Source organism: Pseudomonas paraeruginosa, assembly GCF_003025345.2.
Lineage (GTDB): Bacteria > Pseudomonadota > Gammaproteobacteria > Pseudomonadales > Pseudomonadaceae > Pseudomonas > Pseudomonas paraeruginosa.
The window spans coordinates 1,462,276-1,518,067 of the sequence record NZ_CP020560.1 but is presented as its reverse complement, the minus strand read 5'-3'; the positions used below and the strand labels follow the sequence as shown (position 1 = coordinate 1,518,067).

Annotated in this window: 52 protein-coding genes and 2 pseudogenes (2 of these 54 running past the window's edge); 26 read left to right on the top strand and 28 right to left on the bottom strand. The window is 67.7% G+C overall.

Annotation, left to right across the window (positions count from 1 at the left end; translation table 11 throughout):
* From B7D75_RS07325 to mmsA, 3 genes and pseudogenes are all read right to left on the bottom strand, one after another.
* Positions 1–254, bottom strand: partial view of a propionyl-CoA synthetase gene (locus tag B7D75_RS07325; protein ID WP_107113877.1) — the beginning only. Its footprint begins 1,633 nt before the window's first position; the window shows 254 of its 1,887 coding nt (coding positions 1–254); the start codon lies at positions 252–254; the stop codon falls past the left edge of the window.
* A 163-nt stretch (positions 255–417) separates the two neighbouring features.
* A pseudogene (mmsB, locus tag B7D75_RS07320) lies at positions 418–1,313 on the bottom strand (3-hydroxyisobutyrate dehydrogenase).
* Between the two features lie 15 nt (positions 1,314–1,328).
* Positions 1,329–2,822, bottom strand: coding sequence for a CoA-acylating methylmalonate-semialdehyde dehydrogenase (gene mmsA, locus B7D75_RS07315; RefSeq protein ID WP_053816846.1), 1,494 nt, complete (start codon positions 2,820–2,822; stop codon positions 1,329–1,331).
* A gap of 131 nt (positions 2,823–2,953) precedes the next feature.
* Here mmsA and mmsR point away from each other — a divergent pair, with 131 nt between their 5' ends.
* Both mmsR and B7D75_RS07305 read left to right on the top strand, forming a co-directional pair.
* A complete protein-coding gene (mmsR, locus tag B7D75_RS07310) occupies positions 2,954–3,877 on the top strand; it encodes an MmsAB operon transcriptional regulator MmsR (protein ID WP_041025303.1) in 924 nt (307 codons plus the stop codon).
* A 125-nt stretch (positions 3,878–4,002) separates the two neighbouring features.
* The gene (locus B7D75_RS07305) at positions 4,003–4,179 is read left to right on the top strand and encodes a hypothetical protein (RefSeq protein ID WP_003104346.1); all 177 of its coding nucleotides are present in this window, start codon (positions 4,003–4,005) and stop codon (positions 4,177–4,179) included.
* Positions 4,180–4,186: 7 nt separating this feature from the next.
* On the opposite strand, the gene B7D75_RS07300 is transcribed toward B7D75_RS07305, so the two are convergent.
* Positions 4,187–5,365 carry a multidrug effflux MFS transporter gene (locus tag B7D75_RS07300; RefSeq protein ID WP_033996751.1) on the bottom strand — a complete coding sequence of 393 codons (1,179 nt, stop codon included), beginning with the start codon at positions 5,363–5,365 and terminating at the stop codon, positions 4,187–4,189.
* 368 nt (positions 5,366–5,733) lie between these two features.
* Here B7D75_RS07300 and nalD point away from each other — a divergent pair, with 368 nt between their 5' ends.
* The gene (gene nalD / locus B7D75_RS07295) at positions 5,734–6,372 is read left to right on the top strand and encodes an efflux system transcriptional repressor NalD (protein WP_012074742.1); all 639 of its coding nucleotides are present in this window, start codon (positions 5,734–5,736) and stop codon (positions 6,370–6,372) included.
* Here nalD and B7D75_RS07290 read toward each other — a convergent pair.
* Entirely contained in the window at positions 6,351–6,548 is a 198-nt protein-coding gene (locus B7D75_RS07290; RefSeq protein ID WP_003151561.1) for a heavy-metal-associated domain-containing protein, read from the bottom strand. The genes nalD and B7D75_RS07290 overlap by 22 nt on opposite strands.
* A 181-nt stretch (positions 6,549–6,729) precedes the next feature.
* On the opposite strand from B7D75_RS07290, the gene B7D75_RS07285 reads away from it, so the two are divergent.
* Both B7D75_RS07285 and B7D75_RS07280 read left to right on the top strand, forming a co-directional pair.
* Positions 6,730–7,260, top strand: a complete 531-nt coding sequence (locus tag B7D75_RS07285) for a cytochrome b (RefSeq protein WP_107113876.1) — start codon at positions 6,730–6,732, stop codon at positions 7,258–7,260.
* A 98-nt stretch (positions 7,261–7,358) separates the two neighbouring features.
* Positions 7,359–7,781, top strand: coding sequence for a hypothetical protein (locus tag B7D75_RS07280; protein WP_053816845.1), 423 nt, complete (start codon positions 7,359–7,361; stop codon positions 7,779–7,781).
* A gap of 517 nt (positions 7,782–8,298) precedes the next feature.
* On the opposite strand, the gene B7D75_RS07275 is transcribed toward B7D75_RS07280, so the two are convergent.
* From B7D75_RS07275 to ybaK, 3 genes are all read right to left on the bottom strand, one after another.
* Positions 8,299–9,084 (bottom strand): PhzF family phenazine biosynthesis protein, encoded by a 786-nt coding sequence (locus B7D75_RS07275; protein ID WP_058136392.1) that lies wholly within the window; start codon positions 9,082–9,084, stop codon positions 8,299–8,301.
* Positions 9,085–9,329: 245 nt separating this feature from the next.
* Positions 9,330–10,814: a glycerol kinase GlpK gene (gene glpK / locus B7D75_RS07270; protein ID WP_012074737.1), complete on the bottom strand. Its 1,485-nt coding sequence runs from the start codon at positions 10,812–10,814 to the stop codon at positions 9,330–9,332.
* A 63-nt stretch (positions 10,815–10,877) separates the two neighbouring features.
* Entirely contained in the window at positions 10,878–11,348 is a 471-nt protein-coding gene (ybaK, locus tag B7D75_RS07265) for a Cys-tRNA(Pro) deacylase (RefSeq protein WP_012074736.1), read from the bottom strand.
* Positions 11,349–11,612: 264 nt separating this feature from the next.
* Here ybaK and glpF point away from each other — a divergent pair, with 264 nt between their 5' ends.
* The 5 genes from glpF to B7D75_RS07240 all read left to right on the top strand — a co-directional run bounded on the left by glpF (position 11,613) and on the right by B7D75_RS07240 (position 17,230).
* The gene (gene glpF, locus B7D75_RS07260; RefSeq protein ID WP_012074735.1) at positions 11,613–12,452 is read left to right on the top strand and encodes a glycerol uptake facilitator protein GlpF; all 840 of its coding nucleotides are present in this window, start codon (positions 11,613–11,615) and stop codon (positions 12,450–12,452) included.
* A 39-nt stretch (positions 12,453–12,491) separates the two neighbouring features.
* Entirely contained in the window at positions 12,492–14,009 is a 1,518-nt protein-coding gene (glpK, locus tag B7D75_RS07255; RefSeq protein ID WP_034080357.1) for a glycerol kinase GlpK, read from the top strand.
* A 190-nt stretch (positions 14,010–14,199) separates the two neighbouring features.
* Positions 14,200–14,955 (top strand): DeoR/GlpR family transcriptional regulator, encoded by a 756-nt coding sequence (locus B7D75_RS07250; protein WP_107113875.1) that lies wholly within the window; start codon positions 14,200–14,202, stop codon positions 14,953–14,955.
* A 275-nt stretch (positions 14,956–15,230) separates the two neighbouring features.
* Positions 15,231–16,769 carry a glycerol-3-phosphate dehydrogenase gene (gene glpD, locus B7D75_RS07245; RefSeq protein ID WP_033996759.1) on the top strand — a complete coding sequence of 513 codons (1,539 nt, stop codon included), beginning with the start codon at positions 15,231–15,233 and terminating at the stop codon, positions 16,767–16,769.
* Between the two features lie 131 nt (positions 16,770–16,900).
* Positions 16,901–17,230, top strand: a complete 330-nt coding sequence (locus B7D75_RS07240; protein WP_003119370.1) for a GlpM family protein — start codon at positions 16,901–16,903, stop codon at positions 17,228–17,230.
* Positions 17,231–17,246: 16 nt separating this feature from the next.
* Here B7D75_RS07240 and B7D75_RS07235 read toward each other — a convergent pair whose 3' ends face one another.
* Positions 17,247–18,233: an alpha/beta fold hydrolase gene (locus tag B7D75_RS07235; RefSeq protein WP_012074733.1), complete on the bottom strand. Its 987-nt coding sequence runs from the start codon at positions 18,231–18,233 to the stop codon at positions 17,247–17,249.
* 122 nt (positions 18,234–18,355) lie between these two features.
* Positions 18,356–20,647 carry a 5-methyltetrahydropteroyltriglutamate--homocysteine S-methyltransferase gene (gene metE / locus B7D75_RS07230; protein WP_034080356.1) on the bottom strand — a complete coding sequence of 764 codons (2,292 nt, stop codon included), beginning with the start codon at positions 20,645–20,647 and terminating at the stop codon, positions 18,356–18,358.
* Between the two features lie 110 nt (positions 20,648–20,757).
* Here metE and metR point away from each other — a divergent pair.
* Positions 20,758–21,677: pseudogene (gene metR, locus B7D75_RS07225) on the top strand (transcriptional regulator MetR).
* 5 nt (positions 21,678–21,682) lie between these two features.
* Here the strand turns inward: metR and B7D75_RS07220 are convergent.
* The 6 genes from B7D75_RS07220 to B7D75_RS07195 are packed head-to-tail and all read right to left on the bottom strand — an operon-like array spanning position 21,683 to position 29,087.
* Entirely contained in the window at positions 21,683–22,933 is a 1,251-nt protein-coding gene (locus B7D75_RS07220; protein ID WP_053816842.1) for an OprD family porin, read from the bottom strand.
* Positions 22,934–22,978: 45 nt separating this feature from the next.
* Positions 22,979–24,181 (bottom strand): 3-oxoadipyl-CoA thiolase, encoded by a 1,203-nt coding sequence (locus tag B7D75_RS07215; protein ID WP_107113874.1) that lies wholly within the window; start codon positions 24,179–24,181, stop codon positions 22,979–22,981.
* A 22-nt stretch (positions 24,182–24,203) separates the two neighbouring features.
* Positions 24,204–25,736 (bottom strand): 3-hydroxyacyl-CoA dehydrogenase, encoded by a 1,533-nt coding sequence (locus B7D75_RS07210; RefSeq protein ID WP_043100915.1) that lies wholly within the window; start codon positions 25,734–25,736, stop codon positions 24,204–24,206.
* Positions 25,733–26,080, bottom strand: coding sequence for an enoyl-CoA hydratase-related protein (locus B7D75_RS07205; RefSeq protein WP_053813523.1), 348 nt, complete (start codon positions 26,078–26,080; stop codon positions 25,733–25,735). Before B7D75_RS07205 ends, B7D75_RS07210 begins: the two co-directional genes overlap by 4 nt.
* A 52-nt stretch (positions 26,081–26,132) precedes the next feature.
* On the bottom strand, positions 26,133–27,320 hold the full coding sequence (locus tag B7D75_RS07200; protein ID WP_053813522.1) for a CaiB/BaiF CoA transferase family protein: 1,188 nt from the start codon (positions 27,318–27,320) through the stop codon (positions 26,133–26,135).
* A 39-nt stretch (positions 27,321–27,359) separates the two neighbouring features.
* Entirely contained in the window at positions 27,360–29,087 is a 1,728-nt protein-coding gene (locus B7D75_RS07195; RefSeq protein WP_034080349.1) for an acyl-CoA dehydrogenase family protein, read from the bottom strand.
* Positions 29,088–29,199: 112 nt separating this feature from the next.
* On the opposite strand from B7D75_RS07195, the gene B7D75_RS07190 reads away from it, so the two are divergent.
* Positions 29,200–30,087, top strand: coding sequence for a LysR substrate-binding domain-containing protein (locus B7D75_RS07190; protein WP_034080347.1), 888 nt, complete (start codon positions 29,200–29,202; stop codon positions 30,085–30,087).
* Between the two features lie 215 nt (positions 30,088–30,302).
* Positions 30,303–31,715: an MFS transporter gene (locus tag B7D75_RS07180; protein ID WP_107113873.1), complete on the top strand. Its 1,413-nt coding sequence runs from the start codon at positions 30,303–30,305 to the stop codon at positions 31,713–31,715.
* On the opposite strand, the gene B7D75_RS07175 is transcribed toward B7D75_RS07180, so the two are convergent.
* The 3 genes from B7D75_RS07175 to B7D75_RS07165 form a co-directional block, all read right to left on the bottom strand.
* Positions 31,712–32,785, bottom strand: coding sequence for a bifunctional transcriptional activator/DNA repair enzyme AdaA (locus tag B7D75_RS07175; protein ID WP_034080345.1), 1,074 nt, complete (start codon positions 32,783–32,785; stop codon positions 31,712–31,714). The genes B7D75_RS07180 and B7D75_RS07175 overlap by 4 nt on opposite strands.
* 89 nt (positions 32,786–32,874) lie before the next feature.
* The gene (locus B7D75_RS07170; RefSeq protein WP_012074722.1) at positions 32,875–34,197 is read right to left on the bottom strand and encodes an APC family permease; all 1,323 of its coding nucleotides are present in this window, start codon (positions 34,195–34,197) and stop codon (positions 32,875–32,877) included.
* A gap of 199 nt (positions 34,198–34,396) precedes the next feature.
* Positions 34,397–35,212: a carbon-nitrogen hydrolase family protein gene (locus B7D75_RS07165; protein ID WP_034080342.1), complete on the bottom strand. Its 816-nt coding sequence runs from the start codon at positions 35,210–35,212 to the stop codon at positions 34,397–34,399.
* A 127-nt stretch (positions 35,213–35,339) separates the two neighbouring features.
* Between B7D75_RS07165 and B7D75_RS07160 the strand changes: the two genes are divergently transcribed.
* Entirely contained in the window at positions 35,340–36,125 is a 786-nt protein-coding gene (locus B7D75_RS07160; RefSeq protein ID WP_003150111.1) for a helix-turn-helix transcriptional regulator, read from the top strand.
* A 27-nt stretch (positions 36,126–36,152) separates the two neighbouring features.
* Here B7D75_RS07160 and ykgO read toward each other — a convergent pair whose 3' ends face one another.
* Positions 36,153–36,305 (bottom strand): type B 50S ribosomal protein L36, encoded by a 153-nt coding sequence (gene ykgO, locus B7D75_RS07155; RefSeq protein WP_003092209.1) that lies wholly within the window; start codon positions 36,303–36,305, stop codon positions 36,153–36,155.
* Complete coding sequence (locus B7D75_RS07150) at positions 36,305–36,568, bottom strand: type B 50S ribosomal protein L31 (protein WP_012074719.1); 264 nt, start codon at positions 36,566–36,568, stop codon at positions 36,305–36,307. The genes ykgO and B7D75_RS07150 overlap by 1 nt, the downstream gene beginning before the upstream one ends.
* A 242-nt stretch (positions 36,569–36,810) precedes the next feature.
* On the opposite strand from B7D75_RS07150, the gene B7D75_RS07145 reads away from it, so the two are divergent.
* Positions 36,811–38,421 (top strand): FMN-binding glutamate synthase family protein, encoded by a 1,611-nt coding sequence (locus B7D75_RS07145; RefSeq protein WP_003150109.1) that lies wholly within the window; start codon positions 36,811–36,813, stop codon positions 38,419–38,421.
* Positions 38,422–38,489: 68 nt separating this feature from the next.
* Here the strand turns inward: B7D75_RS07145 and B7D75_RS07140 are convergent, their stop codons facing one another.
* Positions 38,490–38,861, bottom strand: coding sequence for a diacylglycerol kinase (locus tag B7D75_RS07140; protein ID WP_003092226.1), 372 nt, complete (start codon positions 38,859–38,861; stop codon positions 38,490–38,492).
* Between the two features lie 71 nt (positions 38,862–38,932).
* Entirely contained in the window at positions 38,933–39,586 is a 654-nt protein-coding gene (erdR, locus tag B7D75_RS07135) for a response regulator transcription factor ErdR (RefSeq protein ID WP_003092229.1), read from the bottom strand.
* Between the two features lie 132 nt (positions 39,587–39,718).
* Here erdR and B7D75_RS07130 point away from each other — a divergent pair, with 132 nt between their 5' ends.
* Positions 39,719–40,645 carry a DMT family transporter gene (locus B7D75_RS07130; RefSeq protein WP_074197305.1) on the top strand — a complete coding sequence of 309 codons (927 nt, stop codon included), beginning with the start codon at positions 39,719–39,721 and terminating at the stop codon, positions 40,643–40,645.
* 6 nt (positions 40,646–40,651) lie between these two features.
* On the opposite strand, the gene B7D75_RS07125 is transcribed toward B7D75_RS07130, so the two are convergent.
* Positions 40,652–41,368, bottom strand: a complete 717-nt coding sequence (locus B7D75_RS07125; RefSeq protein WP_058129863.1) for a tRNA-uridine aminocarboxypropyltransferase — start codon at positions 41,366–41,368, stop codon at positions 40,652–40,654.
* A 233-nt stretch (positions 41,369–41,601) separates the two neighbouring features.
* On the opposite strand from B7D75_RS07125, the gene B7D75_RS07120 reads away from it, so the two are divergent.
* From B7D75_RS07120 to B7D75_RS07095, 6 genes are all read left to right on the top strand, one after another.
* Entirely contained in the window at positions 41,602–42,717 is a 1,116-nt protein-coding gene (locus B7D75_RS07120; RefSeq protein WP_079262159.1) for an ABC transporter ATP-binding protein, read from the top strand.
* A 4-nt stretch (positions 42,718–42,721) separates the two neighbouring features.
* The gene (locus B7D75_RS07115; RefSeq protein WP_033996777.1) at positions 42,722–43,615 is read left to right on the top strand and encodes an ABC transporter permease; all 894 of its coding nucleotides are present in this window, start codon (positions 42,722–42,724) and stop codon (positions 43,613–43,615) included.
* The gene (locus B7D75_RS07110; RefSeq protein ID WP_034080339.1) at positions 43,608–44,378 is read left to right on the top strand and encodes an ABC transporter permease; all 771 of its coding nucleotides are present in this window, start codon (positions 43,608–43,610) and stop codon (positions 44,376–44,378) included. Before B7D75_RS07115 ends, B7D75_RS07110 begins: the two co-directional genes overlap by 8 nt.
* An 88-nt stretch (positions 44,379–44,466) precedes the next feature.
* Positions 44,467–45,531 carry a polyamine ABC transporter substrate-binding protein gene (locus tag B7D75_RS07105; RefSeq protein WP_034080337.1) on the top strand — a complete coding sequence of 355 codons (1,065 nt, stop codon included), beginning with the start codon at positions 44,467–44,469 and terminating at the stop codon, positions 45,529–45,531.
* 174 nt (positions 45,532–45,705) lie between these two features.
* Positions 45,706–46,116: a quorum-sensing-regulated virulence factor family protein gene (locus tag B7D75_RS07100; RefSeq protein WP_003092248.1), complete on the top strand. Its 411-nt coding sequence runs from the start codon at positions 45,706–45,708 to the stop codon at positions 46,114–46,116.
* 18 nt (positions 46,117–46,134) lie between these two features.
* Positions 46,135–46,356, top strand: a complete 222-nt coding sequence (locus tag B7D75_RS07095; protein ID WP_003092249.1) for a DUF3820 family protein — start codon at positions 46,135–46,137, stop codon at positions 46,354–46,356.
* A gap of 73 nt (positions 46,357–46,429) precedes the next feature.
* Here the strand turns inward: B7D75_RS07095 and B7D75_RS07090 are convergent, their stop codons facing one another.
* On the bottom strand, positions 46,430–48,835 hold the full coding sequence (locus B7D75_RS07090) for a phosphoketolase family protein (RefSeq protein WP_053813518.1): 2,406 nt from the start codon (positions 48,833–48,835) through the stop codon (positions 46,430–46,432).
* A 177-nt stretch (positions 48,836–49,012) separates the two neighbouring features.
* Between B7D75_RS07090 and B7D75_RS07085 the strand changes: the two genes are divergently transcribed.
* On the top strand, positions 49,013–50,416 hold the full coding sequence (locus tag B7D75_RS07085) for an MBL fold metallo-hydrolase RNA specificity domain-containing protein (protein ID WP_043102904.1): 1,404 nt from the start codon (positions 49,013–49,015) through the stop codon (positions 50,414–50,416).
* 82 nt (positions 50,417–50,498) lie between these two features.
* Entirely contained in the window at positions 50,499–51,569 is a 1,071-nt protein-coding gene (locus B7D75_RS07080) for an LOG family protein (protein ID WP_003152364.1), read from the top strand.
* Between the two features lie 21 nt (positions 51,570–51,590).
* Here B7D75_RS07080 and recX read toward each other — a convergent pair whose 3' ends face one another.
* The 3 genes from recX to B7D75_RS07065 all read right to left on the bottom strand — a co-directional run bounded on the left by recX (position 51,591) and on the right by B7D75_RS07065 (position 53,738).
* A complete protein-coding gene (recX, locus tag B7D75_RS07075) occupies positions 51,591–52,052 on the bottom strand; it encodes a recombination regulator RecX (protein ID WP_003152362.1) in 462 nt (153 codons plus the stop codon).
* Positions 52,053–52,057: 5 nt separating this feature from the next.
* Positions 52,058–53,098: a recombinase RecA gene (recA, locus tag B7D75_RS07070; protein ID WP_003092260.1), complete on the bottom strand. Its 1,041-nt coding sequence runs from the start codon at positions 53,096–53,098 to the stop codon at positions 52,058–52,060.
* Positions 53,099–53,231: 133 nt separating this feature from the next.
* Positions 53,232–53,738: a CinA family protein gene (locus B7D75_RS07065; protein WP_003152358.1), complete on the bottom strand. Its 507-nt coding sequence runs from the start codon at positions 53,736–53,738 to the stop codon at positions 53,232–53,234.
* 146 nt (positions 53,739–53,884) lie between these two features.
* Between B7D75_RS07065 and B7D75_RS07060 the strand changes: the two genes are divergently transcribed.
* Together B7D75_RS07060 and mutS are read left to right on the top strand one after the other, a co-directional pair.
* Positions 53,885–54,892: a TolB family protein gene (locus tag B7D75_RS07060; protein WP_034080334.1), complete on the top strand. Its 1,008-nt coding sequence runs from the start codon at positions 53,885–53,887 to the stop codon at positions 54,890–54,892.
* A 125-nt stretch (positions 54,893–55,017) separates the two neighbouring features.
* On the top strand, positions 55,018–55,792 hold the start of the coding sequence (mutS, locus tag B7D75_RS07050) for a DNA mismatch repair protein MutS (RefSeq protein ID WP_003152354.1). Its footprint extends 1,793 nt past the window's final position; 775 of the gene's 2,568 nt are visible here — the first part of the coding sequence; it begins with the start codon at positions 55,018–55,020; its stop codon lies off the right edge, out of view.

The following is a 55,792-nucleotide window of genomic DNA, read 5'->3' as shown; positions in this document are numbered from 1 at the left end:
TAGCGGTCCTGGACGCCGGTCACCGGCGAGTCGTAGATCAGCGCGGTCTGTTCGCCTCGCCCCTCCTCGATCTGCCGGTCGAGGGCCAGGTAGGCGCTGTTCAGGCGGCCGTCGGCGAACCAGCGGTGGGTGCCGTCGGACAGGCTCTCGAGGATGTTCGCGGGCGCCTGGTACCAGGCGACGGAGCGGGCCTGCTCGGCCCAGAACGCGGCCGGCTCGGCGATCGAGCGGGCATGCTGATGCAGGTACGTCATGTTCCAGCCCTCTGATTGTTCTTATTAGGGATGAAGCAGTGAGTTCGGCTTGAAGCGTTGCGCGAGTGGAAACCCTGTAGGAAAACACTTATCCGTTTTTCCTACAGAGTTCCGCAGTATGGGCGGGTGGACCCCGCCCGCCATCAACCTTTGGTCGTAGGTCTCAGTCCTTGCCGCGATAGAGCTTCTGGATACTGGAGAAGTCCAGCCCGGCATGCTCCGCATCGGCCTGGGCGTGCAGGTTGAACAGGTTGCGCGCCAGCGCGCCGAGCGGCGTCGAGGCCTGCACCGCCTGGGCATTGGCCAGGGCCAGGCCGAGGTCCTTGTTCATCAGGCGTACCTGGAAGCCGCCGGCATAGTCGTTGCTCGCCGGCGCCTGCGGCATCACCCCGGCCAGGGGTTGTAGACGTTCAGCGCCCAGTTGCCGCCGGAACTCTGCTTCATCACCTCGGACAGCACCGCCGGATCGAGGCCGTTCCTCACCCCCAGCGCCAGCGCCTCGGCAGTGCCGGCCATGAGGATGCCGAGGAGCATGTTGTTGCAGATCTTCGCCACCTGGCCGGCGCCGTGGTCGCCGGCATGGAAGATGTTCCGGCCCATGTTCTCGAGGATCGGCCGGGCCCGCGCGAAGCCTTCGGCGGGACCGCCGACGATGAAGCTCAGGGTGCCGGCGCGGGCGCCACCGACGCCACCGGAGACCGGCGCGTCGAGCAGGGTCAGGCCCCTGCCCGCGGCCGCCTCGGCGACCTTGCGCGCGGTCTCCGGGGCGATGGTCGAGCAGTCGATCAGCAGCGGCTTGCCGGCGAGCCGGGCGAGCAGGCCGTCGTCGCCGAGATACAGGCTTTCCACGTGCTGCCCGGCCGGCAGCATGCTGATCACCACTTCGGCGCCTTCGCAGCACTGCAAGGCGCTGTCGGCTCCCTGCGCGCCCTGCTCGACCAGGCCCAGCACGGCCTTGGGCTGCAGATCGAAGACATTCACCCGGTGGCCGGCCTTGAGCAGGTTGGCGGCCATCGGCGCGCCCATGTTGCCCAGGCCGAGAAATGCGATGTTGGCCATCTGTGTATCTCCGTCTCAGCGCATCTGGATCGAGAAGTTGGTCCCGGCCACGCTGTCGCTGTCGAACCAGCGCGCGGTCACGGTCTTGGTCTCGGTGTAGAAGCGCACGCCCTGCTTGCCGTAGGCGTGCAGGTCGCCGTAGAACGAGCCCTTCCAACCGGTGAAGGAGAAGAACGGCAGCGGTACCGGGATCGGGATGTTGATGCCGACCTGGCCGACCTCGATGTGGTGCTGGAAGGTCCGCGCCGCGGCGCCGGAACTGGTGAAGATCGAGGTGCCGTTGCCGTAGGGGCTTTCGTTGATCAGGCGGATCGCCTGCTCCAGGCTGTCGACCTCGGCCAGGCAGAGCACCGGGCCGAACACCTCTTCGCGGTAGATCGCCATGTCCGGGCGCACCCCGGCGAACAGCGTCGGGCCGACCCAGTTGCCGTCCGGGTATCCCTCGACCTCGTAGTCGCGGCCATCCAGCAGCAGTTGCGCGCCCTCCTCCACGCCCTGGCCGATCAGGCGCTCGATGCGCGCCTTGGCCTGCGGGTTGATCACCGGGCCGTAGCTGGCGCCGCTGTCGTCCCATGGGCCGGGGCGGACCTTGGCCAGCGCGTCGCGGATGTCCGGGATCCACTCGCGGGCGGCCCCCACCAGCACCGCCACCGAGATCGCCATGCAGCGCTGCCCGGCCGCGCCCACCGAGGCACCGACCAGGTTGCTGATGACCTGCGCCTTGTCCGCGTCGGGCATGATCACCATGTGGTTCTTCGCCCCGGCGAAGCTCTGCACGCGCTTATTGTGCGCGGTGCCGGTGTGGTAGACGTACTGGCCGACCGCGACCGAGCCGACGAAGGACACCGCCTTCACCTGCGGGTGCTTGAGCAACTGGTCGACCTGTTCCTTGCCGCCATGCACCACCTGCAGCACGCCCTTCGGCGCACCGGCCTCGAGGAACAGCTCGGCGAGCCGCACGCTGGTCAGCGGCACCTGCTCGGAAGGCTTGAGGATGAAGGCGTTGCCGCAGGCGATGGCCAGCGGGAACATCCACAGCGGGATCATCGCCGGGAAGTTGAACGGGGTGATGCCGACGCACACGCCCAGCGGCTGGGTGATGCTGTAGGTGTCGATGTTGCGGGCGACGTTCTCCACCGTCTCGCCCATCAGCAGCGAGGGCACGTTGCAGGCGTGCTCGACCACCTCGATGCCGCGCCAGACGTCGCCCCTGGCGTCCTCGAAAGTCTTGCCCAGCTCGCTGGAGACGATCTTCGCCAGTTCGTCGTGGTGTTCCTTGAGCAGCGCCTGGTAACGCAGCATCACCCGCGCGCGCTCGGAAACCGGGGTTTCCTTCCAGCTGGCGAAGGTTTCGCGGGCGCTGGCCACCGCCTGCTCGACCTGCTCCGCGCTGGCGCAGGCGATCTCCGCCAGGGTGCTGTTGTCGAGGGGATTGCTGACCGGGATGCGCTGGGCGCCGAGACCTTCGACGAAGGCTCCCGCGATGAGGTGGCGGACTGGGACTGACATGAACCCTCCTGCACCGGCCAGGCCGGCTTTTATTGTTGTGGCGGACTGGGACGAGGCCGATTCGGACCTCGCTTTGGCCAAGAAGCTATCACTGGGCGGAAGGTCGCGAGATCGACTAAATTGTGTTGTTCATGGACTATATTGCGGAGCCGGCTACCGACATGTCGCACACCTCCGACTGGCCCCTGCCGGCCGACAGCCTGCGCTTGCCGATCCCGCCGGCGCTGCTGGAGAAACTCGCGGTCCACCCGCTCAGCCGCGACCTCTACCCCACCTCCCTGGGCCACTACCGGCGCGCCCGCGACCACCGCATGAGCCGCGAGCGGCATGACGAGCACCTGCTGATCTACTGCAGCGAAGGCCAGGGCCTGTTGCGCGTGCGCGAGGCCGAGGCCTGGCGCGAATACCGGGTCGGCAGCGGCGACCTGCTCTGGCTGCCGCCGGGCATGGCCCACGACTACGCCGCCGACGACCGCCAACCCTGGACCATCTTTTGGACCCACCTGCGCGGCGACAGCGCCACCTGGCTGCAACACAGCGCCGGCTACCGCGACACCCCGCTGCGCCATTGGGGCCTGCAACACGCCCTGCTCGGCGGCTTCGAGCAACTGCTGGAAGTGCGCCACAGCGGCTACCGCTTCCAGCACTTCCTGCTCGCCGCCAGCCGCCTGCGCAGCCTGCTCTGCCAGCTCCCGCTGCTGCGCCCGCTGCGCGAGGGCAGCCTGGACCTCGACGGACTGCACGCCTACATGCGCGAACACCTGCATGCGCGCCTCGAACTGGAACGCCTGGCGGCCTTCTGCAACCTGTCGAAGTTCCATTTCGTCAGTCGCTACAAGGCGATCACCGGGCGTACGCCGATCCAGCACTTCCTGCACCTGAAGATCGAGTACGCCTGCCAGTTGCTCGACGGCAGCGACCAGAGCGTGGCCCGGGTCGGCCAGGCCGTCGGCTATGACGACAGCTACTACTTCTCGCGCCTGTTCAGCAAGGTCATGGGCCTGTCGCCAAGCGCCTATCGGCAGCGGGTAAGGCAGGGCCAGGGCGGCGCCTGAAAGCCCTGCGCCGGGGTTCGAAACGAAGCGGCAACCGGTTGTCGGCAAACTGATCCCGGTCAGTGTTTTCCGGGCCGACAGGACTAGACTGAAGCTCCCTTTCCAGCCCCGATGGATGAATCGCCATGAACATCCTCGTCCGCCCGTCGCAAACCCCGAAAGGCCAATGCTGGCAAGTCTGCCTCGACCAGCAGGCCGTCAACTTCCGTAGCGAAAGCGAGGCCCGGCGTTTCGTCGACCGCCTCGAGGCGCGCCTGCGCGCGCCCCACGTGCTGCCCGAACTGAAGCAGCGAACGGCCTGATCCGCGCTCAGGCGGCCTGGCGCTCCAGGCGCCCGGTCTGCCAGGCGAGCAGGGTGGCGACCGCGCCGCAGACGGCGATCACCAGGGTCATGGGGATCGCCGTGCCGTCGTGGAGCACGCCGACCAGCGCCGAAGCGCCCGCCGCCACGCTGAACTGCAGACTGCCCATCAGCGCCGAGGCGCTGCCGGCGTGCTGTCCCTGCCCGGCCATCGCGCAGGCGGAGGCGTTGGGAATGATGCAGCCGAGGCTGGCCACGCACCCGAACAGCGGAACCAGCAGCGGCCACAGCGTGGCCGGTTGCAGCGAGGCGATGCCCAGCAGCGCCAGGCCGCACGCCAGGTAGCCCCAGATGATCCGCCGCAGCCAGAACGCCGGCCCGCGATAGCGCAGCAGCCGCGCATTGACCTGCGCCATGACGATGAAGCCCGCGGCGTTGCTGCCGAACAGCCAGCCATAATGCTCGGCGGGAACCCCGTAGAGCTGGATGAATACGTAGGGCGAACCGGCGATGTAGGCGAACATCCCGGCCATCGCCACTCCACCGGAGAGACCGTAGGCGAGGAACAGGCGGTCGGCGAACAGCCGCCGGTACTGCCCCAGCGCGCCGGACAGCGGCGGACGCTCGCCGTCGGCGGGGATGGTTTCCGGCAGCCACAGCGCCACGCCGAGGCCGGCCAGGGCGGCGAACAGGGTCAGGCAGACGAAGATCGACTGCCAGCCGTGCCAGTCGAGCAGCAGGCCGCCGGCCACCGGCGCGAGGATCGGCGCCAGGCCCATCACCAGCATCAACTGGGAAAACGCCTTGGCGGCGCCGATCGGGTCGCACAGGTCGCGCACCACCGCCCGCGAGATGACCATCCCGGCGCAGCCGCCGAGGGCCTGGACGAAACGCGCGGCGATCAGCCATTCCAGGCTCGGCGCCAGGGCGCAGGCGGCCGAGGCCAGGGTGAAGATGCTCACTCCCACCAGCAGCGGCAGGCGCCGGCCATAGCGGTCGGCCACCGGGCCATAGAGCAGTTGGCCGATGGACAGGCCGGCGAAGTAGGCGGCCAGGCTCAGTTGGACGTGCTCGACGTCGGTGGCGAAGGCCTTGGCCAGGGTCGGGAAGCTCGGCAGGTAGAAGTCGATGGCCAGTGGCCCGAAGGCGCTCAAGGCTCCCAGTATCAGCAGGATGCGCAGGTTCATGGATCGCTCGGCACGGAGCGTCGGCACCAGGCGGGGCATCTCCCCGCGCAACTCCCGGCCAGCGGGACGACGACGCTGTCATTGAATCGGAATGTGAAGACGGGCGACTCCGGGCCCGCGGGCCGGTACGGGCGGAAGATGGAGCGGACGCCGGGGAGTCGCCGGAAAAAGTAGCGCGCAGCATACCACCGAAGGCCCCGACGATCATGGCCCACCGGGCAGCCTCCAGGAAAACGACGGTTCACGAATGAGCGGCACTAGACAAAGGTGGTGTCGAAATACTTCGAGTCCGCCCGAGCGCGACTAAAATCGGTACACTCCCCGCCCCGTTGCCGAGACCGACTCCCGACTACCCAGCACAGCACAGCATGCGACGCACAAAGGAAGACTCCGAGAAAACCCGTACGGCCATCCTCCTGGCCGCCGAGGAACTGTTCCTGGAAAAGGGCGTGTCCCATACCAGCCTGGAACAGATCGCCAGGGCCGCCGGGGTGACCCGTGGCGCCGTCTACTGGCACTTCCAGAACAAGGCCCACCTGTTCAACGAGATGCTCAACCAGGTACGCCTGCCACCGGAGCAACTCACCGAGCGCCTGTCCGGCTGCGACGGCAGCGATCCGCTGCGCTCGCTCTACGACCTGTGCCTGGAGGCCGTGCAATCGCTGCTGACCCAGGAAAAGAAACGGCGCATCCTGACCATCCTGATGCAGCGCTGCGAGTTCACCGATGAACTGCGCGAGGCGCAGGAGCGCAACAACGCCTTCGTGCAGATGTTCATCGAGCTCTGCGAGCAACTGTTCGCCCGCGAGGAATGCCGCGTCCGCCTGCATCCGGGACTGACCCCGCGGATCGCCTCACGCGCCTTGCACGCGCTGATCCTCGGGCTGTTCAACGACTGGTTGCGCGATCCGCGCCTGTTCGACCCGGCCACCGACGCGGAACACCTGCTGGAGCCGATGTTCCGCGGGCTGGTCCGCGACTGGGGTCAGGCCAGCTCGGCGCCGTAGCCTTCCTCGCGGATCGCCTCGAGCACCTGGCCGCTGTCGAGCCGGCTGGCGACCCGCACCTCGCCGGCACCGAGGTCGACCTGGACGTCCGCCGCCGAATCCTTCGCCTGCACCGCCTGGGTGATCGCCCGTACGCAGTGGCCGCAGGTCATGCCCTGAACCTTGAAGACTTGCATGGTATTGCCTCTCTGGTGGTCATCGATGCCGCGAGTGTCAACCTTCCCATGATGTCAAGGTCAAGCTGAAACATCCGGTAACCGACGAAGCGTCAAGAACGGGTAAAGGCGCGGTAAAGAGGCTTAAACCACACAAAGCCCATGGTTAACATGTTCACCTTGATTTTCATGAGGTAGAACCATGTCCATCCGCCGCTATTCCCCGTCCCAGATCGCCCTGCACTGGCTCAGCGCCATCGCGGTGCTGCTGATCATCGCCCTGCCCTACGGCGCCGACCTTTTCGCCGGCCCGCTCGGCGGCAAGGGCAACGTGTTCACCCTGCACAAGTCGCTGGGCGTGGCGGTCCTGCTACTGACCCTGGCGCGCCTGGTGCTGCACCGCACCCAGGGCACCCCGGATACCCTGGCCGCCTGTCCCGACTGGCAGCGCTTCGCGGCCAAGTCCGGGCATGCGCTGCTGTATGCGGTGCTGATCGTCATGCCGCTCTCCGGCATGCTCGCCGGCAAGCGTCCGCTGGACCTGTTCTGGCTGGTGCAGGTCGGCCCGTTCGACTTGCCGGAAGCCTTCAAGGCGTTCGCCGGCGGCACCCACGTCACCCTCCAGTACCTGCTTTTCGCGCTGATCCTCGGCCACGCCGTCGCGGCCATCTGGCACCACCGCGTGCAGAAGGACGATGTACTGCGCGCCATGCTGCCACAGCGCGGCGCCTGATCCCGGCGACGGACGGGCGCGCGGTTGCCCGTCCCGACTTGTCGCGGCCCCCGGCTTCGGCCAAGCTTTTCCGCACGCCCCCGCCGTCGAGGCCCGTCATGTCCCGTATGCTTCCCTTTTCGCTGTACATCCTCGCCCTCGCCTGCGCCCTTCCGGTGGGCGCCACGGAGCCACAACCGGCGGGCGGCGCCTGGGCGCAACCGGACCCGGCGCCGATCGGCTACGCGGTGCTCAACATTTCCCGCGAGCGGGTCGAGTCCGGCACCGCCTGCGACGTCGGCCTGTATGTCCACGACGAACTGGTCGGCAACCTGCAGCCCGGCGCCAGCCTGGCGCTGAACCTGCAACCCGGCGCGGTCAACCTGCGGCTAGCGCCGAACGGCCCGGGCGACGCCTGCCGCAACGGCATGACCATCCTCGCCGGGCAGACCCTGACCCTGCGCGCCGGGGAAATCCGCAACCTGCGCATTACCCTCGGTGCCGGTGGGCTCTACCTGGCGCCGGTGGCGGATGGGTACTGAGGGTTAGCGATTTGCCCTGGAGCATTCGCCATGACTCAGGGCACGGAGGTGGCGTTTCGGCACAGGTGCCCGGGGACTGCCTGGAGGGCCGTGAATGCGTGCAAAAGACTCGCCCCACCGCCTGAAGGCCAAGCATGATTTCGTGTATGCCAGGCCTTCACATACCGACACCCTGATCCGTAGGGCGAATAACCGCTCGCGGTTATCCGCCGCCTATCCGGGGCATCGGCGGATACCGCCTGTGGCGGTATTCGCCCTACGGGTCTATATCGCTCGTGATTTCTTAGCTATACGGCAGTGAGAGGGGACGCTGTTGCTTAGCGCTTGAGCGGGCTTCATGTTTGGTGGTAAGGAACCAAAAGACTCGCCCCGGCATCCGGCCCCCTGACGGGGCGGGTTTGCCGCCCCACCACTTGGAGGGCAAGCCTCACTTTGTGCATGCCAGGAGCGCGATCCGCAGGGCTTCGGTATGTGGAGGTCTGGCGTGCACGAGGTCATCCCCCTCCTGAAACGCCTCTCAGCTCAATCGAATCCTTCCGCTCGCCACCAGCACCGCATGCCCGGCGATACTCACCCGCTCGCCCTCCAGCCGGCACCACAGCTCGCCGCCGCGGGCCGAGCACTGCTGGGCGGTCAGCGACAGTTTGTTCAAGCGCCGGGCCCAATAGGGAATCAGGCTGCAATGCGCGGAGCCGGTCACCGGATCCTCGTCGACGCCCATCACCGGGGCGAAGAAGCGCGAGACGAAATCCTTCTGCTGCCCTCGCGCGGTAATGATCACGCCGCGCCAGGGCAGCCGCGCCAGGGCCGCGAAGTCCGGACGGCAGGCACGCACCGCGTCCTCGGACTCGAGCAGTACCAGCAGCTTGTCGGTGGAGCCCAGCACGTCCACCGGCGGCAGGCCGAGGGCCTGCTCCAGTTCGATGGTGCTGCCGACCTCGCTCGGGTACTGCGCGGGGAAATCCAGGGCCAGGCGCGAGTCCTCGCGGGCGACCCGCAGCGCACCGGAGCGAGAGATGAATTCCAGGCGCTCGCCTGGTTCGTCATGGACCTCGAACAGTACATGGGCCGCCGCCAGGGTGGCGTGGCCACAGAGCGCCACCTCGACGCTCGGGGTGAACCAGCGGATCCGCCAGGCCTCGCCCTCGCGAACGACGAAGGCGGTCTCGGACAGGTTGTGCTCGGCCGCGATCATCTGCATCAGCTCATCGGCCAGCCAGGCGTCGAGGCGATAGACCATGGCGGGATTGCCGCTGAACGGACGGGAGGAAAACGCGTCGACCTGATGGAACTCGAGCTGCATGGCACACCTCCTGGGGACGATCGCCCCGGCATGCCACCAGCGGCTCCGGGATGGGCGACACAGTACGATCTTTTCCGATCGTAACAGTGGGACTTCGCCCTGCCTTCGACCCATTGCCCGAGCGGGCGTTTGCGGCGACCTGCCGGCGTTGTGAAGCCATCGGCAAGAACACCGCGTTCCGCACCGGACTCGCAGGGTCGGCGAACGAGTTCTGCGCCGTCCGCCCTGGCGGCCGGGAAAGCCGCTCAGGTCTCGCTGCGCACCCGCCGCACCGCGTTCTGCCAACCGGCGTAGAGCTCGCCGCGACGCTCCTCGGCCATGTGCGCGTCGAAGCGGCGCTGCAGGTGCCAGTGGCTGGCGATGTCGTCCAGGTCGCGATAGAAACCGGCCTTCAGGCCAGCCATGTAGGCCACGCCGAGGGCGGTGGTCTCGGTGACTTCCGGGCGCTCCACGGTGACGCCGAGGATGTCGGTGAGGAACTGCATCACCCAGTTGTTCACCACCATCCCGCCGTCCACCCGCAGCGCGCTGGGTGGCGTACCGTCCTGGCGCATCGCTTCGAGCAGGTCGCGGGTCTGGTAGCAGACCGACTGCAGGCCGGCGGTGACGATCTCCTTGATGCCGGTGTCGCGGGTCAGGCCGAAGATCGCGCCGCGCGCCTTCGGGTCCCAGTAGGGCGCGCCGAGGCCGGTGAAGGCCGGCACCAGGTAGACGCCGTTGGAGTCGCCGGCCTGGATCGCCAGGGCTTCGCTCTCGTGGGCGTGGTCGATCAGCTTGATGCCGTCGCGCAGCCACTGCACCGCGGCGCCGGCGACGAAGATGCTGCCTTCCACGGCGTAGCTGACCTTGCCGTCCAGGCGGTAGCCGACCGTGGTGAGCAGGCGGTTCTTCGAGGTCACCGGCTGCTCGCCGGTGTTCTGGATCATGAAGCAGCCGGTGCCGTAGGTACTCTTCACCATGCCCGGCTGGAAGCAGGCCTGGCCGATCAGCGCGGCCTGCTGGTCGCCGGCCATGCCCAGCACCGGGATCGCCGCGCCAAGCAGCGACGGCTCGGTGACGCCGAACTCCGCCGCGCAGTCGAGCACCTCCGGTAGCAGGCTGCGCGGGATCCCGAACAGCGCCAGCAGCTCCTCGTCCCAGTCCTGGTTGTGGATGTTGAACAGCAGGGTGCGCGAGGCATTGGTCGCGTCGGTGCGATGGGAGCGCCCACCGGTCAGGCGCCAGAGCAGGAAGCAGTCGACGGTGCCGAAGCGCAACTCGCCGCGTTCGGCGCGCTGGCGGGCGCCGGGCACGTTGTCGAGGATCCAGCGCAGCTTGGTGGCGGAGAAATAAGGATCGATCAGCAGCCCGGTGCGCGCACTGACGTTCGCCTCGTGGCCGGCGGCCTTGAGTTCGGCGCAGTAGTCGGCGGTACGGCGGTCCTGCCAGACGATGGCCGGGTGGACCAGGTCGCCGCTGGCGGCGTCCCAGACCAGCGTGGTCTCGCGCTGGTTGGTGATGCCGATGGCGGCGATGTCCGCCGCGTTCAGGCCCTTGCGCGCAAGCGCGTCGCGGCAGACCTGGAGGGTGGTCAGCCAGATTTCCTCGCCGTCGTGCTCCACCCAGCCGTCCTTCGGGAAGTACTGCTTGAATTCCTGCTGGCAGCTCGCCACCGGCAAGCCCTGGGCACTGAACACGATGGCGCGGGAGCTGGTGGTGCCCTGGTCGATGGCAAGGAGGTAGTGGGACATGGAAAACCTGACAGATTGAAAAGTAAGACGAATGCCGGTCGCTCGACCGACGGGGTTAGCGGCTCATTCGCGGCCGATGGCGGCGAACGAGCCCTGGGTCAGCCGGGCCAGCACCTCGGCCGCCAGCTCCACCTCCAGCCCGCGCCGTCCTGCGCTGACATGGATGCTCGGGTACTGCCGCGCGCTTTCATCGATGAAGGTGCGCAGGCGCTTCTTCTGCCCCAGCGGGCTGATCCCGCCCACCAGGTAACCGGTGGCCCGCTGCGCCGCCTGCGGATCGGCCATGTCGGCCTTCTTCGCCCCCGCCGCGTGGGCCAGGGCCTTCAGGTCGAGGCTGCCGATCACCGGTACCACCGCCACCAGCAATTCGCCCTTCTCCGTGGCGGCGAGCAGCGTCTTGAATACCCGCTGCGGATCCAGGCCGAGTTTTTCCGCGGCTTCCAGCCCGTAGGACGGCGCCTTGGGGTCATGGCTGTAGCTGAGCACCTTGTGTTCGGCGCGAGCCTTTTTCAGCAGGTCGATGGCAGGGGTCATGGGTACTCCCGGAGAAGAACGTGGGCTGAAAACCGGCGCCTACCTTAAGCCATCCCCGGCAACCCTGCACGGGCCTCGATGCCGCGGCTGGCGTGCCTCGGGCAGGATGTTCGGTTGGCCGCGAAAACGAAACCAGAGGGTCGGTTTTCGGACAAACGTTCATCTTCGCGCTTTGACAGCATTCCTTTGTGAATATATTTTTTCGAAACTGAACAATTTTCACGACTGCCCGCCATAATTACAAGAACAGACAAGAGAGGCCCCATGACCACTGCCGCCCCGACCCCGTCTCTGTTCGGCCAATGCCTGGCCGAGTTCCTCGGCACCGCCCTCCTCATTTTCTTCGGCACCGGTTGTGTCGCCGCCCTCAAGGTCGCCGGCGCAAGCTTCGGCCTGTGGGAGATCAGCATCATCTGGGGAGTCGGTGTCAGCCTGGGCATCTACCTCAGCGCCGGCGTCTCCGGCGCGCACCTGAACCCGGCGGTGAGCATCGCGCTATGGCTGTTCGCCGGCTTCGAGGGGCGCAAGCTGCCGTTCTACATGGCCGCCCAGGTGGCCGGCGCGTTCTGTGCGGCGGCGCTGGTCTACACCCTCTACAGCAGCCTGTTCGTCGAATTCGAGCAGGCGCAGCACATCGTCCGCGGCAGCCAGGACAGCCTGGCCCTGGCCTCGGTATTCTCCACCTACCCACACCCGGCGCTGTCGGTCGGCCAGGCGTTCCTCGTCGAGATGGTGATCACCGCGATCCTGATGGCGGTGATCATGGCCCTTACCGACGACGGCAACGGCCTGCCGCGCGGCCCGCTGGCGCCGCTGCTGATCGGCCTGCTGATCGCCGTGATCGGCAGCGCCATGGGCCCGCTGACCGGCTTCGCGATGAACCCGGCGCGCGACTTCGGGCCCAAGCTGATGACCTACCTGGCCGGCTGGGGGCCCATCGCCTTCACCGGCGGCCGCGAGATTCCCTACTTCCTGGTGCCGATCTTCGCGCCGATCCTCGGTGCCTGCCTCGGCGCCGGCGGCTATCGTGTACTGATCGCGCGCCATCTGCCGAGCGCCGCGGCGCCGGCCGACGCCGAGCCGGAGAAGGTTCGCGCTTCCTGACCGCCCGCTACATCCCGCCATAGCCACAAGGCCACAGCCATGACCGACAAGCACAACAAGAAGTACGTCGTCGCCCTGGACCAGGGCACCACCAGTTCCCGCGCCATCGTCTTCGACCGCGACGCCAACGTGGTCAGCCAGGCCCAGCGCGAGTTCGCCCAGTTCTACCCGCAGGCCGGCTGGGTCGAGCACGATCCGATGGAAATCTGGGCCACGCAGAGCTCGACCCTGGTCGAGGCCCTGGCCCAGGCCAGCATCGAGCACGACCAGGTGGCCGCCATCGGCATCACCAACCAGCGCGAGACCACGGTGGTCTGGGACCGCCACAGCGGCCGGCCGATCCACAACGCGATCGTCTGGCAGTGCCGGCGCAGCGCGGCGATCTGCGCGCAGCTCAAGCGCGACGGCCTGGAAGACTATATCCGCGAGACCACCGGGCTGGTCACCGACCCGTACTTCTCCGGGACCAAGCTGAAGTGGATCCTCGACAACGTCGAAGGCGCCCGCGAACGCGCGCGCAATGGCGACCTGCTGTTCGGCACCATCGACACCTGGCTGATCTGGAAGCTCACCGAAGGCAAGGTCCACGTCACCGACTACACCAATGCCTCGCGGACGATGCTGTTCAACATCCATAGCCTCGACTGGGACGCGCGGATGCTCGAGGTACTCGACATCCCGCGCTCGATGCTGCCCGAGGTGCGCAACTCTTCGGAAATCTACGGCAACGCCCGGATCGGCGGGGTCGGCGGCGGCGAGCTGCCGATCGCCGGGATCGCCGGCGACCAGCAGGCCGCCCTGTTCGGCCAGATGTGCGTGGAGCCGGGGCAGGCGAAGAACACCTATGGCACCGGCTGCTTCCTGCTGATGCACACTGGCGACAAGGCGGTGAAATCCACCCACGGCCTGCTCACCACCATCGCCTGCGGCCCGCGCGGCGAGGTCGGCTATGCACTGGAGGGCGCGGTGTTCAACGGCGGCTCCACGGTGCAATGGCTGCGCGACGAACTGAAGGTGATCAACGACTCCTTCGATTCCGAGTACTTCGCCACCAAGGTCAAGGACAGCAACGGCGTCTACCTGGTGCCGGCCTTCACCGGCCTCGGCGCGCCCTATTGGGATCCCTATGCGCGCGGCGCGGTGTTCGGCCTGACCCGCGGGGTCAAGGCCGACCACCTGATCCGCGCCACCCTGGAGTCGATCGCCTACCAGACCCGCGACGTGCTCGACGCCATGCAGCAGGACGCCGGCGAGCGCCTGCGCGCCCTGCGCGTGGACGGCGGGGCGGTGGCCAACAACTTCCTCATGCAGTTCCAGGCCGACATCCTCGGCACCCGCGTGGAACGTCCGGTGATGCGCGAGACCACCGCCCTCGGCGCCGCCTACCTGGCCGGCCTGGCCTGCGGCTTCTGGAGCAGCCTCGACGAGCTGAAGAGCAAGGCGGTGATCGAACGGGTGTTCGAGCCGGAGTGCGACGAACCCCGGCGCGAAAAACTCTATGCCGGCTGGAAGAAAGCCGTGGAGCGCACCCGCGACTGGGACGACGGCGAGCGGTGAGCGCCCGGCGCCATTCGCCGTTACGCAGCGGATGGCGCTTTTCCCCGCGCCGCTCTGGCCTGCCCTGGGCAACGTTTGCGGCGACCGCCGCGCCACCCTCCGTGCTTCATGCGCGGCTGACAACGGGGCCCCTCGTGCGGCATCCTTGGCGACTTTCCAGGGTTCCGGCCCGGCAGCACGAGAACAACCAATGAACCTGCCCCCCCGACAGCAAAGCATCATCGAGGAGGTCCGCGAGCGCGGTTACCTAAGCATCGAGGAGATGGCGCAGATGTTCGCGGTCACCCCGCAGACCATCCGCCGCGACATCAACCAGCTCGCCGAACAGGGGCTGTTGCGCCGCTACCATGGCGGCGCGGCCTACGACTCGAGCATCGAGAACACCGCCTACACCATGCGCGCCGACCAGATGCGCGACGAGAAGCAGCGCATCGCCGAAGCCGTGGCCAGCCTGGTACCGGACAACGCCTCGCTGTTCATCAACATCGGCACCACCACCGAGGCCATCGCCCGCGCCCTGCTCAACCACCGCAACCTGAAGATCATCACCAACAACCTTCACGTGGCCGCCACCCTCAGCGCCAAGGAAGACTTCGAAGTGCTGGTCGCCGGCGGCACCGTGCGCAGCGACGGCGGCATCGTCGGCCAGGCGGCGGTGGACTTCATCCAGCAGTTCCGCGTCGACTTCGCCCTGGTCGGCATCAGCGGCATCGACGAGGACGGCAGCCTGCTCGACTTCGACTACCAGGAAGTGCGCGTATCCCAGGCGATCATCGACAACGCCCGGCAGGTGTTCCTGGCCGCCGACTCGAGCAAGTTCGGCCGTAACGCGGTGGTCCGCCTGGGGCCGATCTCGCTGGTCAACCGGGTCATCAGCGACAGCCCGCCGCCCGCCGCCATCGCCCGCCTGATGGCGCAGCACAAGGTCCAACTGGACCTGGTCTGAGGCATTTTCCCTCCCACGGCGCCGTTCGGCGCCGTGAATGTTCGTTTCAGAAAAACCACCTGCCGACGCCTGACCATGCGCCGCGACCATCGGCGGCCGCTTCGCGCATGCGGAGAGGGCTGTTCCTGCGCGGAAGGGCGAACGCGTAGCGCCCGGACAACCCTTCGAAATTGAAAAAGCCTGCTGAATCGGACTGGTCAATAACTGCGCAATCGACTAAGCTATTTTCGAATTCGAACAAAACGACGTTCACTTTCGACTTCAGGGCCTTTCACATGAGTCAAGCGCACACCCCCTCCGCTCCACTCGCCGAAGTCTACGATGTCGCCGTGGTCGGCGGTGGCATCAACGGTGTAGGGATCGCCGCCGACGCAGCCGGGCGCGGCCTGTCGGTGTTCCTTTGCGAACAGCACGACCTGGCCCGGCACACCTCCTCGGCCAGCAGCAAGCTGATCCACGGCGGCCTGCGCTACCTCGAACACTACGAATTCCGCCTGGTCCGCGAAGCCCTGGCCGAGCGCGAGGTCCTGCTGGCCAAGGCGCCGCACATCGTCAAGCCGCTGCGCTTCGTCCTGCCGCACCGGCCGCACCTGCGCCCGGCCTGGATGATCCGCGCCGGCCTGTTCCTCTACGACCACCTCGGCAAGCGTGAGAAGCTGCCCGCCTCGCGCGGCCTGCGCTTCACCGGCAGCAGCCCGCTGAAGGCCGAGATCCGCCGTGGCTTCGAATATTCCGACTGCGCGGTGGACGACGCGCGCCTGGTGGTGCTCAACGCGATCTCCGCCCGCGAGCACGGCGCCCACGTCCATACCCGCACCCGCTGCGTCAGCGCCCGCCGCAGCAAGGGCCTCTGGCACCTGCACCTGGAACGCAGCGACGGCAGCCTGTATTCGATCCGCGCCCGCGCCCTGGTGAACGCCGCCGGCCCCTGGGTGGCGCGCTTCATCCAGGACGACCTGAAACAGAAGTCGCCCTACGGCATCCGCCTGATCCAGGGCAGCCACATCATCGTGCCGAAGCTGTATGAAGGCGATCACGCCTACATCCTGCAGAACGAGGACCGCCGCATCGTCTTCGCCATTCCCTATCTGGATCGCTTCACCATGATCGGCACCACCGATCGCGAGTACCAGGGCGATCCGGCCAAGGTGGCGATCAGCGAAGAGGAAACCGCCTACCTGCTGCAAGTGGTCAACGCCCACTTCAAGCAGCAGCTGGCGGCCAGCGACATCCTGCACAGCTTCGCCGGCGTGCGTCCGCTGTGCGACGACGAGTCCGACGAGCCTTCGGCGATCACCCGCGACTACACCCTGTCGCTCTCCGCCGGCAACGGCGAGCCGCCACTGCTCTCGGTGTTCGGCGGCAAGCTGACCACCTACCGCAAGCTGGCCGAATCGGCGCTGGCGCAGCTTCAGCCGTTCTTCGCCAACCTCGGCCCGGCCTGGACCGCCAAGGCGCCGCTGCCGGGCGGCGAGCAGATGCAGAGCGTCGAGGCGCTCACCGAGCAACTGGCCAACCGCTACGCCTGGCTCGACCGCGATCTGGCCCTGCGCTGGGCGCGCAGCTATGGCACCCGCGTGTGGCGCCTGCTGGACGGGGTCAACGGCGAAGCCGATCTCGGCGAGCACCTGGGCGGCGGCCTGTATGCCCGCGAAGTGGACTACCTGTGCGAGCACGAGTGGGCCCAGGACGCCGAGGACATCCTCTGGCGCCGCAGCAAGCTCGGCCTGTTCCTCTCGCCGAGTCAGCAGGTGCGCCTCGGCCAGTACCTGCAGAGCGAGCATCCGCATCGCCCGCGGGTCCGCGCGGCCTGATCGCCAGCCAGAAGCGACGAGGCCCGCATTGCGGGCCTCGCTCGTTATGGAACGGCACGGGACGATCCGGGCATAATGTGCGACGCCACCAAGCCGGTGGCGCCGCCGCAGTCGAGAAACCCGTGGACCTGATGTTCAAGGCGCTGATCGGCGCCGCCGTGGTCGTGCTCCTCGCCGTCCTGTCGAAGACCCGCAACTACTACATCGCCGGCCTGGTGCCGCTGTTCCCCACCTTCGCCCTGATCGCCCACTACATCGTCGGCAAGGGCCGTTCGCTGGACGACCTGAAGACCACCATCGTCTTCGGCATGTGGTCGATCATCCCCTACTTCGTCTATCTCGCCGCGCTCTACCTGCTGGTCGAGCGCTTCCGCCTGGAGACCTCTCTGGCCCTGGCGGCGCTGGCCTGGCTGGTGGCGGCAAGCGTGCTGGTGGGCCTCTGGGTACGCCTGCACGCCTGAGACCGCGAGCGCGGCTTCAGAGCTGGACGACGCTGGCCTGGCGATGGGCCTTCAGGTAAGGCACCACCGCCGCCAGCAACGGCTCCTTGAAGGCTTCCTGGAAGCGATGGGCGAGACCGGGGATGAGCTTCAGCTCCGAGCCGCGGATGTGCGCCGCCACGTGCACGCCGTGCATCACCGGCAACAGCGGGTCGGCGGTGCCGTGGATGACCAGGGTCGGCACCTGCAGGCGATTGAGCAGCGGCACCCGGCTCGGCTCGGCGAGGATCGCCAGCAGTTGCCGCTGCACGCCCTCGGGATTGAACGCACGGTCGTAGGAGCGCGCGGCCTGCTGCAGAAGCTGCTGACGATCGTCGCGCACCTCCGGGCTGCCCAGCGCCGCCAGCAGGTCGGCCTGCTGCTCGACCGCCTGTTCACGGCTGGCCGCCTCGCGTCGCGCCAGCAGGCGCAGCAGCGACTCGCTGGGCGCCGGCAGGCCTTCGGCGCCGGAGCTGGTCATCACCAGGGTCAGGCTGAGCAGGCGCTGCGGCGCCATGTCGGCGATGTGCTGGGCGATCATCCCGCCCATGCTGGCGCCGAGCACATGGGCCTGGGGGATATCCAGCGCGTCGAGCAGATGCAGGGCATCGCCGGCCATGTCGGTGAGGGTATAGGGCGCGCTGACCGGCAGGCCGAGGCGATAGCGCACCACTTCGTAGGTCAGCCGCGAGCTGGGCACCGGCACGTTCCAGGCCGACAGGCCGACGTCGCGGTTGTCGTAGCGGATCACCCGGAAGCCTTGCTCGCACAGGGCGCTGACCACCTCGTCCGGCCAGTGGATCAGTTGCCCGCCCAGGCCCATCACCAGCAGTAGGGCCGGATCGCTGTCGCGGCCGATGCTCTGGTAGGCCAGGCGCACGTCGCCCAGTTCGACGGTCTCGGTCGCTACCCGCGCATCGCAACGCGCCGCCGCGAAGGAAGAAAGGCTGCACAGCAGGGCAGCCAGGAAGATGAAAGCACGCATGAAGGAAAATCCAGAACGCAAGACCCCAGTGGAACGCGATTCTGATTAAATCTCGTCCAGCGTGCTGCCACGAAACCGTGACAGTTTGATGAATGCCGCCGGGCGGTCGCCCGGCGGCTCGTTCAGGCGAGGTTCGCCTGGCGCAGCTGGCGGGCGGCCGCCACCATATTGGCCAGGGCCGCCTCGGTCTCGGCCCAGGCGCGGGTCTTCAGGCCGCAGTCGGGGTTGACCCACAGGCGCGCGGCCGGTATCCGTTCGGCGGCCTTGCTCAGCAGCTTGACCATGTCCTCCACCGCCGGCACTCGCGGCGAGTGGATATCGTAGACCCCCGGGCCGATCTCGTTGGGATAGGCGAAGGCCTCGAACGCCTCGAGCAACTCCATGTCCGAACGCGAGGTCTCGATGGTGATCACGTCGGCGTCCATCGCCGCGATGGACTCGATCACATCGTTGAACTCGCTGTAGCACATGTGGGTGTGGATCTGCGTCTCGTCGCGCACCCCGGAAGCGCACAGGCGGAAGGCTTCGGTCGCCCACTCCAGATAGTGCGGCCAGTCGGCGCGACGCAGCGGCAGGCCTTCACGGAACGCCGCCTCGTCGATCTGGACGATACGGATGCCGGCCTGCTCCAGGTCGCTGACCTCGTCGCGCAGCGCCAGCGCCAGTTGCCGTGCCTGCACCTCGCGGGACACGTCTTCGCGCGGGAACGACCACATGAGCATGGTCACCGGACCGGTCAGCATGCCCTTCATGACCTTGCCGGTCAGGCTCTGCGCGTAGCGGATCCACTCCACCGTCATCGGCCGCGGCCGGCTCAGGTCGCCGTAGATCACCGCCGGCTTCACGCAGCGCGAACCGTAGCTCTGCACCCAGCCGAAGCGGGTGAAGGCGTAGCCGTCCAGTTGCTCGGCGAAGTATTCCACCATGTCGTTGCGCTCGGCCTCGCCATGCACCAGCACATCCAGGCCCAGGCGCTCCTGCACTTGCACGGCGTGACGGATCTCGCTGTGCATGGCCTCGGTGTACTCGGCCTGGCTGAGCCTGCCCTGCTTCCAGGATTGCCGCGCTAGGCGGATCGCCGAGGTCTGCGGGAAGGAACCGATGGTGGTGGTGGGGAACGCCGGCAGCTCCAGCCGCGCCCGCTGCTGCACGGCGCGCTCGGCGAAGGCCGAGGCGCGCTGGCTGTCCTGTGGCCGCACCGCGGCCAGGCGCGCCTGCACCTCGCGCTTGTGGATGCGCGTCGAGCGGCGACGACTGGCCTCTACCCGGCGGCTGACCTCGAAGGCCTGGCGCACCTCGGGCGCTTCCGGCTCGACCAGCGCGCGCGCCAGGATCGCCACTTCCTCGCACTTCTGCACGGCGAACGCCAGCCAGCTCTGCAGTTCCTCGTCCAGCTGGTCCTCACGGCACAGGTCCACCGGACTGTGCAGCAGGGAGCAGGACGGCGCCACCCAGAGCCGCTCGCCGAGCCGCTCATGGGCGTGGGCGAGCACCTCCAGGGCCTTCTCCAGGTCGCAGCGCCAGACGTTGCGGCCATTGACCAGCCCCAGCGAAAGTACCTTGTAGGCCGGCAGGCGATCGAGAATGGTCGGGTACTGCCCGGGGGCTCGCACCAGGTCGATGTGCAGGCCATCCACCGGCAGGCCGGCGGCCAGCCCGAGGTTGTCCTCCAGCCCGCCGAAATAGGTGGCGACCAGCTTCTTCAACGGTTCGCGCTGGATCAGGTTGTAGGCGCGCTCGAAGGCGTTCTTCCATGCCTGCGGCAGGTCGAGGACGAGGATCGGCTCATCGATCTGCACCCATTCGACGCCACGTGCCGCCAGGCCCTGGAAGATCTCCCCGTAGACCGGCAGCAGCCGCTCGAGCAATTCGAGCCTGTCGAACTCGCCGCCCTTGGCCTTGCCCAGCCACAGGTAGCTCAGCGGGCCGATCAGCACCGGCTTCACCGCGTGACCGAGGGCCAGCGCCTCGTCGACCTCTTCGAACAGCTGCGTCCAGCTCAGGCTGAACGCCTGGTCGACGGTGAACTCCGGGACCAGGTAGTGGTAGTTGGTGTCGAACCACTTGGTCATTTCCTGGGCATGCGCGCCGCCGCAACAGCCTTGGGCGACGCCGCGGGCCATGGCGAACAGGGTATCCAGGGTCGGCTGGCCGTCGGCCGGACGGAAGCGCTCGGGGATCACCCCGAAGGCCAGCGAGTGCGCCAGGACCTGGTCGTACCAGGCGAAGTCGCCCACCGGCAGCAGTTCGATGCCGGCGTCCTTCTGCAGTTGCCAGTGCTGCCGGCGCAGCTCGCGGCCGACCTGGAGCAGGCCGGGCTGGTCGAGTTCGCCCTTCCAGTAGGCTTCCAGCGCCTTCTTCAGTTCACGGTCGCGGCCGATGCGGGGAAAACCGAGGGTGTGGGCGAGCGCCATGCCGAAATCTCCATGCAAATTGATGGAGGGATTGTCGACAGCGCCAGGCGCATGAGACAAACTCAATAAATTCGCTTTGTCATCAAGTTTTGCTCATACAGAGGCGCGCCATGCTCGAACTTCGCCATCTCAAGACCCTGCACGCCTTGCGCGAAGCCGACAGCCTGGTCGAAGCCGCCGAGCGCCTGCACCTGACCCAATCGGCGTTGTCGCACCAGTTCAAGGAGCTCGAGGAGCGCCTGGGCATGCAGTTGTTCGTGCGCAAGACCAAGCCGGTGCGCTTCACCAGCGCCGGACTGCGCCTGCTGCAACTGGCCGACTCGCTGCTGCCCCAGCTGCGCACCGCCGAGCGCGACCTGGCGCGGCTCGCCGGCGGCACCGCCGGACGCCTGCACATGGCGATCGAATGCCACAGTTGCTTCCAGTGGCTGATGCCGACCATCGACCAGTTCCGCGACGCCTGGCCGGAGGTCGAGCTGGACCTGGCCTCGGGTTTCTCCTTCGCGCCGCTACCGGCCCTGGCCCGCGGCGACCTCGACCTGGTGGTGACGGCCGACCCGGTCGAGTTGCCCGGCATCACCTACGTGCCGCTGTTCACCTACGAGGCCCTGCTGGCGGTGGCCAACCAGCATGTCCTGGCCAGCCGGCCATGCATCGTCGCGGAAGACCTGGAGCGGGAAACCCTGATCACCTACCCGGTGGAGCGCGACCGCCTGGACATCTTCACCCGCTTCCTCGACCCCGCCGACATCGAGCCGGCCCAGGTGCGCACCGCCGAACTGACGGTGATGATGATGCAACTGGTGGCCTCCGGACGCGGCGTCTGCTGCCTGCCCAACTGGGCGCTGCACGAGTACAGCTCGCGCGGCTACGTGACCGCCCGCCGCCTCGGGAGAAGGGCCTGTACTGCACGCTCTTCGCCGCGATCCGCGCGGACATGCTCGACGCGCCGTTCATGCGCGACTTCCTGCTCACCGCCAAGGACACTTCCTTCGCCACCCTCGAAGGGGTCAGCGCCGCCAAGGGCTGAGCGGCTCAGAACAGCGACAGCTCGTAGGTCAGGTACAGGCGGTTCTCGTCGATGTCGCGGGCGAAGGCCGAGCGATAGGTCGCGTTGCGCCAGACCAGCCCCAGGCCCTTCAGCGCGCCGCCCTGCAACACGTAGCGCAGGTCGCTGTCGCGCTCCCATTCGCGGCTGCCATCGGCGCCCTTCGGCTGCGCGCCGTGGCCGCTGAAATAGCGCGTCATCAGGCTCAGGCCGGGCAATCCGAGTGGCGCGAAGTCGCAGTCGTAGCGCAGTTGCCAGGAGGACTCGCCGGCCTCGGCGAAATCGTTGTACTGGCCGAAGTTGACCAGGTACGGATCGCTCCCCTCCAGGTAGGGGAAGCCGTGATCGCCGCCCATCCGCTGGTAGCCCAGGGCGAAGGCCTGGCCGTTACGCCGGCGGTAGGTGAGCGACCCGCTGAAGGAGCGGTTGTCGATGCGGCCGCCGCGAGCGCCGCCAGCGTCGCGGCTGAGCGCCAGGCGCAAGTCGCTTTCCAGGCTGTCCGCGGCAACGCCGATGCGTCCTTTGAGACCGAGGAAATGCTGGACGTAGACCTGCTCCAGTTCGCCATGGTGGTAGCTGGCGGTCCAGTCCGGGGCGATGCGGTAGTCCAGGCCGGCAAGGTCGAAACGGTCCGCCTGCGCCGCTCCGGCGAAACGCCGGTTGCGGTTGAACAGCGCCAGGTCGCCGGTACCCGCCTCGTTGCGCTGGCTGACCTCGGTCAGCCGCCCGAGATGCAGGCTCAGCCCGGACAGTTCGCCGGAGGTCAGCAGCACGCCCTGGAACACCTGGGGAAACAGTCGCCCGTAGTTGGGCTGGACGGTCGGTAACTTCGGCAGCAGGCCGCCGACCCTCAGTTCGCTGCGTGACAGGCGCAGCCTGGCGGTCGGTTCGAGCCGCGCGTAGTCACCCGCCGCGCCGCCACCCTCGCGGACCGGCAGCAGGCCGGTACCGCTGCGCCCGGCTCCGGAGTCGAAACGAACGCCCAGCTTGCCGAGCAGATCGACACCGATGCCCAGGGTGCCGGCGGTATAGCCCGAGCGGTAGTCGAAGAGGAAGCCCTGGGCCCACTCCTCGCTTTTTGCACGTCCCGCACCATCGCGGAAGTCGCGGTTCATGTAGAAGTTACGCAGGGCCAGGCTGGCCCGGGCGTCCTCGACGAAGCCGTCGGCCAGCGCCGGAGCGCCGTCGCAGGCAAGGCTGGCGAAAAGGGCAAACGCGCATTTCTTGTTGTTGTTCATACGCACTCCGAACGGGCGCCTGGGCGCCTCTTTTTCAGGTAGACATCAGCAACGCTCGAGCACCATGGCCACCCCCTGGCCGACCCCGACGCACAGACTGACCACCGCGTAGCGCCGCTCCAGGCGCTGCAGGCCACGCGCGGCGGTGAGCGCCAGGTGCGCGCCGGAGGCGCCGAGCGGGTGGCCGAGGGCGATGGCGCCGCCATGGGGATTGACCCGTGGGTCGTCGTAGTCCAGGCCGAGCAGCTTCAGGCAGGCCAGGACCTGCGGCGCGAAGGCCTCGTTGATCTCGATCAGGCCGACCTCGTCGAGGCCGATGCCGGCGCGCTGCAACGCGCGGAGGATCGCCAGGTGCGGGCCGATGCCCATCAGCCGTGGCTCGACTCCGACGCTGGCGGAAGCGAGGATTCGCGCCAGCGGGGCAACGCCCTCGCGTTCGCCGATGGCGCGGTCGCCCAGCAGCAGCACCGCCGCGCCATCGTTGATCCCGGTGGCGTTGCCGGCGGTGACCACGCCGTCGGCGAACAGGGGCGGCAAGCGCGCCAGGGCGGCCAGGTCGACCCGCGGGCGCGGATGCTCGTCGTGCTCGACCCACAGCGTCTGGTCCCGGCTTGCGCCGCGCACCGCCACGGGAAGAATCTCCCCGGCGAAGAAACCGGATGCCAGCGCCGCCTGGTAGCGTGCCTGCGAGCCGGCAGCGAAACGGTCGGCCTCCTCGCGTTCGATGCCGAAGGCGCGCGCCACGTTGTCGCCGGTCTCCGGCATGCTGTCGTTGCCATGGCGCTCGACCAGCCGGGGGTTGGCGAAACGCGCGCCGATGGTGCTGTCGAAGACGTTCAGCGCGCGGCTGAAGGCGCTTTCCGCCTTGCCCATGACGAAGGGCGCGCGGGACATGCTTTCGGCACCACCGGCCAGGTACAGCCGGCCTTCGCCGCAACTGATCGCGCGTGCCGCGTCGATCACCGCCGACAGCCCGCTGGCGCACAGCCGGTTGATCGTCTGCCCGGGCAGGCGCGCCGGCAGGCCGGCGGCGAGCAGCGCGTTGCGCGCCAGGTTGCGGCTGTCCTCGCCGGCCTGGTTGGTGCAGCCGAGGATCACATCCTCCAGGTCGTCGACGGCGAACCCACAGGTTTCCGCCAGGCGCGCCAGCAACGCGCCGGCCAGGTCGTCCGGACGCACCGAGGCGAGCGCCCCGGCGTGCCGGCCGAAGGGCGTGCGCAGGCCGGCATAGATATAGGCATCGAGCATGGTGTGTCGCTCCACGAAGGGGTCAGGCGGCCAACGGGCTGTCCGGCTGGCGCAGGGAAAGGCCCAGCTCGGCGCGCCGGCGCAGCCAGGGGCTGGGCCGATAGCGCGGGTCGCCGCTGAGTGCGTGGAGACGCTCGAGGATGCGCAGCACGCGCCCGGCACCGAGGCGATCGCCCCACTCCAGCGGTCCCAGCGGATAGCCGAGGCCGAGACGCACCGCCAGGTCGATGTGCTCCACCGAAGCGATGCCCTGCTGGGCGATGTCGCAGGCCAGGTTGACGATCGCCGCCAGGCTGCGCTGGACGATGAAGCCGGCGCTGTCGCGGATCACCGTCACCCCCGCGCCGTCCCAGGCGAACAGGGCGTGGGCGGCGTCCCGCAGGTCGGGCCGGGTGACCGGGTTGAGCATCAGGCAACGGCGCCGCTCCAGGTCCGACAGCACATCGATGGCCAGGCTGCGCGTCGGATCGACCTCGAAGCGGCGCGCCGCGGTACTGGTGTCATCGCCGAGCGGCGCGAGCAGGCAGAGTGCGGCGGCGGAGGGACGCTCGCCGTTCTCCACCTCGGCGCCCAGGCGCTGCAACAGCGCCAGCAGCGGCGCGCGGTCGTCCTCGTCATCGACCCCCAGCCATACCGGCGGCAACGCAGCCCCGCCGGCGACGGCCGGCGCGACGGCAGGCGGCGGCGCTGTTCCGGCATGGCAATGGAAGCCACGTCCGCTCTTGCGGCCCAGGCGGCCGGCGGCGAGCATCTGGCGCAACACCGGATGCGGGCGGTAGCGCGGCTCCTCGTAGTACTGCCGGTAGATCGACTCCATCACCGGCAGGCTGACGTCGAGACCGACCAGGTCGAACAGCTCGAACGGCCCCATGCGGAACCCGGCGCCCTCACGCAGGACTTCGTCGATCGCCGCCACGGGCGCCACGTTTTCGCCGAGCATGCGCAGCGCCTCGGTGCCGAAGGCCCTTCCGGCATGGTTGACGATGAAGCCGGGGCTATCGCTGGCGCGCACCGCCTGGTGACCCAGGGTCGCCACCAGCGCGCACAGCCGCTCGGCGACCCCGGCGCGGGTGGCGAGGCCGTCGATCACCTCGACCAGGCGCATCAGCGGCACCGGGTTGAAGAAATGCAGGCCGGCGACCCGTCCGGGATCGCGGCAGGCCGAGGCGATGGCGGTGATCGACAGCGACGAGGTGTTGCTGGCGAGGATCGCCTCGTCGTCGAGCACCTCTTCCAACTGGCGGAACAGCGCCTGCTTGGCGCCCAGGTCCTCGATGATCGCCTCGACCACCAGTTGGCAGGCGCAGAGGATCCGCAGGTCCTCGACCACCCGCAGGTTGTTCAGGGCGCGCGCGCTCGCTTCCTGGGTCAGCCGGCCTTTTTCCACCTGCCTGGCAAGCGTTCGGGCGATAGCGTCGCGCGCTTGCGCCGCCGCGCCCTGGCGGCTGTCGAAGAGCAGCACCGAGAGGCCGGCGCAGGCGGCGAGCTGGGCGATGCCCTGGCCCATGGCGCCGGTGCCGACGATGCCGATACGGGTTAGCGGTTGTTCGTTCATTTTCCCAGGTACTCCGCGGTGCGCTTTTCCAGGAAGGCGCGCATGCCTTCCTTCTGGTCGTGGCTGTCGAACAGCAGCTGGAAGGCCTTGCGCTCCAGCGCCAGGGCCTGCTCCAGCGGCAGGTCGGCGCCGGCGGCGAACACCGTGGCGGTTCCGGTGAGTACCACGACCCGGGTTTCGGCGCAGGCGTCGAGACGCTCGACATGCGCGGCCAGCGTCTCGCGCAGGCGCATGTTGAGGGCGTTGAGCCGCGCCGGACGGTTCAGCCGCAACAGGGCCACGCCCTGCTCCGGCCGCTCCAGCAGCACGAGTTCGGGGCACGCGTCCCCCTGGAAGGAATCCATGGCGATCTCCAATTGCTCGGGTAATGGATTGCGCGGCGCCCTGGCGGGCGACTCAGCCGCGGACGATGCCGCGCTGGATCAGCGAGTCGATGACCTCGGCGGACAGCCCCAGTCCGCCGAGGATCTCCCGACTGTTCTCGCCGAGCGCCGGCGGCGCGCTGCGATAACTGGCGGGTGTGCGCGAAAGCTTCACCGGCGAGGCGATGCCACGGTAGCCATCGAGTTCCACCAGCATGCCGCGATGCCGGGTGTGCGGGTGCTCCACCACCCGCTCCACCGTGGCGATGGCGCCACAGGGCACGCCGAGGCGGATCAGCCGTTCGGCCAGCTCGCGCCCGTCATGGGCCGCGAGGCGCTCCTCCAACGCCCGCTTCAACGCCTCGCGGTTCACCGAACGCTTGCCGTTGTCGGCGAAGCGCGGGTCGGTCGGCAACTCCTCGGCGCCCAGGTATTCGCACAGGCGGGCGAACTGGCGGTCGTTGCCGACCGCCAGGAAGATCGGCTCGGTGCCGCTACGGTAGCTGTCGTAGGGCGCGATGTTCGGGTGGGCGTTGCCGGTGCGCCGGGGCGCGCGGCCCGAGGCGAAGTAGTTCGGCAGGTGTGGGTGCAGCAGGGACAGGCCGCAGTCGTACAGGGCGATGTCCACCGACTGCCCGCGCCCGCTCGCCTGGCGCTCGTGGAGGGCGAGGAGGATGCCGGCCACGGCGTTCAGCCCGCTGACCATGTCGACGATCGGCAGACCGATGCGCAGGGCGTCGCCGCCGGCCTCGCCGTTCACGCTCATCAGTCCGGCCATCGCCTGGATCGCCGCGTCGTAGCCGGGCAGCCCGCCGAGCGGGCCGTCGGCGCCGAAGCCGGACACCGCGCAATGGATCAGCCGCGGGAAACGCTCGCGCAACACCTCCTGGTAACCCAAACCCCAGCGCGCCAGGGTCCCGGGCTTGAAGTTCTCCAGCAGCACGTCGGCGTCCTCCAGCAGTCGTAGCAGCAGTTCGATGCCCTGCGGCTGCGCCAGGTCGACGGCGATGCCCTTCTTGTTGCGGTTCACGCCCTTGAAGTAGGACGCCATGCCGCCCTCGAAGGGCGGCCCCCAAGCGCGGGTCTCGTCGCCGCCCAGGGGTTCCAGCTTGATCACTTCGGCGCCGTGGTCGGCCAGCGCCTGGGAACAGTAGGGTCCACCCAGGACCCGGCTGAGATCGATGATTTTCAGGCCACGCAGGGCGCCGACGGGGTTGGTCATGACGACTCTCTGGTTGTTATGGGCGGGGATTGCCGGCAGTCAGGCCGGCAGCAGTTGCATGGCCTCGGCCTGGCTCAACGGCGTTTCGCCGACCAGCCTGCCCAGCAGTTCGGCCTGGCTGGACCAATCCTCCAGGCGCAGCGGGTCGCGCGGCAGCAGCCTGTGCCGGGCGACCAGCAGGGCCAGGGCCAGGCGACGCTGGTCGGGCGCCTGGCGGCTGGCCTCCCAGGCCATGAAGATCGCCGTGCACAGGTGGTAGAGGGCGCTGCCGGCCTGGCGCACCTGTTCGTCCAGGCGCTGCGCGGCGACCCCGGCCATGGTCTCGACGACGCGCTCGAGCAGGCCGTCGAACAGGTCGCGGGCGGCCTTTGGCAACCCGCTGGCGTCGAGCAGGCCGCGCAGGTGGCGGCGCAAGGGTTCCAGCGCCTGTTCACGGCTGACCGCGCGGGCGATGTCCAGCGCCACGATGTTGCTGGTACCTTCCCAGATCGAGCCGAGGTGGGCGTCGCGCACCAGCCGCGCGTCGCTCCACTCCTCGATGTAGCCGACCCCGCCGCGCACTTCCATGGCGTCCCCGGTGACCCGCCGCGCATCGCGACAGGCGCGGAACTTGATCAGCGGGGTGAGGATGCGCACGCACTTCTGCGCCTCGCCGTCGCCGCCGTCGGCGCGCGGCAACAGGGTGGCGATCTGCATGAACATCGAGCGCGCCTGCTCGGTGGGCAGCATCAGCTTGAGCAATTGCTTCTGCATCAGCGGCATCTCCACCAGATACCTGCCGAAGGCGCGGCGGTGGCGGGCGACGAACAGCGCCTCGTTCAGCGCCCGGCGCATCAGGCCGGCGGCGCGCACGCCATTGGACAGGCGCGACATGTTGACCATGTCGGCCATCTGCTGGAAGCCGCGGCCGATCTCGCCGATCAGGTAGGCGCTGGCGCCTTCCAGGCGGACCTCGCCGCTAGCCATGGAGCGGCTGCCCAGCTTGTCCTTCAGGCGGACGATGCGGTAGGCGTTGCGCGAACCGTCCTCGCGAAGCTTCGGCAGGAGGAACAGGGTCACGCCCTTCATGCCTTCCGGCGCGCCCTCGGGGCGTGCGAGGACCATCGCCAGGTCGGCGTCCGGGTTGGAGCAGAACCACTTGTCGCCATACAGCTTCCACTCGCCGCCCTCCTCCCGCGCCACGGTACGGGTTCGCGCCACGTCGGAGCCGGCGGCCTGCTCGGTCATGAACATGGCGCCCTGGAACAGCTCGTCGAAATCCCGCGAGGCCAGGGACGGCAGGTAGCGTTCGACCAGTTCCGGGGCGCCGAACCGGCGCAGGGTACGGGTCAGCGAGTCGGTCATGCTGACCGGGCAGCAGAGGCCGAACTCGGCCTGCACGAACAGGTGGGTGAGCGTGTATTTCACCAGCGGCGGCGGACCGTCCGGGCGATGGCTCATGGCGGCGAGGCCGAGTTCGGCATAGGCGATCCGCTCGAGAGCGATGTAGTCCGGATGCTTGCGGACGCTCTGCCGGTCCTCGCCACGCCGGGTACGCGGTGCCAACACTGGCGGGTTCTTGTCCGCCGCCAGCGCCAGCACGTCGAGCTCGCCGCCGGCGCGGGCGCCGAGGCGCTCGAAGACCGGCCGCCATTCGGCGAGCAGGGCCGGCGGCAGGTACACCTCCAGCAGCCGCTCCAGGGCGGGATCGCAAGTGTAGAGATTCAGCCCGCGGCTGTCGGGGATGTTCAGGGTGTCTTCGGCGAGTACTTCGGGCATGGCGGTCATGGCGCGGCTCCTGCTGGTCTTGCGCCGAGACTAGGGGAGTGCTTCGATAAGCGGCCAATACAAAAAAAATCCTCCACGATAAGAAAAACAGATCGTAGAACCGGTGCCTGCCATGGATCTCAGACAGCTTCGCTATTTCATCGCCGTCGCCGAAGAGCTGCATTTCGGCCGCGCCGCCGCGCGCCTGTTCATCTCCCAGCCGGCGCTGAGCTTCGATATCAAGAAGCTGGAAGAACAGCTGGGCATCCAACTGCTGCTGCGCAACAACAAGTCGGTGAAGCTCACCGGTGCCGGCCAGGTCCTGCTGGTGGAGGCACGCAACCTGCTGCTGCAGGCAGAGAAGGTGAAACGCCTGACCCAGCTGTCCGCCGAGGGCGACGTCGGCCAACTGCGCGTCGGCTTCGTCAACTCCATGCTCTACCGCGGCCTGCCCAGGGCCATGTCCCGCTTCGAACGGGAGCATCCGAACATGGAGGTGGTGCTCGGCGAAATGAACAGCGCGGAACAGGCCCAGGCCTTGCTGCGCGGGCAGATCGACCTGGGCTTCGTGCACTGGGGCAGGCTGCCGGCGGAAATCGTCTCCGAACCCTTGATCAGCGACCCGTTCCTCTGCTGCCTGCCCGCCGGACACCGCCTGGCAGGCCAGGCGCGCCTGGACCTCGCCGAGCTGCGCGACGAAGACTTCATCCTCTTCCCGCGCCACGTCTCCCCGCACTACCACGACCTGATCATCGCCCGTTGCGTGGACGCCGGCTTCAGCCCGCGCATCCGCCACGAGGCGCGCCTGTGGCAGACCGTCGCCGCCATGGTCGGTCTCGGCATGGGCGTCGCGCTGATCCCGGAGACCCTCTGCCTGGCCTGGAGGAACGAGGTGCGCTACCTGGAGATCGAGCCGGCCGGCGCGCGCTCGGAGATCCACGCGATCCTTCCGGCCAGCGAACCCTCCCGGGCGGCGCAGGCGTTCCTGGCGACGCTGAAGAACGGCCTGGACGATGCCTGAGCGAGCGCTGACGGAAAACGTCGATATGGAATCCCTTATCGAGCCATAAGATTAAAAGACTATTGATTCGCGGGGGCGCCACCTAGACTCCGAGGCACCCGGGTCAACACCGACACCTTCCCCGACGACGGAAACCGACGTTTCCGCCCCGCCCCTTCCGAGGGGCGGCAGGGAGCGGCGTGTCGGCGAGAACAACAATAAACAGGACTCGACCCATGCCGCGTACGCCCCGTCCCGAAGACGCCGCCCTGCACACCAAGGCCCGCAGGGCCGGTATCGCCTCGTTCATCGGCACCACCATCGAATGGTACGACTTCTACATCTACGGCCTGGCCGCCGCCCTGGTGTTCGGCAAGGTGTTCTTCCCCGCCGACATGGACCCCGGCCTGGCCACCCTGCTGTCCTTCGTCACCCTCTGGTCGGGCTTCATCGCTCGCCCGCTCGGCGGGATCATCTTCGGCCACCTCGGCGACCGCATCGGGCGCAAGACAACCCTGGTGGTCACCCTGGTCATGATGGGCATCGCCACCACCTGCATCGGCCTGCTGCCGGTCTATGCGCAGATCGGCGTCTGGGCGCCGATCTCCCTGGTGGCGCTGCGTATCGTCCAGGGCATCGCGGTCGGCGGCGAATGGGGTGGCGCCATCCTGATCGCCAGCGAAAGCGCGCCCAGGGGCAAGGGCATCCTCTACGCCGCCTTCGCCCAGCAGGGCTCGCCCACCGGCAACCTCCTGGCGACCCTGGTGTTCTTCGCCCTCAGCGCCCTGCCCGCCCCGGACTTCCTGCTCTGGGGCTGGCGCGCGCCGTTCCTGCTCTCGGCGGCGCTGGTCATCGTCGGCATGCTGATCCGCCTGAAGCTGGAGGAGTCGGAAGACATGAAACGCGTGCTGGCGCAGAAGCGCACGGTGAAGCTGCCGCTCGCCGAGGTGCTGGGCAGGCACTGGAAGATCGTCCTGCTCGGCGCCGGCGTGCTGCCGATCATCCATGTCACCTACTTCAAGAGCACCTTCGCCCTGTCCTGGGCGACCAAGACCCTCGGCTACAGCCAGGGCGCCTTCCTCGGCATCATCGTCATCGCCCTGGTGGTGCAGTTCGTCAGCCAACCCCTCGGCGCGCTGCTCACCTCGCGTATCGACATGCGCAAGGCGGTGTGCCTGATGGTGCTGCCGGAGTTCATCCTGATGCCGGCGATGTTCTTCGCCGTGGAAACCAGGATCTACTGGATCGCCGCCGTCGGCATGTGCCTGGCCACGGTGCCGCACGCGATGTTCTACGGCGCGGTGGGCGGCATCCTTGCCCGCGCCTTCCCGGCGCGGGTGCGCTACACCGGCCTGTCGCTGGCCTACCAGCTCTGCTCGCTGCTGGTCGGCGGCGGCACGCCGGTGCTGGCCCAGTGGATCCTCAACGGCACCGGCAGCATCCTCGGCGTGGCCCTGGCCTCGGCCTGCTATGCGCTGGTCTCGCTGGCCTGCACCCTGGCCCTGCTGCGGATCACCGGCTTCCACGCCAGCGAGCTGTCAACCGCCGAACGCGCCGACGCCGAGGAGCTGCCGCACCGCCCCGTGACTCCCGGCCGCGAAGCGGCGCTGCGCACGCCGGCCCGGTTGCTCGGCGGCAACCCCGGCTAGGGTTCGCCTGCCATCCGCCGCTCATGCTCGAGCAACCAGCGCTTGCGCCACAGGCCGCCACCGTAGCCGGTCAGGGAACCGTCCGCGCCGATCACCCGGTGGCAGGGAATCACGATGGCGATCTGGTTGGCGCCGTTGGCCCGGGCTACGGCGCGCACCGCCGACGGCGAGCCGATCGAGCGGGCCAGCCCGGCATAGCTCCGGGTGGTCCCGCATGGCACTTCGCGCAAGGCCTGCCAGACCGTCCGCGTGAAAGCCGAGGCGTGCAGCGCCAGAGGAGTCCGGAAATGCGTCCGTATGCCGCCGAAGTAGTCGGCGAGCTCCACCTCGATGCTGTCGATCGGGGCGAAGCGACCGAAGCCGATGCGCGAGCCGCTGCGCGCCTGCAGGCGCTTCAGCTCGCCCCCCAGGGCGGGGCGGTCGAAGAACTCCAGCAGATGCAGCGCCTGCGCGTCGGCCACCGCGAGCATGGCACCAAGCGGCGTCTGCAACCAGTCGGCCTTGAGCAACTCGCGTCCGCGCAACTGCGACGGCGGCTCGCCGAGCAGGCGGGCGAAGGCGCTACGGAAGCCGCTGTCCGAGTCGAAGCTGGCATCCAGTTGCGCGTCGATCACCCGCGCGCCCGAGGACAGCCGCTCGGCGCCCTGGCCGAGGCGGCGCAGGCGAGCCATTTCCAGGAAGGTCACGCCGAACTGGCGCTTGAAGGCGCGGCGGACGGTGGACGGGTCGTAGCCCAGCGCCGCGAGGTCATTTTCGAACCAGCGCCGCTGCGGCTGCCGGCCGAGGCGCTGGAGCAGGTCGCTGACCAGCGGCTCCTGCGCGCCGACCCGCTCCAGCGGCCGGCAGCGCAGGCAGGGCCGGAAACCGGCCTCGACGCAGCCCTTGATCGAATCGAAGAACTGCGTGTTCTCGCGCCTGGGCTTGCGTGCCGGGCAGGTCAGGCGGCAGAACACCCCGGTGCTCTTCACCCCGACGAAGGCGAAGCCGTCGTAGGCGGGATCGCGCGCCAGCAGCGCGGCGTACAGGGTGTCATCGTCGGGTAGGGGCGAGAACAGCGGCGCGGTATGCATGGCCGACTCCGGAACCTGGGAAGCGATGGATAGCCACTCTAGGCCAGGAGTCGGGCTCTTGCCGCCGCGAATCGGGCGTCGATTCCACCTCAGCCTTCCTCGAAGCTCATCTCCGGCGGCGGCTCGCGGAAGCCCCGGGTGATCGCCGCCAGGTAGACGGCGCCCAGCGCCAACCAGCAAAGTCCGAGGACGATCGCCAGATGATCGAGGCTGGCCATCAGCCACAGGTCGGCGAGCAGGCCGATCGCCGGGAACACCAGGAACAACAGGGTTTCCCGCGCACCGCGGCGTTCGGCGCCGAGATAGTAATGGAAGATCACCGACAGGTTGACCAGGCTGAAAGCGAGGAAGGCGCCGAAGTTGATGAACGAGGTCGAGGTGGTCACGTCCATCTGCAACGCCAGCAGGGCTACCACGCCGCACAGGACGATGCTGTTCACCGGCGTCTCGAAGCGCTTGCCCAGGCGGCCGAAGAACGGCCGCGGCAGCACGCCGTCGCGGCCCATGGCGAACAGCAGGCGCGAAGCGCTGGCCTGGGCCGACAGCCCGGAGGTGAACTGGCCGACGATCAGCCCGACCAGGAAGAAGCTGACGAACAGGTCGCCACCGATGTTGCGGGCGATCTCGTAGGCCGCCGAGTCCGCGCTGTCGAAGGCGAACGACGGGTGCGCCAGCTGCACGAAGTACGAGGTGACGATGAAGATCAACCCGCCCAGCAGGGTGATCAGCAGGATCGCGCGCGGGATGTTGCGCCGCGGATCGCGGGTTTCCTCGGTCAGCGTGCTGACCGCGTCGAAGCCGAGGAACGAGTAGCAGGCGATCGCCGCTCCGCCCATCACCAGCGGCACCTGCAGGTCGCCGCCGAGCAACGGTTGCAGCGACCACAGCGGCTTGCCCGGATCGCCCAGCACGTAGTGCACGCAGAGCGCGACGAAGGCGGCGAGCACCAGGAACTGCACCAGCATCAGCAAGCCGTTGACGTTCTTCGCCAGGCGCAGGCCGACGATATTGATCGCCGTGGTCACGCCGATGAACGCCAGCACCCAGACCGCGTTGGGCACCGCGGGGAACGCCGAGTGCAGGTAGGCGGCGCCGATCAGCCAGATCGCCATGGGCAGGAACAGGTAGTCGAGCAGCACCGCCCAGCCGGCGATGAAGCCGAGCGCGGGACTGATCGCCTTGCGCACATAGGTGTAGGCCGAGCCGGCGACCGGGAAGGCGGCCGCCATCCGTCCGTAGCTGAGGGCGGTGAAGAGCATCGCCAGCGACGCGGCGAGGTAGGCGGCGGGAACGTGCCCTTGGGTGGTCTCGGCGAGGATGCCGAAGGTGCCGAGGACAATGATGGGGGTCATGTAGGCGATGCCGAACAGCACCACGGAACCCAGCGACAGGGTGCGCTTGAGTCTGGCCATTACTGCTTACTCCGGAATTATCGTTTGTTATGGCAGTGGCCCGCAGCCGGCCAGGCCGCGGGGCGCAGGGGCCTCCCCTCACCCGGGAGACCGGCGGACGCTCGGGCGCCCATCGTTGTGCTACGGCTTTCCGGGCCGATCCTCGCCCGCTCGCCGGCGGACGGAGGACGACGCGACGCTCCTGTCGCGCCGTGGTGAATCAGGGAATCAGCAGCTCGCGCAGGCCGTCCGGGTGCTCGCGGCGCTCGCCGGGCAGGACCAGGCGCCGTTCTTCCAGGTAGCGGTAGTCCCGACGCGCGCCCTGCAACCGGCCGAGGTCCAGTTCGACGATCTGCCGGCATTCTTCGCGCCCGGCCTCGCAGAGCAACTGGCCGTAGGGATCGACCACCGCGCTGCCGCCGGCGAAGACCAGCCCGCCGTCGCCATGCCCGACGCGGTTGACCATCACCGCGTAGGCCTGGTTCTCCATGGCGCGGGCCATGATCGCGGTGCGGTGGGTCGGGCCGTAGGGGTCCATGTTGCCGTTGGTCACGATGATCAGCTCCGCGCCCAGTTGGCCGAGGGCCCGCGCGCTTTCCGGGAACTCGATGTCGAAGCACACCAGCAGGCCGACCCGGATGCCGTTCCACAGGGTGGTGGCGTAGCGGTCGCCGGGGGTGAAGATGCCGCGGTCGGAGGCCCACAGGTGGGTCTTGCGGTATTTCAGGGCGATGCCGTCGGGAGCGATCAGCACGGTGGTGTTGTAATAGCGGCCGGCATCCGCCTCGGCGATGCCGATCGCCACCGAGACGTTGCGTTCACGGGCGGCGCGCTGCACCGCGCGGACCGTCGGGCCGTCGAGCGGCTCGGCGAGGGCGGCGATATTGTCTTCGCTGGGGAAGCCGGTCAGGTGGGTTTCCGGGAACACCACCAGCTCGGTGTCCGCCGCGCAGCCGGCGATGGCCGCCAGGGCGCGTTCCAGGTTATGCGCGGTGTCGCCATCGCGACCGGCGATCTGGACGAGTTCGACTTTCATCGGAATTCCTTGTTGTTCTCGGCGCTGTTCGGCACGCGCGCTGTTCGAATGCAGGGGTCGGCACAGTATGCTTGGCGTTCCCCGCGCCGATAATTACGTCCGAGGGTTAACCCAACAGGGGTAGATGATGAGTTTCACCTTGCAGGATATCGCCTGGCACCGCTCCGTCGGACAACTGGTCGAAGCGCTGGACGCACCGGACTTCTGGATCCGCCTGGTGCGCCTGCTCGACCAGTATGTGCCCTTCGACAGCTGGGTGGCCCTGCTTTTCAGCCAGGGCCGCCCCCAGGTGTTCGCCGAGTGCCCGGGGGCCGACGGCGGGCCGGACCCGCTGTTCCAGGACTACCTGCGCGGTCTCTACCTGCTCGACCCGTTCTACATCGCCAGCCGCGAGAATCCGGGGAGCGGCCTGTTCCGCCTGGCCGACGTGGCCCCGGAGTGCTTCGAGCAGACCGATTACTACCAGCGCTACTTCCGCCTCAACGTGGTGGCCGATGAGATCCAGGTCAACGTGCAACTGGCCGGCGAACGCACCCTCTGCCTGTCGCTCGGCTCGCGGCAGCGCTTCACGCCGGAACAGCTCGCCGTGCTCGGCCTGGTGCGGCCCTGGGTGGCCGGGCTGATGCGCCAGCGCCTGGCCTTCGAGGACGAGGTGTTGAACAGCCCGGCGCCGCCGGAGCCGGGCTGGCAGGGCTCGCTGGAGAAAGTCGCGGAACAGATGGGTACGCCACTGACCGCGCGCGAACTGGAAGTCGGCCGGCTGATGCTCAGCGGCTGCTCGAGCAAGGAGATCGCCCGCAAGCTGGCGATCTCGGCGGAAACCGTGAAGGTCCATCGCAAGCACATGTACGGCAAGCTCGGCATCAAGTCGCAGTCCGAGCTGTTCGGCCTGTTCCTCCAGGCCCAGGGCTGACGGGACGGTGGTCCGCCCCGTCGCTGCTCAGCGGCGCTTGATCTTCGGCTTCGGCCGGCCCTGCACGCACTTGAAGCGCGGGTTCGACTTGCAGATCACGTAGAGCCGGCCGCGACGCTTCACCACCTGGCAATCGCGGTGGCGCAGCTTGGCCTGTTTCAGCGAGGCGAGGACTTTCATCAGGCCCCCTTGCCGCCGACGAAACCGGCGAAACGCTTGTTGAACCCGGCCACGCGACCTTCGCTCTTGGTCTTGCGCTGTTCGCCGGTGTAGACCGGGTGCGAGGCGCTGGAAACGTCCAGGGTCACGTAGGGATAGGTCTTGCCGTCGGTGTGGGTGTGGGTCTTGTCGGTCTCCGCGGTGGAGCCGATCAGGAAGAACACGTCGGCCGAGGTGTCGTGGAACAGCACCGGGCGGTAATCGGGATGGATGCCGGGTTTCATAGGATAGCCTCCTGGATAATGTTATATAGTTACATATTACTCCGATAAGAATAATTCGCAACTCCGTAGGAAGTTTCCTTCGACCATTCGGCCGACCGATCATCCAGACACAATAATTAGCTTGCTTTCTATCCCCGTTTGTTTCCCATAATCAGCGCTTGGTTAGCGCGGGGGGACCCGTCGTAGACGCCTCGAAGAAGGTGACTACCCATTTGAACCGAAGCCTGAAGATCGGAGACGTGATGAATCTGTCGCTACTCAGTCGCTATGCGTTTTTCGCCTGTATCGTCCTGCTCACCCTGCTCAGCCTGCCGTTCCTCGGCAGCTTCGAGTGGCTCTGGCCATTCACCCTGCTGGGCGTGGCGCTGAGCCTGCTCGGCCTGTTCGACCTGATGCAGACGCCCCATGCGGTGCGCCGCAACTATCCGATCCTGGGCAACATCCGCTATCTGGTCGAAGGCATCCGCCCGGAGATCCGCCAGTACCTGCTGGAGGCCGATGGCGACGCCCTGCCCTTCTCCCGCGCCCAGCGCTCGCTGGTCTACTCGCGGGCGAAGAACGAAAGCTCGGAAAAACCCTTCGGCACACTGATCGACGTGTACACCGCCGGCTACGAGTTCATCAGCCACTCGATGCGCCCGGCGCCGCTCAGCGATCCCTGCGAGTTCCGCGTCGACATCGGCGGTCCGCAATGCAGCAAGCCTTACTCCGCCTCGCTGTTCAACGTCTCGGCGATGAGTTTCGGCGCCCTCAGCGCCAACGCCATCCGTTCGCTGAACCGTGGCGCGCAGATGGGCAACTTCTACCACGACACCGGCGAGGGCAGCATCAGCCCCTATCACCGCGAGAACGGCGGCGATCTGGTCTGGGAACTGGGCAGCGGCTACTTCGGCTGCCGCACCCGCGACGGCAAGTTCGACCCTGAACGCTTCGCCGCGCAGGCCCTCGACCCGCAGGTGAAGATGATCGAGATCAAGCTCAGCCAGGGCGCCAAGCCGGGCCACGGCGGTATCCTGCCCAAGCACAAGGTCACTCCCGAGATCGCCGCCACCCGTGGCGTGCCAATGGGCGAGGACTGCGTTTCGCCGTCGCGCCACAGCGCCTTCTCCACGCCTATCGAGCTGATGCAGTTCATCGCCCAGTTGCGCGAGCTGTCCGGCGGCAAGCCGGTCGGCTTCAAGTTTTGCCTGGGCCATCCATGGGAGTTCATGGGCATCGCCAAGGCCATGCTGGAGACCGGCATCCTCCCCGACTTCATCGTCGTCGACGGCAAGGAAGGCGGCACCGGCGCGGCGCCGCTGGAGTTCACCGACCATATCGGCGTGCCGCTGCGCGAGGGCCTGCTGTTCGTCCACAACACCCTGGTCGGCCTCAACCTGCGCGACAAGATCAAGGTCGGCGCCAGCGGCAAGATCGTCAGCGCCTTCGACATCGCCAGCGTGCTGGCCACCGGCGCGGATTGGGCCAACTCGGCGCGCGGCTTCATGTTCGCCATCGGCTGCATCCAGTCGCAGAGCTGCCATACCAACAAGTGCCCGACCGGCGTCGCCACCCAGGACCCGTTGCGCCAACGCGCGCTGGTGGTGCCGGACAAGGCCGAGCGGGTGCGCAACTTCCACCGCAACACCCTCAAGGGCCTGGCCGAGATGCTCGCCGCGGCGGGCCTGGAGCACCCCTCGCAGCTCGAAGCCAAGCACCTGGTGCGCCGCATCACCGATACCGAGATCCGCCTGTTCTCGCAGTTGCACTACTTCCTCAAGCCCGGCGAACTGCTCTCCGGCAAGATCGAAGGCGAGTTCTACGAGCGCATGTGGAACATGGCGCGAGCCGACAGCTTCGACGCGGCGGCCTGAACCGCCGCCCCGCACGCAAAAAAAAGCCGGAGGCAGCGATGCCTCCGGCTTTTTCATGTCCGCGAAGATCAGCCCAGCAGGATGGTCGCCCAGGTCACGGTGATCACGGTCAGGGCCACGAACTGCGCGGCGCTGCCCATGTCCTTGGCGTTCTTCGACAGCGGGTGGCGTTCCAGCGAGACACGGTCCACGGTGGCCTCGATCGCCGAGTTGAGCAATTCGACGATCAGAGCCAGCAGGCACACCGCGATCATCAGGGCGCGCTCGCCGCGGCTGACGTCGAGCAGGAAGGCCACCGGGATCAGCACCACGTTGAGCAGCACCAGTTGACGGAAGGCCGCTTCGCCGCGGAAGGCGGCGAGGAAGCCGGCGAGGGAGTAGCCGGTGGCGTTGAGGATACGCTTGAGGCCGGTCTGGCCTTTGAAGGGAGAAGGCGACACGTCGGGGTCTCATCGATTCGGAAGGCCGGCAGTCTAGCCACCGGCTGGTCAAAAAAGCGTTAAGCCGTTTCTCAATGAGAAGCCGGAACCGTCTCCATTTGTTGCAACAGCAGCGCCGCCTGGGTCCGGGTACGCACGTTGAGCTTGCGGAAGATCGCCGTGACGTGGGCCTTTACCGTCGCCTCGGAAACGTTCAGGTCGTAGGCGATCTGCTTGTTCAGCAACCCTTCGCAGACCATGGTCAGGACCCGGAACTGTTGCGGGGTGAGGCTGGCGAGTCCGGCGCTGGCGGCCTTGGCCTCCTCGCTGAGGGCTTCGGCGGCGGCGTCCTGCGGCGGCCACCAGGTGTCCCCGTCGAGCACCGCGCGCACCGCCTGCTGCAGGGTTTCCAGCGGACTGGACTTGGGAATGAAGCCGCTGGCGCCGAACTCGCGGGAGCGCTGCACCACGGCGGCCTCCTCCTGGGCGGAGATCATCACCACCGGCACCTGCGGGTATTGTCCGCGCAGCAGCACCAGGCCGGAGAAGCCGTAGGCCCCCGGCATGTTGAGGTCCAGCAGGACCAGATCCCAATCGGCCTTCTCGTTCAGGCGCGCTTCCAGTTCGGCGATGCTGGCGGCTTCCACCAGGCGTACGTCGGGGCCCAGGCCCAGGGTGAGGGCCTGGTGCAAAGCGCTGCGGAACAGGGGGTGATCGTCGGCGATCAGGATCTCGTAAGAAGCCATGACATGTCCTAGGTTATTCGGCCCAGCCGAGGCGGCGCTCAGGATGCCGACCGAGGGCGGACCGGTCAAGCCGAATGAGGGAAACCTCGTACGCCGCGTTCGTCTTTTCAAACACCCCGGCTTGCTGGCAGAGTGGCGAACCCTCTCCGCCCCGTCGAGCGAGCCATGCGAAGCCAAGCCCTGCGTGCCGATATCCTGATGCTGATCACCGCCATGATCTGGGGGGTGTCGTTCGTCGCCCAGCGCCTGGGGATGGATGCCATCGGACCGTTCCTCTATACCGGCCTGCGCTTCGTCCTCGGTGCCCTGGTGCTGGTGCCACTGCTGATGCTGCGCTCGCGACGCGAAGGCGCGCAACCCTTCAATCGCGGGCAGTTGCTCGCCGGGATCATCCTCGGCGTCGCCCTGACCACCGGGATCAACCTGCAGCAGGTCGGCCTGCTGTTCACCAGCGTGACCAACTCCGGCTTCATCACCGGCCTCTATGTGATCGTCGTGCCGTTGCTCGGCCTGCTGTTCGGCCAGCGCGCCGGCCTGGGCACCTGGCTGGGCGCGTCGCTGGCGGTGGTCGGCATGGCCCTGCTGAGCATCGGCCCCGGCTTCCAGGTCGCCTCCGGCGACTGGCTGCAACTCACCGGCGCGCTGGTCTGGGGCGCCCATGTGCTGCTGGTGGGCCTGTTCGCCAGCCGCTACGACCCGATCCGCCTGGCCTTCCTGCAGTTCGCCACCTGCGCGGTGGTGAGCCTGCTGCTGGCGCTGGTCTTCGAGGAAATCCACTGGGACGCCATCGTCCAGGCCGGTCCCGCCCTGCTGTACGGCGGCCTGCTCGGCGTCGGTACCGGCTTCACCCTGCAGGTAGTGGCGCAGAAACACGCCATCGCCTCCCACGCGGCAATCATCCTGTCCCTCGAAGCGGTGTTCGCCGCCATCGCCGGTGCCCTGTTCCTCAGCGAGACCCTGCACCTGCGCGGCTATTTCGGCTGCGCCCTGATGCTGGCGGGCATGCTGGTGGCGCAGTTGTGGCCACGCGGGCTCGCCGCCGAAGCGCGCCCGGCCTGATCGCGCTCAGCCGCGGAACGGCGCCAGGGCACGGTGCGCCGGGCTGTCCTCGTCCAGCGGAATGTGCCGCTTGGCGCCCAGGTAGCGTTCGCTGAACACCTCCAGGTAGGCACCCAGCGCCTCGCCCGCCGCCACGTCGCCGGCCAGTTCCAGGCACAGCGCCGCCACCTCGGCGGTGCACAGGTGCTCGCCGCGGGTCGAGCGGCGCAGGCGGTAGCGCGAGAGTTGCTCGGGCAGCAGGCTGAGCACCGGGAAACGCTCCAGGTAAGGGCTCTTGCGGAACATCTTGCGCGCCTCGGTCCAGGTCGCGTCGAGCAGGATGAACAGCGGCCGCTTGCCTTCCGCCGGCGGGCCGACCGCGTTCACCACCCGCTCCGCCGCCGAGTATTCGCCGGGGAACACCAGGTACGGCTGCCACTGCGGGTCGTCCAGCAGCGCCAGCAGGCGCGGATCGACCTCGGTGCGCGACCAGCCGAAGGCGAAGGTGTCGGCCACGCTATCGGCGATCAGCCAGCCGGTGTTGGTCGGCTTCAGCGCCTCGATGTCGTGCATGATCAGGCACATGCCGGCGCGCGCCTCGACCCGCGGCCGCCAGGCACACATGCAGTAGCTCGGCAGCAGTCGGCAGCGTTCGCAGCGCGGCATCCGCGAACCGCGCGCGACGAAGGGTTTCAGGCTGCGCGCCAGGCGCTCCTGGCGCAGGCGGGAAACGGCATGGCTCATCGGACGGACTCCCGATGCGGGCAGGACGGGCGAAGGAACATCGAAGACTCGGGGAAACGGGGCTGGAAAGCGATTGCGAAATTCTACCAGAGCCCGCGTGGTTCCTGCTTTGTCGGACAACTTTCGCGCCCCCGGAAAAAAATTCTTTGCAGGGGCCTTCCACGTCTAGTTAGAGCGGTATGCGATCCCTATAATCCGCCCCCTTTTCGACACCGGGCAGCCGGCCCCGCCCGCTGACCTTACCGCTTCTCCAGACCAGTGACGCCCCCTTGCTCGAGATCCGCAACGTGACCCGCCGCTTCGGCGACTTCACCGCCGTCGACAATGTCAGCCTGACGATCAACACCGGCGAATTCTTCACCCTCCTCGGCCCCTCCGGCTGCGGCAAGACCACCCTCCTGCGCATGCTCGCCGGCTTCGACCAGCCGGACAGCGGCGAGATCCGCCTGGACGGCCAGGACCTCGCCGCCGTCGAGCCGGAGAGGCGCCCGGTGCATACGGTGTTCCAGAGCTATGCGCTGTTCCCGCACATGAGCGTGGCGCAGAACATCGCCTTCCCGCTGAAGATGGCCGGCGTGGCCAGGAGCGAGATCGACGCCCGCGTCGAGCAGGCGTTGAAGGATGTACGCCTGGCGGACAAGGGCGGGCGCATGCCGACCCAGCTTTCCGGCGGCCAGCGCCAGCGCGTGGCGATCGCCCGCGCGCTGATCAACCGGCCGCGCCTGCTGCTGCTCGACGAACCGCTGTCGGCACTGGACGCCAAGCTGCGCGAAGAAATGCAGATCGAGCTGATCAACCTGCAGAAGGAGGTCGGCATCACCTTCGTCTATGTCACCCATGACCAGGGCGAGGCCCTGGCGCTGTCGCACCGCATCGCGGTGATGAACCAGGGCCGGGTGGAACAGCTGGACGCCCCGGAAACCATCTACAGCTTCCCACGCAGTCGTTTCGTCGCCGACTTCATCGGCCAGTGCAACCTGCTCGACGCCACAGTCAAGGCGGTCGACGGCGAGCGCGTGCGCATCGACCTCCGGGGCCTGGGCGAGGTCCAGGCGCTGAAGTCCTTCGACGCCCAGCCCGGCGAGCCCTGCGTGCTGACCCTGCGGCCGGAGAAGATCCGCCTGGCGCAGAGCGTCACCGCCGACAGCGACGAGGTGCATTTCCGCGGCCGCGTCGCCGAACTGCTCTACCTGGGCGACGTGACCCTGTACATCGTCGAGCTGGAGAACGGCGAGCGCCTGGAAACCCTGCTGCCCAACGCCACCCCTGGCCGGGCCAGGTTCTTCGAGGTGGGCGACGCGGTGGAAGCCGCCTGGCGCTTCGATGCCGGCCACCTGGTCAGGGCCTGACACGATGAGAAAGAACCTCGGCAAGTGGCTGCTGGTCTGGCCACCGCAAGCGTATCTGCTGTTCTTCTTCCTGGTCCCGGCGCTGATCATGCTGTTCGCCTCGTTCCGCTTTCCCGGCGACTACGGCGGCCTGGCGCCCTGGATGTACCGCGAGGACGGGCGGACCGTCTACGACCTCAGCGTGGAGAACTACACCCGGCTCACCGAGAGCTGGGTGTACCTGCAACTGTTCGGCAAGTCCTTCGGCTACGCCCTGGTCACCACCCTGGCCTGCCTGCTGCTCGCCTACCCGGTGGCGACCACCCTCGCCCGGGCCCCGGCGAAGTGGCGCAACCTGCTGATCCTGCTGGTGATCCTGCCGTTCTGGAGCAACCTGCTGGTGCGCGTCTACGCCTGGATGATCATCCTCTCGCCGTCCGGAGCCCTGACCCGCGGGATCAACGCCACGCTGGACCTGTTCGGCGCGCAGCCGATCAGCCTGATGTTCACTCCGTTCGCGGTGATCCTGTGCATGGTCTACGTGCACCTGCCGTTCATGATCCTGCCGCTCTACGCCAACCTGGAGAAACACGACCCGGCCCTGCTCCACGCCGCCCAGGACCTCGGCGCCGGTCGCTGGCAGCGCTTCTGGCGGGTGACCTTCCCGCTCTCGCTGCCGGGCGTGGCCGCCGGCGCGGCACTGGTGTTCATCCCGGTGCTGGGGATGTTCGCGATCCCCGACCTGGTCGGCGGCACCGACGGCATCATGATCGGCAACCTGATCAAGAGCCAGTTCCTCGACTCCCGCGACTGGCCGTTCGGCAGCGCGCTGTCGATCGCCCTGACCGGCTGCATCCTGCTGCTGGTGGCCCTCGGCATGGGTGCCGCGCGCGCCCGCAAGGGAGGTGCCCATGCGTAGGCCCTACCTGCTCTGGAGCGCCACCGCGCTGGTGTACCTGTTCCTCTATGTACCGCTGGTGATCGTGGTGCTGTATTCCTTCAACGACTCGCGGCTGAACGCCGAGTGGGTCGGCTTCACCCTGGACTGGTACCGCAAGCTGCTCGGCAACCGCGACATGCTCCAGGCCGCCGCCAACTCGCTGGTCATCGCGCTGGTCTCGGCCAGCGTGGCGACCCTGCTCGGCACCCTCGCCGGGGTCGCCCTGCATCGCTTCAAGCTACGCGTGCTGCCCCTGCTGGTGCTGACCCCGATCGCCATTCCGGAACTCCTGATGGGGGTCTCGCTGGTGATCTTCTTCATCGGCCTGAACATGAGCCTGGGCATGCTTTCGGTGACCCTCGCGCACATCACCTTCTCGGTCGGCTTCGTCGCCCTGGTGGTGCAGGCGCGCATGTCGGGCATGGACGAAAGCCTCACCGAGGCGGCCCGCGACCTCGGCGCCACGCCCTGGCAGAGCTTCCGCCTGGTGACCCTGCCGCTGATCATGCCGGGCATGGTCGCCGGCGCGCTGATGGCCTTCACCCTGTCCATCGACGACTTCGTGATCACCTTCTTCACCGCCGGCGGTGGCTTCGCCACCCTGCCGACGCAGATCTACACCATGATCAAGATCGCCGTGACGCCCGAAGTGAACGCCGTCTCCACCCTGCTGATGCTGCTCACCCTGGCGCTGATCGTGATCGCCTCGAAACTCTCCCCCAGCGCCATCAAGGGCCACTGATCCGCCGAAACCCGCGGGCCTCGCGCAGAGGCCCGCGGCCTTGCCCTGCTCCGGTTTCCGGAGCCCTGCCACCCCGTAACAAGGAACCATGATGAAAAAGCTGTTGCTCGTCGCAACCCTCATGGCAGGAGCCGCCCAGGCCACCGCCGCCGAGAAGCTGTATCTGTTCAACTGGAACGACTACATCGCCGAGGACACGGTGAAACGCTTCGAGCAGCAATGTGGCTGCGAGCTGGTGCAGGAGTTCTATTCCGGCACCGAGGAGATGATGGCCAAGCTGGCCGCCGGGGCCAGCGGCTACGACGTGATCATCCCGACCCAGAACGCGGTCGAGGCGCTGGCCCGCAAGGGCGACCTGGTGGAACTGGACAAGAACCGCCTGGCGAACCTGAAGAACGAGGACGCGGGCTACCTGGACAAGGACTTCGACAAGGGCAACCGCTACTCCCTGCCCTACGCCTTCACCACCACCCTGGTCGGCTACAACAAGACCGAACTGGACAAGCTGGGCATCGACCCGGCCGACTGGTCGGTGATCTTCGACCCAGCGGTCCTGGAGAAGATCAAGGGCAGGGTCACGGTGATGGACGACCCGCAGGAACTGTTCGGCGCCGCCCTGAAGTACCTCGGCCACTCCGCCAACGACACCGATCCGCAGCACTGGAAGGAAGCCCAGGCGCTGATCCTCGCCGCCAAGCCGTACTGGGCCGCGTTCAACTCGTCGAGCTATATCAAGGAGCTGACCCTGGGCAACATCTGGGTCGCCCATGGCTACTCCAGCGACATGTACCAGGCCAGGGCCGACGCGGAAGCTGCCGGCCGAGCCTTCAAGGTCGACTTCGCCCTGCCCCGCCAGGGTGCGGTGCTGGCCATCGACAGCATGGTGATCCACAAGGGCTCGAGGAACCCCGACCTGGCCTACCGCTTCATCGACTTCATGCTCGACGGTCGGAACGCTTCCGAACTGACCAACCAGATCGGCACCGGCACGCCCAACGCCGCCGCCCAGCCCTTCATCAGGCCGGAGATCAGGACGCTCGCCGCACTCTTCCCGGACGCCGCCACCCAGGCCAGGCTGGAGCCGCTGAAGGACCTGAACTCGCGCCAGCGACGCGCCCTGAACAGGCTCTGGACCGAGATCAAGCTGCGCTGATCCGCGCCGCCATCGACGAAAGGGCGACCCTCGGTCGCCCTTTTGCGTTTCCGTGCCCCACCCCGAACGCGGTAACATGGCGCCCATTCGCCACCGTCCGTCCCGGGAAAGGGCCGACGGAAACAATTCGGCCCCTGCGTCGGTCGAATCCGCTTATTGCCCCAGGAGACCTTCATGTCGCGCTTCATGGCCCTTGCCCTTTGTTTCGTCCTGCCCACCGCCGCCCATGCCGCCTCGCTCAAGGATTTCGAACTGAGCAAGATGCTGGAGAAAGTGGCCAAGGAAAGCAGCGTAGGCACTCCCCGCGCCATCAACGAAGACATCCTCGACCAGGGCTACACCGTCGAAGGCAACCAGCTGATCAACCACCTCAGCGTGCGCGCCAGCCACGCCGAACGCATGCGCTCCAACCCGGACAGCGTGCGCAGCCAGCTCGGCGACAGCGTCTGCAGCAACACCGGCTATCGCCAACTGCTCGCCCGTGGCGCGATCCTCACCTACAGCTTCACCGAGTACAAGACCAACCAGCCGGTCGCCACCGAACGCTTCGATGCCGGCAGCTGCCGCATCCAGGGCAAGAAGTAAGCGCGCCGCGCGGCCGCCATGCTGGACAAGCAGCATCTGCTGAAGATCGCCCGGACGCCGATGCCGTTCGGCAAGTACCAGGGACGGATGCTGGTCGACCTGCCGGAGGAGTACCTGCTGTGGTTCTACAAGAAGGGCTTCCCGCCCGGTGAACTCGGGCGGCTGATGCAACTGACCCTGGAACTGAAGATCGACGGGCTGGACGGGCTGCTCAAGCCGCTTCGTCCCCCCGCTCCGTAGGCGAATGACGTCGCCGACGTTATCCGCCGATCCCCCGCCCCCCTGCCTTCTCCAAGCACCCGCCCTGCCGAACTCAACGCAACAACGCCGGGTCGCCCTTGCCGGCCACCGCTGCCGCTTCCTCCGGGGTCAGCAGCGCGGTGCGCGGCACCTCCATCAGCCGGGCACAAGCCGCCAGCACGTTGCCCCAGCAGGCTCGGTTGGCGAACTGCATGCCCGCTTCGTCAAGGGTCCCGCCCCGGTTGCGGTAGCCGAGCACCGAGGTGCGCCGCGCATCCGGAAGGATCGGCCAGAGATGTCCGCGCGCCACTTCCGCACGCATATGGGTGAGCAGCACCCGGCGCTCATGGCTATCGGGGAACAGCCGCGCCACCAGCGCCTCGTCGGCCACCGCCTCGACCTCCCAGCGATCGCGCGGCGCGCGGAAGCGTCCCGGCTCCTGCAGGTAGACCAGCCGGTAGGCCTGCCCGGCCTCGGCCAGGCGCTGCGCCGCGCGGCGCATCTGTTCGAGCTGGTAGCTGCCGTTGGCGATCAGCAGCAACGGGTCGGAGCCGCAGCGCTCCTCGACCAGGATGGCGCCGTCGCGTGCCAGGCGCTCGGCCTGGTCGGCGTCGAACACCATCGGTCGGTCGCGCTTGGGAATCACCAGGCAGGCCAGCTGCCCCCGGCTGCGGTAGATCGTCGGCAGCAGCGCCAGGGCGCTGTTGTGGTCGGCCGGGAAGAGCACCCGGACCATGTCGCTCATCTCGCCAAGCAGGGCTTCGCAGAAGGTGGTGTCCTGGTGCGACTGCTGGTTCTTGCCGTTCTCCCAGGTATGCGAAGTAGCGACCAGCGGCCAGCCCAGCCAGCCGGCCGGGCGCCCGACCTCCTTCTGCTGACGGGCGAAGATCAGGCTCTGGCGCACCGCGCCGAGCATCTTCACGCAGAACGCCTCGTAGCTGGCGACCAGGTTGAGCCCGCCCTGGTTGGCCAGGCAGGCGGACACCACCGCCTCCTCGTTGAGCGCGGTGATGACCTTCCCGCTCACCGATTCCAGTTCGCTCTCCGGTTCGCTGACCCGATGCCTTAGCGCCTTGAGCACGCCGCCGAGGCGGTTGCTGGCGAGTTCGTCGGGATTGCCGACGCGGGCGCGCAGGTCGGGGTTGGCCTCCACCAGTTCGGTGTAGAAACGGTCCAGCGCGGCCATCGGCGAACAGGCGTCGTCGCGATAGCGCAACGGCGGGATGATCGGCTCGATGGGGTGGCGCATGGCCAACGGGTTGTCCCGCTCCAGCGGACGCTCGCCGCGCAGTTCGATGAACAGCCGGCGCGCCAGTTCGAGGGCCTCCGGCTCGACCCACAGCTCCCGGGCATGCTGGTTGAACAACTGCCGGGCATGCTCGTCGTCGCGCGGGTTGCCCGGCAGCGGCAGGTTGTGCGCGGCGTTGCTGCCGGCGCCATGGAAACCGAAGCCCTTGACCGTCTCGGCGATACCGTAGGGAATCGGCAGGGGGTAGCGGAGGATCCCGCTGTTCTTCTCCTGCACCCGCCGCTCCAGGCGCTGCTCCATTTCCCAGAGCGTACAGACGAAGGCGGCCGGGTCGCGCCCATCGAAGCTGATCGGGTCGAAGCCGCAACGGCGCAGGTGCAGCTTGAAGCCCTCCAGGCCCTCGTGGGTGCCCAGCTCGGTGCGCTGCTCGATGCGCCGGCCATTGGCGATCATCACCGGCAGCGCCGCCCCGCAGTCCTCGGCCCGCCACCAGCGCGGGATCCAGTCGCTGCCGCGTTGTTCCTCGGCGGCGCCATCGGAGAGGAACGCCACCAGGGTCTCGCCGGGCAATGGCATGTGCGCGTACTGCAATTCGGCGAAGCCCAGGTAGCCGCCTTCGGCGATACCGCCGGCCGTATGCGGGTTGACATGGCTGCCGAGCGGCGCGGCAGGCGCGCCGTTGGGCGCCTGGGCGTAGCCATAGAAGTCCTGCAGCAGGCGGTTCAGCCCTTCCTCGCCGCCGGCATAGGCGCGCTCCTGCTCCGGATGCAGGTTGCCGGTAAGCACGTTGAGCGCATCGATGGCGGCCACGCAGTGGCCCTGGCCCATCAGCCAGCCGCGGGTCCTGCCGGTCAGGGCGTTCAGTGCCAGGTAGCCGGCGTAGGCCGGCACCATGTTCAGGGCGCCGCCGGTATGCCCCTCGGGCTGCCGCTTGAAATCGTCGGCCTGCAATGGCTCGCCATCCAGGCGGATGCGCCGGGCGTAGGTCATGTGCGCGACGATGCGCAGGGCGCTGGCGGTCAGCCGGTCGAGGGCGCGGAACAGATGGTAGACGCTGGCCAGGTCCGGCTGCAGCCCAGCCTGGACCAATTGATGAGCGGTGCGGAACACGGCGGCGCGGGTCTCTGCGCTATGCTGGAGCGGACCATGGCCTTGCAGCCACGCGGCAAACGCCGGCTCGGCCGCCGCATGGGCAAGCAGCTCGTCCTGACTGGGCAGAATCTGACTCATGGTGGGTAGGCCTCCCTAGTGGTGCCTTGCAGTCTAGGCAGCACACGGCAAAGGGCGCTGACCTGCATCAAGCTCCCCGCCCCCGATTCGTTCACCCTGGCCTTGTACGATGGTTCCATGGCTTTCCACGATCCCGAATGGTATCGGTATCGACAGAGCTCTGACGGAGGAGGCTCGATGGCATCACTGACGTTTCTAGGCGCCGCCCAGGAGGTCACCGGTTCCTGTTATCTGCTGGAAACCCTCGACGGGGCGAGAGTCCTGCTCGAATGCGGCATGCGCCAGGGCCGCCGCGAGGCCGACGAGGGCAATCGCGCGCCTTTCCCCTTCGATCCCGCGAGCATCGACGCGGTAGTCATCTCCCACGCCCATCTCGACCACAGCGGCCTGCTGCCGCGCTTGGCGGCCGAGGGTTTCAAGGGTCCGATCTTCGCCACCGAAGCCACCTGCGAACTGCTGGAACTCATGCTGCTGGACTCCGCGCACATCCAGGAAAAGGACGCCGAGTGGGAGAACCGCTGGCGCAACCGGACCGGCAAGCCAAGCATCAAGCCACTGTATACCCAGGCCGACACCGAACGCGCGCTCAAGCTGCGCCGGCCGATCAGTCTCGGCAGTACCGTGGCGGTCGCTCGTGGCGTGCGGGTGACCTTCCACAACGCCGGGCACATCCTCGGCTCGTCGATCGTCGAAGTGCAGTTCCACGACCAGGTGCAACCGCGCCGCCTGGTGTTTTCCGGCGACCTCGGCAACACCTGCTCGCCCCTGATGCGCGCGCCCTCGCCGCTGAGCCGGGCCGACGTGGTGATGCTCGAGTCCACCTACGGCGATCGCGATCACCGCGACAGCAACGAAACCCTGGAGGAGCTGGCGGCGATCCTCGACCAGGCGCACCGCGACGGCGGCAACGTGCTGATCCCGTCGTTCGCCGTCGGTCGCACCCAGGACCTGCTCTACTACCTCGGTCGCTTCTACCAGGAAGGCCGCCTGCCACAACAGGCGGTATTCCTCGACAGCCCGATGGCCGCCCGCGCCAACGGCATCTACCTGCGCCACAGCAACGAGTTCGACGACCGCGACCGCGAATACATCCGCGGCACCGGCACCACCCGCCTGGAGGAATGGCTACCGGTGCTGCGCGTCACCCGCAGCGCCGACGAGTCGATGGCGATCAACCGGATCAAGAGCGGCGCGATCATCATCGCCGGCAGTGGCATGTGCACTGGCGGACGCATCGTCCACCACTTCAAGCACAACCTCTGGCGCCCGGAGTGCCATATCGTCTTCCCCGGCTTCCAGGCACGCGGCACCCTGGGCCGCAACATCGTCGACGGCGCCAGTGCCGTGCGCGTGTTCCACCAGCGCATCGCGGTGAAGGCGCAGATCCATACCCTCGGCGGCTTCTCCGCCCACGCCGGGCAATCGCAGTTGCTCGACTGGGTCGGCCACTTCGCCCACCGTCCCGCGCTGTACCTGATCCATGGCGAACGGGAAAAGATGGAGGCATTGCAGGGGGCGATCCGCCAGCGGCTCGACTGGGATGCCGAAATTCCCAGGTCAGGCGAGCGCATCGAGATCTGAACCGCCTTTCCGCCACTGTCACGCGGTCCGTGGCAGTATGCGGAAACCACCTCCCGAAGGTGGTTGGACAAGGAGTATGCGTATGCCCTACGAAGCCGATGACTACCTTTCCCGGCACTTCCAGACCAGCGGCACCGACCTGGCACAGAAGGTCGACGAACTGGCCGCCCTCGCCGCTCCCGGCGAAAGCCCCAACCTCGCGCTGTACCGCGAGATGCTCTTCACCGTGACGCGCATGGCCCAGGCCGACCGCAACCGCTGGGACGCGAAGATCATGCTGCAGACCCTGCGCGAGATGGAACACGCCTTCAGCGTCCTCGAGCAGTTCAAGCGGCGGCGCAAAGTCACCGTGTTCGGTTCCGCGCGTACCCCGGTCGAGCATCCGGTATATGCCCTGGCGCGCAAGCTGGGCGAAGAACTGGCGCGCTACGACCTGATGGTGATCACCGGCGCCGGCGGCGGCATCATGGCCGCCGCCCACGAAGGCGCCGGGCTGGAGAACAGCCTGGGCTTCAACATCACCCTGCCCTTCGAGCAGCATGCCAACCATACGGTGGACGGCAGCGGCAACCTGCTGTCGTTCCACTTCTTCTTCCTGCGCAAGCTGTTCTTCGTCAAGGAAGCCGACGCCCTGGTGCTCTGCCCAGGCGGCTTCGGCACCCTCGACGAGGCCCTGGAAGTGCTGACCCTGGTGCAGACCGGCAAGAGTCCGCTGGTGCCGATCGTGCTGCTCGACCAGCCGGGCGGCCGCTACTGGGAACATGCCCTGGAGTTCATGCAGGAACAGCTGCTGGAGAACCACTACATCCTGCCGGCCGACATGCGCCTGATGCGCCTGGTGCATTCGGCGGAAGACGCGGTGAAGGAAATCGCCCGGTTCTACCGCAACTTCCACTCCAGCCGCTGGCTGAAAGGCACCTTCGTGATCCGCCTCAACCATGCGCTGAACGATGCCGCGCTGGCGCACCTGCACGAGGAGTTCGCCAGCCTCTGCCTGAGCGGTGGCTTCCAGCAGCAGGCCTACAGCGAGCAGGAGCAGGACGAACCGGAGTTCCGCAACCTGACCCGCCTCGCCTTCGTCTTCAACGGGCGCGACCAGGGGCGTCTGCGGGAGTTGCTGGACTACATCAACCTGCCGGAAAACTGGGACTGAAGCTGCCGCTCCGGCACGCGCTCAATCGTCGCTGCGGCCGCTCAACAGGCGGCTGATCGACTCCATGGAGTAACCCCGGTACGCCAGGAAGCGGCCCTGCTGGGCCTTTTCCCTGGCGTCCAGCGGCAGGCGGGCGAACTTGCGTCGCCAGACCTCGCGCAACTGCGCGCTCCAGTCGATGTCGCAAGCATTCAGCGCCCTTTCGATATCGGCGCGCGGCAGGCCGCGTTGCGCCAGTTCTTCGCGGATGCGCAACGGCCCATGGCCGCCGCGGGCGCGACTGGCGATGAAGCTTTCGAGATAGCGGGATTCGTCGAGCAGACCTTCCTCGGCCAGACGGTCGAGGGCGGGATCGATCAACTCGGGGGATGCGCCACGCTGGCGCAACTTGCGGGAAAGCTCGGCGCGCCCGTGCTCACGGCGCGCCAGCAGATCCATGGCCGCCCGCCGTACGGCGACGGGCGTATCGAGCACGGTCGCCATTGGCCTCAATCGGCTTCGGCGTCAGCCACTTCTTCGGCGTCGGCCTTCACCGGACCGCTCTTGGCCAGCAGTTGGTCGCGGATGGTCTTCTCCAGCACCGAACCGATTTCCGGATTGTCTTCCAGGTACTTGGCGGCGTTCGCCTTGCCCTGGCCGATCTTGCTGCCCTGGTAGCTGTACCAGGCGCCGGACTTCTCGACCAGGCCCAGTTGCACGCCCAGGTCGATGATCTCGCCGGTGCGGTAGATGCCCTTGCCGTAGAGGATCTGGAACTCGGCCTGGCGGAACGGCGGCGAAACCTTGTTCTTCACCACCTTGACGCGGGTTTCGCTACCCACCACCTCGTCGCCTTCCTTCACCGCGCCGGTACGACGGATGTCCAGGCGGACCGAGGCGTAGAACTTCAGCGCGTTACCGCCGGTGGTGGTTTCCGGGTTGCCGAACATCACGCCGATCTTCATGCGGATCTGGTTGATGAAGATGACCAGGCAGTTGGCGTTCTTGATGTTGCCGGTGATCTTGCGCAGCGCCTGGGACATCAGGCGTGCCTGCAGGCCGACGTGGGCGTCGCCCATCTCGCCTTCGATCTCGGCCTTGGGTACCAGCGCGGCCACGGAGTCGACGATGATCACGTCGACCGCGTTGGAGCGCACCAGCATGTCGGTGATTTCCAGGGCCTGCTCGCCGGTGTCCGGCTGGGAGACCAGCAGGTCGTCGACGTTGACGCCCAGCTTGCCGGCATAGTCGGGATCGAGCGCGTGCTCGGCGTCGACGAAGGCACAGGTGGCGCCCTGTTTCTGGGCCTCGGCGATCACCGAGAGGGTCAGGGTGGTCTTGCCCGAGGATTCCGGACCGTAGATCTCGACGATCCGGCCCTTGGGCAGGCCGCCGATGCCGAGGGCGATGTCCAGGCCCAGGGAACCGGTGGAGATGGCGGGGATCGCCTGGCGCTCATGGTCGCCCATGCGCATGACCGCGCCCTTGCCGAATTGGCGTTCGATCTGTCCCAGGGCCGCGGCCAGGGCGCGCTTCTTGTTCTCGTCCATTGAAGTCCTCGCGAAGTCAGGGCGGCCGGACGGCCACGAACAACTGTATAAGTAGACAGTATTATTCCACAGGGCAAGTCGCTCGCCTACCCCCGCGGGGAAGAATGTTCCGAACGGTTGCCCGCAGGCGCGGCTAGCCTGGGTTTTCGCCGTTGCTCATGCGCAGCAGCCCGGTCAGCGCGGTCGCCACCGTCTGCCGGCGCACGGCGTCGCGGTCGCCGTTGAACTGGCAGCGCTCGCTGACCAGCCGCTCGCCGTCGGCCCATGCCAGCCAGACGGTGCCCACGGGCTTTTCCGGCGAACCGCCATCGGGCCCGGCGATCCCGCTGACCGCCACCGCGAAGCGCGATCCGCTGTGCCGCTGGGCGCCTCGCGCCATCGCCTCGACAACTTCCCGGCTGACCGCGCCGACCGCCGCGAACAGCGATTCCGCCACGTCCAGCTGGAGGGTCTTCTGCCGGTTCGAGTAGGTCACGTAGCCGGCCTCGAACCAGGCCGAACTCCCCGGCATGCGGGTGATCGCCTCGGCGATCCCGCCACCGGTGCAGGATTCCGCGGTGCTGACCTGCTCGCCGAGATGGCGCAGGCTTTCGCCCAGTCGGGTGGCCAGTGCGGTCAGGTCGGAGTCCGTGACGGTCATCGCTGCTCTCCAGAAAAGAAACGGAAAGGGACTACCCTACACCATCGGCTTTTCCATTCAGAAGCAGCTTTCGGACAAGCGCGAGCGCAAGGCGGCGTCGGATGCGCGAACATGCAGGCTCCTACATCGCCCAAGGAACGGCACCCATGAACACAGCTTCGTTCAAGACTTCCCTGCTCTCCCTCGCCCTGCTCCTTTCTCCCGTCGCCAACCTTCCAGCCCACGCGGCCTGTACCGCCAACCTGGCCCTGCAACCGGCCAGCAGCCTGCCCGCGCTCGGCGGACGCCTGGTCTATCACAGCTATATGGAGTACGGGGACGGCTCCTCGAACCTCTACCTGCACGATTTCAAGAGCAAGAGCACCCGCCAGCTCAACCAGCCCGGCTGGAACATCGAGGACCCGATGAATGCGCACTTCTCCCCGGACGGCCGTCACCTGACCTTCATGGGCCGCCAGAATGGCGCCTGGCACGTGTTCGCCTGGACCATCGGCGGCACCCAGGCGCCGAGCAACCTCACCGCGGCCATCGGCGGCCGCAACGAGGATCCGAAGTTCTCCTTCGACGGTCGCCAGGTCGTGCTCAAGCACGAAGGCGACATCCGCCTCGCCACCCTGGTCTTCAATGGCGATGGCAGCGTCGGCGTGAGCGCCTGGAAAGCCGTGACCAGCGACGGCTGGACCACCGAGGAATCGATGCCGTTCCTCACCCCCTCAGGCAAGTACGTGGTCTACGCGACAGGAGCCGGCGACAGCCTGCGGGTGGTGCGCAGGAACCTGGAGAACGGCCAGGTCAGCGCCCTCGCCACCCCGGCTGCGGGGGGCCGCGACTATTATCCGGTGGTACGCGACTACACCGCCTACTTCCTCTCGCGCACCCAGCCGGCCGGCAACGACCAGTTGGCCATGGTCGTTCCCAACAGCCCGCCCGGCACCCCGGCGATACTGCCGCTCAACCATTGCCAGGGCGACAATTCCGATGCAGCTCCGGTGAACGAGGACTATCTGGTCTTCTCCAGTACCTCGTTCGACCCGACCTACAGCCTGCTCCTCGGCGACATCGCCGCGGCGCGCGTCTGGCGGCTCGACCCGGCGCAGATCAACCTGCCCGACGGCCGGCAGAAGCTCGGTGCCAGCTATACCGCGGCGCGCTGAAAGCGGCCCGCACAGGCGCGGACCTGATGGTCCGCGCCGGTTCCGAACAGACCCGACACAGGCCGACGAATCGGGTTAACATTGCCCTCTTTTGCACCGTCCAAAGCCCGCTTCCGAAGGCCCGTATGACCGACCTCTCTCAGCACACGCCGATGATGCAACAGTACTTCAAACTGAAGCATCAGCACCCCGACCAATTGATGTTCTATCGCATGGGCGACTTCTACGAGCTGTTCTACGAGGACGCGAAGAAGGCCGCCAAGCTGCTCGACATCACCCTGACCGCGCGCGGCCAGTCTGGCGGCAAGGCGATCCCGATGGCAGGCATTCCCTTCCATTCGGCGGAGGGCTACCTGGCCAAGCTGGTCAAGCTCGGCGAGTCGGTGGCGATCTGCGAGCAGATCGGCGACCCGGCCACCAGCAAGGGACCGGTGGAGCGCCAGGTGGTGCGGATCATCACCCCCGGCACGGTGAGCGACGAGGCACTGCTCGACGAACGCCGCGACAACCTGCTGGCGGCGATCCTCGGCGACGAGCGCCTGTTCGGCCTCGCCGTGCTGGACATCACCAGCGGCCGCTTCAGCGTCCAGGAGATAAAAGGCTGGGAAACCCTGCTGGCCGAACTGGAACGCCTCAACCCGGCCGAGCTGCTGATTCCCGACGACTGGCCACAGGGCCTGCCGGCGGAGAAGCGTCGCGGCGTGCGCCGCCGCGCGCCGTGGGACTTCGATCGCGACTCGGCACACAAGAGCCTCTGCCAGCAATTCGGCACACAGGACCTGAAAGGCTTCGGCTGCCAGAACCTGACCCTGGCCATCGGCGCCGCCGGCTGTCTGCTCGCCTATGCCAAGGAAACCCAGCGTACCGCCCTGCCGCACCTGCGCAGCCTGCGTCATGATC

Coding starts and splice junctions, on each gene's coding strand:
- ybaK (WP_012074736.1), bottom strand. CDS start 11,348: ATGACCCCTGCCATCGACCTGCTGAAAAAGGCTCGCGCCGAACACAAG.
- nalD (WP_012074742.1), top strand. CDS start 5,734: ATGCGACGCACAAAGGAAGACTCCGAGAAAACCCGTACGGCCATCCTC.
- B7D75_RS07200 (WP_053813522.1), bottom strand. CDS start 27,320: ATGACCAACCCCGTCGGCGCCCTGCGTGGCCTGAAAATCATCGATCTC.
- B7D75_RS07280 (WP_053816845.1), top strand. CDS start 7,359: ATGTCCCGTATGCTTCCCTTTTCGCTGTACATCCTCGCCCTCGCCTGC.
- mmsA (WP_053816846.1), bottom strand. CDS start 2,822: ATGTCAGTCCCAGTCCGCCACCTCATCGCGGGAGCCTTCGTCGAAGGT.
- B7D75_RS07250 (WP_107113875.1), top strand. CDS start 14,200: ATGAACCTGCCCCCCCGACAGCAAAGCATCATCGAGGAGGTCCGCGAG.
- B7D75_RS07210 (WP_043100915.1), bottom strand. CDS start 25,736: ATGAACGAACAACCGCTAACCCGTATCGGCATCGTCGGCACCGGCGCC.
- B7D75_RS07275 (WP_058136392.1), bottom strand. CDS start 9,084: ATGCAGCTCGAGTTCCATCAGGTCGACGCGTTTTCCTCCCGTCCGTTC.
- B7D75_RS07190 (WP_034080347.1), top strand. CDS start 29,200: ATGGATCTCAGACAGCTTCGCTATTTCATCGCCGTCGCCGAAGAGCTG.
- B7D75_RS07100 (WP_003092248.1), top strand. CDS start 45,706: ATGTCGCGCTTCATGGCCCTTGCCCTTTGTTTCGTCCTGCCCACCGCC.
- B7D75_RS07065 (WP_003152358.1), bottom strand. CDS start 53,738: ATGACCGTCACGGACTCCGACCTGACCGCACTGGCCACCCGACTGGGC.
- erdR (WP_003092229.1), bottom strand. CDS start 39,586: ATGGCTTCTTACGAGATCCTGATCGCCGACGATCACCCCCTGTTCCGC.
- recA (WP_003092260.1), bottom strand. CDS start 53,098: ATGGACGAGAACAAGAAGCGCGCCCTGGCCGCGGCCCTGGGACAGATC.
- mmsR (WP_041025303.1), top strand. CDS start 2,954: ATGGACTATATTGCGGAGCCGGCTACCGACATGTCGCACACCTCCGAC.
- B7D75_RS07175 (WP_034080345.1), bottom strand. CDS start 32,785: ATGCATACCGCGCCGCTGTTCTCGCCCCTACCCGACGATGACACCCTG.
- B7D75_RS07285 (WP_107113876.1), top strand. CDS start 6,730: ATGTCCATCCGCCGCTATTCCCCGTCCCAGATCGCCCTGCACTGGCTC.
- B7D75_RS07235 (WP_012074733.1), bottom strand. CDS start 18,233: ATGCGTGCTTTCATCTTCCTGGCTGCCCTGCTGTGCAGCCTTTCTTCC.
- glpK (WP_034080357.1), top strand. CDS start 12,492: ATGACCGACAAGCACAACAAGAAGTACGTCGTCGCCCTGGACCAGGGC.
- B7D75_RS07215 (WP_107113874.1), bottom strand. CDS start 24,181: ATGCTCGATGCCTATATCTATGCCGGCCTGCGCACGCCCTTCGGCCGG.
- B7D75_RS07180 (WP_107113873.1), top strand. CDS start 30,303: ATGCCGCGTACGCCCCGTCCCGAAGACGCCGCCCTGCACACCAAGGCC.
- B7D75_RS07125 (WP_058129863.1), bottom strand. CDS start 41,368: ATGAGCCATGCCGTTTCCCGCCTGCGCCAGGAGCGCCTGGCGCGCAGC.
- recX (WP_003152362.1), bottom strand. CDS start 52,052: ATGGCGACCGTGCTCGATACGCCCGTCGCCGTACGGCGGGCGGCCATG.
- B7D75_RS07150 (WP_012074719.1), bottom strand. CDS start 36,568: ATGAAACCCGGCATCCATCCCGATTACCGCCCGGTGCTGTTCCACGAC.
- B7D75_RS07300 (WP_033996751.1), bottom strand. CDS start 5,365: ATGAACCTGCGCATCCTGCTGATACTGGGAGCCTTGAGCGCCTTCGGG.
- B7D75_RS07290 (WP_003151561.1), bottom strand. CDS start 6,548: ATGCAAGTCTTCAAGGTTCAGGGCATGACCTGCGGCCACTGCGTACGG.
- glpF (WP_012074735.1), top strand. CDS start 11,613: ATGACCACTGCCGCCCCGACCCCGTCTCTGTTCGGCCAATGCCTGGCC.
- B7D75_RS07220 (WP_053816842.1), bottom strand. CDS start 22,933: ATGAACAACAACAAGAAATGCGCGTTTGCCCTTTTCGCCAGCCTTGCC.
- glpK (WP_012074737.1), bottom strand. CDS start 10,814: ATGTCCCACTACCTCCTTGCCATCGACCAGGGCACCACCAGCTCCCGC.
- B7D75_RS07195 (WP_034080349.1), bottom strand. CDS start 29,087: ATGACCGCCATGCCCGAAGTACTCGCCGAAGACACCCTGAACATCCCC.
- B7D75_RS07170 (WP_012074722.1), bottom strand. CDS start 34,197: ATGGCCAGACTCAAGCGCACCCTGTCGCTGGGTTCCGTGGTGCTGTTC.
- B7D75_RS07115 (WP_033996777.1), top strand. CDS start 42,722: ATGAGAAAGAACCTCGGCAAGTGGCTGCTGGTCTGGCCACCGCAAGCG.
- B7D75_RS07145 (WP_003150109.1), top strand. CDS start 36,811: ATGAATCTGTCGCTACTCAGTCGCTATGCGTTTTTCGCCTGTATCGTC.
- B7D75_RS07205 (WP_053813523.1), bottom strand. CDS start 26,080: ATGGATTCCTTCCAGGGGGACGCGTGCCCCGAACTCGTGCTGCTGGAG.
- glpD (WP_033996759.1), top strand. CDS start 15,231: ATGAGTCAAGCGCACACCCCCTCCGCTCCACTCGCCGAAGTCTACGAT.
- B7D75_RS07165 (WP_034080342.1), bottom strand. CDS start 35,212: ATGAAAGTCGAACTCGTCCAGATCGCCGGTCGCGATGGCGACACCGCG.
- B7D75_RS07095 (WP_003092249.1), top strand. CDS start 46,135: ATGCTGGACAAGCAGCATCTGCTGAAGATCGCCCGGACGCCGATGCCG.
- B7D75_RS07085 (WP_043102904.1), top strand. CDS start 49,013: ATGGCATCACTGACGTTTCTAGGCGCCGCCCAGGAGGTCACCGGTTCC.
- B7D75_RS07080 (WP_003152364.1), top strand. CDS start 50,499: ATGCCCTACGAAGCCGATGACTACCTTTCCCGGCACTTCCAGACCAGC.
- B7D75_RS07110 (WP_034080339.1), top strand. CDS start 43,608: ATGCGTAGGCCCTACCTGCTCTGGAGCGCCACCGCGCTGGTGTACCTG.
- B7D75_RS07305 (WP_003104346.1), top strand. CDS start 4,003: ATGAACATCCTCGTCCGCCCGTCGCAAACCCCGAAAGGCCAATGCTGG.
- B7D75_RS07240 (WP_003119370.1), top strand. CDS start 16,901: ATGTTCAAGGCGCTGATCGGCGCCGCCGTGGTCGTGCTCCTCGCCGTC.
- ykgO (WP_003092209.1), bottom strand. CDS start 36,305: ATGAAAGTCCTCGCCTCGCTGAAACAGGCCAAGCTGCGCCACCGCGAT.
- B7D75_RS07090 (WP_053813518.1), bottom strand. CDS start 48,835: ATGAGTCAGATTCTGCCCAGTCAGGACGAGCTGCTTGCCCATGCGGCG.
- B7D75_RS07060 (WP_034080334.1), top strand. CDS start 53,885: ATGAACACAGCTTCGTTCAAGACTTCCCTGCTCTCCCTCGCCCTGCTC.
- metE (WP_034080356.1), bottom strand. CDS start 20,647: ATGGCGCTCGCCCACACCCTCGGTTTTCCCCGCATCGGCCGCGACCGT.
- B7D75_RS07160 (WP_003150111.1), top strand. CDS start 35,340: ATGAGTTTCACCTTGCAGGATATCGCCTGGCACCGCTCCGTCGGACAA.
- B7D75_RS07105 (WP_034080337.1), top strand. CDS start 44,467: ATGATGAAAAAGCTGTTGCTCGTCGCAACCCTCATGGCAGGAGCCGCC.